61 protein-coding genes, 1 tRNA gene and 1 pseudogene (2 of these 63 cut by a window edge) are annotated in these 53239 nt (G+C 71.3%); 34 read left to right on the top strand and 29 right to left on the bottom strand.

All coding sequences use genetic code 11. The features are described from left to right. The 4 genes in view from NO900_RS11880 to NO900_RS11865 are tightly spaced (each overlapping or abutting the next) and all read left to right on the top strand, a layout consistent with a single transcriptional unit that may run on beyond the window. Positions 1-473, top strand: the 3' portion of a protein-coding gene (locus NO900_RS11880; protein WP_256409438.1) for a cation:proton antiporter subunit C. 82 nt of this gene lie to the left of the window's left edge; only the last 473 of its 555 coding nucleotides appear in the window; the start codon falls outside the window, past its left edge; its stop codon occupies positions 471-473. After that, entirely contained in the window at positions 466-2115 is a 1650-nt protein-coding gene (locus NO900_RS11875) for a proton-conducting transporter transmembrane domain-containing protein (protein WP_256409437.1), read from the top strand. The genes NO900_RS11880 and NO900_RS11875 overlap by 8 nt, the downstream gene beginning before the upstream one ends. Beyond that, a complete protein-coding gene (locus tag NO900_RS11870) occupies positions 2112-4199 on the top strand; it encodes a cation:proton antiporter (RefSeq protein ID WP_256409436.1) in 2088 nt (695 codons plus the stop codon). Before NO900_RS11875 ends, NO900_RS11870 begins: the two co-directional genes overlap by 4 nt. After that, positions 4196-5986, top strand: coding sequence for a Na(+)/H(+) antiporter subunit D (locus NO900_RS11865; RefSeq protein ID WP_256409435.1), 1791 nt, complete (start codon positions 4196-4198; stop codon positions 5984-5986). The genes NO900_RS11870 and NO900_RS11865 overlap by 4 nt, the downstream gene beginning before the upstream one ends. Positions 5987-6052: 66 nt before the next feature. Here the strand turns inward: NO900_RS11865 and NO900_RS11860 are convergent, their stop codons facing one another. From NO900_RS11860 to NO900_RS11850, 3 genes are all read right to left on the bottom strand, one after another. After that, complete coding sequence (locus NO900_RS11860; protein ID WP_256409434.1) at positions 6053-6412, bottom strand: hypothetical protein; 360 nt, start codon at positions 6410-6412, stop codon at positions 6053-6055. Positions 6413-6460: 48 nt separating this feature from the next. Then, positions 6461-6814: a helix-turn-helix transcriptional regulator gene (locus tag NO900_RS11855; RefSeq protein WP_092562122.1), complete on the bottom strand. Its 354-nt coding sequence runs from the start codon at positions 6812-6814 to the stop codon at positions 6461-6463. Positions 6815-6916: 102 nt separating this feature from the next. Further along, positions 6917-7717, bottom strand: a complete 801-nt coding sequence (locus tag NO900_RS11850; RefSeq protein WP_256409433.1) for an NRDE family protein — start codon at positions 7715-7717, stop codon at positions 6917-6919. Between the two features lie 106 nt (positions 7718-7823). Here NO900_RS11850 and NO900_RS11845 point away from each other — a divergent pair, with 106 nt between their 5' ends. The 5 genes from NO900_RS11845 to NO900_RS11825 all read left to right on the top strand — a co-directional run bounded on the left by NO900_RS11845 (position 7824) and on the right by NO900_RS11825 (position 11926). Beyond that, complete coding sequence (locus NO900_RS11845; protein ID WP_256409432.1) at positions 7824-8894, top strand: glucose 1-dehydrogenase; 1071 nt, start codon at positions 7824-7826, stop codon at positions 8892-8894. Beyond that, a complete protein-coding gene (gfcR, locus tag NO900_RS11840; RefSeq protein WP_256409431.1) occupies positions 8881-9516 on the top strand; it encodes a transcriptional regulator GfcR in 636 nt (211 codons plus the stop codon). The genes NO900_RS11845 and gfcR overlap by 14 nt, the downstream gene beginning before the upstream one ends. A 461-nt stretch (positions 9517-9977) precedes the next feature. Continuing rightward, the gene (locus NO900_RS11835) at positions 9978-10322 is read left to right on the top strand and encodes a glutaredoxin family protein (protein WP_256409430.1); all 345 of its coding nucleotides are present in this window, start codon (positions 9978-9980) and stop codon (positions 10320-10322) included. 181 nt (positions 10323-10503) lie between these two features. Then, the gene (locus NO900_RS11830; protein ID WP_256409429.1) at positions 10504-11073 is read left to right on the top strand and encodes a DUF7110 family protein; all 570 of its coding nucleotides are present in this window, start codon (positions 10504-10506) and stop codon (positions 11071-11073) included. Between the two features lie 136 nt (positions 11074-11209). Then, entirely contained in the window at positions 11210-11926 is a 717-nt protein-coding gene (locus tag NO900_RS11825) for a diphthine--ammonia ligase (RefSeq protein WP_256409428.1), read from the top strand. Between the two features lie 24 nt (positions 11927-11950). Here the strand turns inward: NO900_RS11825 and NO900_RS11820 are convergent, their stop codons facing one another. Beyond that, positions 11951-13204, bottom strand: a complete 1254-nt coding sequence (locus NO900_RS11820) for a Glu/Leu/Phe/Val family dehydrogenase (protein WP_256409427.1) — start codon at positions 13202-13204, stop codon at positions 11951-11953. A gap of 62 nt (positions 13205-13266) precedes the next feature. Next, the gene (locus tag NO900_RS11815) at positions 13267-14160 is read right to left on the bottom strand and encodes an HpcH/HpaI aldolase/citrate lyase family protein (RefSeq protein ID WP_256409426.1); all 894 of its coding nucleotides are present in this window, start codon (positions 14158-14160) and stop codon (positions 13267-13269) included. A gap of 133 nt (positions 14161-14293) precedes the next feature. Between NO900_RS11815 and NO900_RS11810 the strand changes: the two genes are divergently transcribed. Next, entirely contained in the window at positions 14294-14767 is a 474-nt protein-coding gene (locus tag NO900_RS11810; RefSeq protein WP_256409425.1) for a MaoC family dehydratase, read from the top strand. A 23-nt stretch (positions 14768-14790) separates the two neighbouring features. Here the strand turns inward: NO900_RS11810 and cyaB are convergent, their stop codons facing one another. Next, positions 14791-15399, bottom strand: coding sequence for a class IV adenylate cyclase (cyaB, locus tag NO900_RS11805; RefSeq protein WP_256409424.1), 609 nt, complete (start codon positions 15397-15399; stop codon positions 14791-14793). Between the two features lie 115 nt (positions 15400-15514). On the opposite strand from cyaB, the gene NO900_RS11800 reads away from it, so the two are divergent. Both NO900_RS11800 and NO900_RS11795 read left to right on the top strand, forming a co-directional pair. Continuing rightward, positions 15515-16450, top strand: coding sequence for an FKBP-type peptidyl-prolyl cis-trans isomerase (locus NO900_RS11800; protein WP_256409423.1), 936 nt, complete (start codon positions 15515-15517; stop codon positions 16448-16450). Positions 16451-16586: 136 nt separating this feature from the next. Further along, on the top strand, positions 16587-16847 hold the full coding sequence (locus tag NO900_RS11795; protein WP_256409421.1) for a DUF8049 family protein: 261 nt from the start codon (positions 16587-16589) through the stop codon (positions 16845-16847). A gap of 26 nt (positions 16848-16873) precedes the next feature. Here the strand turns inward: NO900_RS11795 and NO900_RS11790 are convergent, their stop codons facing one another. From NO900_RS11790 to NO900_RS11775, 4 genes are all read right to left on the bottom strand, one after another. Then, positions 16874-17494 carry an RAD55 family ATPase gene (locus NO900_RS11790; protein ID WP_256409420.1) on the bottom strand — a complete coding sequence of 207 codons (621 nt, stop codon included), beginning with the start codon at positions 17492-17494 and terminating at the stop codon, positions 16874-16876. 74 nt (positions 17495-17568) lie between these two features. Then, entirely contained in the window at positions 17569-18237 is a 669-nt protein-coding gene (locus tag NO900_RS11785) for a nucleotide-binding protein (protein ID WP_256409419.1), read from the bottom strand. Between the two features lie 63 nt (positions 18238-18300). Next, positions 18301-18693: a YlbF/YmcA family competence regulator gene (locus tag NO900_RS11780; RefSeq protein ID WP_256409418.1), complete on the bottom strand. Its 393-nt coding sequence runs from the start codon at positions 18691-18693 to the stop codon at positions 18301-18303. Positions 18694-18784: 91 nt separating this feature from the next. Further along, positions 18785-19438 (bottom strand): alpha/beta hydrolase, encoded by a 654-nt coding sequence (locus tag NO900_RS11775; RefSeq protein WP_256409417.1) that lies wholly within the window; start codon positions 19436-19438, stop codon positions 18785-18787. Between the two features lie 132 nt (positions 19439-19570). Here NO900_RS11775 and dph2 point away from each other — a divergent pair, with 132 nt between their 5' ends. Continuing rightward, positions 19571-20614, top strand: coding sequence for a diphthamide biosynthesis enzyme Dph2 (gene dph2, locus NO900_RS11770; RefSeq protein ID WP_256409416.1), 1044 nt, complete (start codon positions 19571-19573; stop codon positions 20612-20614). 27 nt (positions 20615-20641) lie between these two features. Here the strand turns inward: dph2 and NO900_RS11765 are convergent, their stop codons facing one another. Next, a complete protein-coding gene (locus tag NO900_RS11765) occupies positions 20642-21085 on the bottom strand; it encodes a TIGR00725 family protein (protein WP_256409415.1) in 444 nt (147 codons plus the stop codon). 94 nt (positions 21086-21179) lie between these two features. Here NO900_RS11765 and NO900_RS11760 point away from each other — a divergent pair, with 94 nt between their 5' ends. From NO900_RS11760 to NO900_RS11750, 3 genes are all read left to right on the top strand, one after another. Beyond that, entirely contained in the window at positions 21180-21836 is a 657-nt protein-coding gene (locus NO900_RS11760; RefSeq protein WP_256409414.1) for an HAD family hydrolase, read from the top strand. 121 nt (positions 21837-21957) lie between these two features. After that, positions 21958-24321 (top strand): ATP-dependent DNA helicase, encoded by a 2364-nt coding sequence (locus NO900_RS11755; RefSeq protein ID WP_256409413.1) that lies wholly within the window; start codon positions 21958-21960, stop codon positions 24319-24321. A 116-nt stretch (positions 24322-24437) separates the two neighbouring features. Beyond that, positions 24438-24590 (top strand): hypothetical protein, encoded by a 153-nt coding sequence (locus NO900_RS11750; protein WP_256409412.1) that lies wholly within the window; start codon positions 24438-24440, stop codon positions 24588-24590. 41 nt (positions 24591-24631) lie between these two features. Here NO900_RS11750 and NO900_RS11745 read toward each other — a convergent pair whose 3' ends face one another. The 3 genes from NO900_RS11745 to NO900_RS11735 form a co-directional block, all read right to left on the bottom strand. Beyond that, complete coding sequence (locus NO900_RS11745) at positions 24632-25243, bottom strand: translation initiation factor IF-2 subunit beta (protein ID WP_256409411.1); 612 nt, start codon at positions 25241-25243, stop codon at positions 24632-24634. Positions 25244-25491: 248 nt separating this feature from the next. After that, positions 25492-25566 (bottom strand) — tRNA-Met (locus tag NO900_RS11740). A gap of 144 nt (positions 25567-25710) precedes the next feature. Continuing rightward, positions 25711-25917 carry a hypothetical protein gene (locus NO900_RS11735; RefSeq protein ID WP_256409410.1) on the bottom strand — a complete coding sequence of 69 codons (207 nt, stop codon included), beginning with the start codon at positions 25915-25917 and terminating at the stop codon, positions 25711-25713. 263 nt (positions 25918-26180) lie between these two features. Between NO900_RS11735 and NO900_RS11730 the strand changes: the two genes are divergently transcribed. Beyond that, positions 26181-27797 (top strand): long-chain-fatty-acid--CoA ligase, encoded by a 1617-nt coding sequence (locus tag NO900_RS11730; RefSeq protein WP_256409409.1) that lies wholly within the window; start codon positions 26181-26183, stop codon positions 27795-27797. Positions 27798-27836: 39 nt separating this feature from the next. Here the strand turns inward: NO900_RS11730 and ftsY are convergent, their stop codons facing one another. The 7 genes from ftsY to NO900_RS11695 all read right to left on the bottom strand — a co-directional run bounded on the left by ftsY (position 27837) and on the right by NO900_RS11695 (position 32095). Further along, a complete protein-coding gene (gene ftsY / locus NO900_RS11725) occupies positions 27837-28955 on the bottom strand; it encodes a signal recognition particle-docking protein FtsY (RefSeq protein WP_256409408.1) in 1119 nt (372 codons plus the stop codon). 9 nt (positions 28956-28964) lie between these two features. Beyond that, complete coding sequence (pfdA, locus tag NO900_RS11720) at positions 28965-29420, bottom strand: prefoldin subunit alpha (protein WP_256409637.1); 456 nt, start codon at positions 29418-29420, stop codon at positions 28965-28967. Further along, the gene (gene rpl18a / locus NO900_RS11715) at positions 29420-29596 is read right to left on the bottom strand and encodes a 50S ribosomal protein L18Ae (protein WP_256409407.1); all 177 of its coding nucleotides are present in this window, start codon (positions 29594-29596) and stop codon (positions 29420-29422) included. Before rpl18a ends, pfdA begins: the two co-directional genes overlap by 1 nt. A 189-nt stretch (positions 29597-29785) precedes the next feature. Further along, positions 29786-30451: a translation initiation factor IF-6 gene (locus NO900_RS11710; protein WP_256409406.1), complete on the bottom strand. Its 666-nt coding sequence runs from the start codon at positions 30449-30451 to the stop codon at positions 29786-29788. A 1-nt stretch (position 30452) separates the two neighbouring features. After that, positions 30453-30731 (bottom strand): 50S ribosomal protein L31e, encoded by a 279-nt coding sequence (locus NO900_RS11705; protein WP_256409405.1) that lies wholly within the window; start codon positions 30729-30731, stop codon positions 30453-30455. Then, the gene (locus tag NO900_RS11700) at positions 30732-30884 is read right to left on the bottom strand and encodes a 50S ribosomal protein L39e (protein ID WP_004050128.1); all 153 of its coding nucleotides are present in this window, start codon (positions 30882-30884) and stop codon (positions 30732-30734) included. A gap of 95 nt (positions 30885-30979) precedes the next feature. Next, positions 30980-32095, bottom strand: coding sequence for a M20 family metallopeptidase (locus NO900_RS11695; RefSeq protein WP_256409404.1), 1116 nt, complete (start codon positions 32093-32095; stop codon positions 30980-30982). Positions 32096-32587: 492 nt separating this feature from the next. Here NO900_RS11695 and msrA point away from each other — a divergent pair, with 492 nt between their 5' ends. The 8 genes from msrA (at position 32588) to NO900_RS11655 (ending at position 39002) form a co-directional block, all read left to right on the top strand. Beyond that, positions 32588-33124 (top strand): peptide-methionine (S)-S-oxide reductase MsrA, encoded by a 537-nt coding sequence (gene msrA / locus NO900_RS11690; protein WP_256409403.1) that lies wholly within the window; start codon positions 32588-32590, stop codon positions 33122-33124. A gap of 456 nt (positions 33125-33580) precedes the next feature. Then, positions 33581-33985: a 6,7-dimethyl-8-ribityllumazine synthase gene (gene ribH, locus NO900_RS11685; protein ID WP_256409402.1), complete on the top strand. Its 405-nt coding sequence runs from the start codon at positions 33581-33583 to the stop codon at positions 33983-33985. A gap of 31 nt (positions 33986-34016) precedes the next feature. After that, entirely contained in the window at positions 34017-35171 is a 1155-nt protein-coding gene (locus tag NO900_RS11680) for a pyridoxal phosphate-dependent aminotransferase (RefSeq protein WP_256409401.1), read from the top strand. A gap of 93 nt (positions 35172-35264) precedes the next feature. Next, entirely contained in the window at positions 35265-35813 is a 549-nt protein-coding gene (locus tag NO900_RS11675; protein ID WP_256409400.1) for a universal stress protein, read from the top strand. Positions 35814-35895: 82 nt separating this feature from the next. Beyond that, the gene (gene gatC / locus NO900_RS11670; RefSeq protein WP_256409399.1) at positions 35896-36246 is read left to right on the top strand and encodes an Asp-tRNA(Asn)/Glu-tRNA(Gln) amidotransferase subunit GatC; all 351 of its coding nucleotides are present in this window, start codon (positions 35896-35898) and stop codon (positions 36244-36246) included. Then, the gene (gene gatA / locus NO900_RS11665) at positions 36246-37553 is read left to right on the top strand and encodes an Asp-tRNA(Asn)/Glu-tRNA(Gln) amidotransferase subunit GatA (protein ID WP_256409398.1); all 1308 of its coding nucleotides are present in this window, start codon (positions 36246-36248) and stop codon (positions 37551-37553) included. The genes gatC and gatA overlap by 1 nt, the downstream gene beginning before the upstream one ends. An 89-nt stretch (positions 37554-37642) precedes the next feature. Further along, on the top strand, positions 37643-38380 hold the full coding sequence (locus NO900_RS11660) for a hypothetical protein (protein WP_256409397.1): 738 nt from the start codon (positions 37643-37645) through the stop codon (positions 38378-38380). A 115-nt stretch (positions 38381-38495) separates the two neighbouring features. Next, on the top strand, positions 38496-39002 hold the full coding sequence (locus NO900_RS11655) for a DUF5797 family protein (protein ID WP_256409396.1): 507 nt from the start codon (positions 38496-38498) through the stop codon (positions 39000-39002). 395 nt (positions 39003-39397) lie between these two features. On the opposite strand, the gene NO900_RS11650 is transcribed toward NO900_RS11655, so the two are convergent. Both NO900_RS11650 and NO900_RS11645 read right to left on the bottom strand, forming a co-directional pair. Next, a complete protein-coding gene (locus NO900_RS11650; protein WP_256409395.1) occupies positions 39398-39727 on the bottom strand; it encodes a DUF7111 family protein in 330 nt (109 codons plus the stop codon). A gap of 85 nt (positions 39728-39812) precedes the next feature. Next, entirely contained in the window at positions 39813-40355 is a 543-nt protein-coding gene (locus NO900_RS11645) for a carboxymuconolactone decarboxylase family protein (RefSeq protein WP_256409394.1), read from the bottom strand. 155 nt (positions 40356-40510) lie between these two features. Between NO900_RS11645 and NO900_RS11640 the strand changes: the two genes are divergently transcribed. Further along, positions 40511-41440: a 1,4-dihydroxy-2-naphthoate polyprenyltransferase gene (locus tag NO900_RS11640; RefSeq protein ID WP_256409393.1), complete on the top strand. Its 930-nt coding sequence runs from the start codon at positions 40511-40513 to the stop codon at positions 41438-41440. A 2-nt stretch (positions 41441-41442) separates the two neighbouring features. Beyond that, entirely contained in the window at positions 41443-42546 is a 1104-nt protein-coding gene (locus NO900_RS11635) for a mandelate racemase/muconate lactonizing enzyme family protein (protein WP_256409392.1), read from the top strand. Between the two features lie 29 nt (positions 42547-42575). On the opposite strand, the gene NO900_RS11630 is transcribed toward NO900_RS11635, so the two are convergent. Beyond that, positions 42576-42986: a halocyanin domain-containing protein gene (locus tag NO900_RS11630; protein WP_256409391.1), complete on the bottom strand. Its 411-nt coding sequence runs from the start codon at positions 42984-42986 to the stop codon at positions 42576-42578. 114 nt (positions 42987-43100) lie between these two features. On the opposite strand from NO900_RS11630, the gene NO900_RS11625 reads away from it, so the two are divergent. Further along, complete coding sequence (locus NO900_RS11625) at positions 43101-43565, top strand: DUF5799 family protein (protein WP_256409390.1); 465 nt, start codon at positions 43101-43103, stop codon at positions 43563-43565. A gap of 33 nt (positions 43566-43598) precedes the next feature. Here the strand turns inward: NO900_RS11625 and NO900_RS11620 are convergent, their stop codons facing one another. Both NO900_RS11620 and NO900_RS11615 read right to left on the bottom strand, forming a co-directional pair. Next, a complete protein-coding gene (locus NO900_RS11620; RefSeq protein WP_256409389.1) occupies positions 43599-43748 on the bottom strand; it encodes a DUF7557 family protein in 150 nt (49 codons plus the stop codon). A gap of 78 nt (positions 43749-43826) precedes the next feature. Continuing rightward, positions 43827-45929, bottom strand: a pseudogene (locus NO900_RS11615) (hypothetical protein). Positions 45930-46074: 145 nt separating this feature from the next. Here NO900_RS11615 and NO900_RS11610 point away from each other — a divergent pair. After that, entirely contained in the window at positions 46075-47097 is a 1023-nt protein-coding gene (locus NO900_RS11610; RefSeq protein WP_256409388.1) for a phosphotransferase family protein, read from the top strand. Positions 47098-47165: 68 nt separating this feature from the next. Here the strand turns inward: NO900_RS11610 and NO900_RS11605 are convergent, their stop codons facing one another. Continuing rightward, complete coding sequence (locus NO900_RS11605) at positions 47166-47963, bottom strand: aldo/keto reductase (RefSeq protein WP_256409387.1); 798 nt, start codon at positions 47961-47963, stop codon at positions 47166-47168. Between the two features lie 165 nt (positions 47964-48128). Between NO900_RS11605 and NO900_RS11600 the strand changes: the two genes are divergently transcribed. After that, entirely contained in the window at positions 48129-49001 is an 873-nt protein-coding gene (locus NO900_RS11600; RefSeq protein ID WP_256409386.1) for a helix-turn-helix domain-containing protein, read from the top strand. Between the two features lie 82 nt (positions 49002-49083). Here the strand turns inward: NO900_RS11600 and NO900_RS11595 are convergent, their stop codons facing one another. Beyond that, positions 49084-49557, bottom strand: coding sequence for a DUF4385 family protein (locus tag NO900_RS11595; RefSeq protein ID WP_256409385.1), 474 nt, complete (start codon positions 49555-49557; stop codon positions 49084-49086). Positions 49558-49711: 154 nt separating this feature from the next. Further along, positions 49712-51121, bottom strand: a complete 1410-nt coding sequence (locus NO900_RS11590) for a hypothetical protein (protein ID WP_256409384.1) — start codon at positions 51119-51121, stop codon at positions 49712-49714. A 135-nt stretch (positions 51122-51256) separates the two neighbouring features. Here NO900_RS11590 and NO900_RS11585 point away from each other — a divergent pair, with 135 nt between their 5' ends. The 4 genes from NO900_RS11585 to NO900_RS11570 form a co-directional block, all read left to right on the top strand. Then, on the top strand, positions 51257-51550 hold the full coding sequence (locus NO900_RS11585) for a DUF2249 domain-containing protein (RefSeq protein ID WP_256409383.1): 294 nt from the start codon (positions 51257-51259) through the stop codon (positions 51548-51550). Beyond that, positions 51547-52074 carry a DUF7998 family protein gene (locus tag NO900_RS11580; RefSeq protein ID WP_256409382.1) on the top strand — a complete coding sequence of 176 codons (528 nt, stop codon included), beginning with the start codon at positions 51547-51549 and terminating at the stop codon, positions 52072-52074. Before NO900_RS11585 ends, NO900_RS11580 begins: the two co-directional genes overlap by 4 nt. A 104-nt stretch (positions 52075-52178) precedes the next feature. Next, positions 52179-52400, top strand: coding sequence for a DUF2249 domain-containing protein (locus NO900_RS11575; protein WP_256409381.1), 222 nt, complete (start codon positions 52179-52181; stop codon positions 52398-52400). A gap of 206 nt (positions 52401-52606) precedes the next feature. Next, positions 52607-53239: the 5' portion of a helix-turn-helix domain-containing protein gene (locus tag NO900_RS11570; protein ID WP_256409380.1), read on the top strand. 36 nt of this gene lie beyond the right edge of the window; 633 of the gene's 669 nt are visible here — the first part of the coding sequence; it begins with the start codon at positions 52607-52609; the stop codon falls past the right edge of the window.

Here is a 53239-nt window from a genome sequence, read left to right as displayed (position 1 = left end):
CGAGACACGCCTACGTCGCGTTCGCGGCGCTCCTCTGCGTCGGCCTCTACATGATGATAGCGAACCCCAACCTCGTGAAGAAGATCATCGGGCTCAACCTGTTCCAGACGGCGATCTTCCTGCTGTTCATCGCCTCCGCGTACGTCGATGGGGGCGCGATACCGATCGTACCCTCCGGGGGGCCCGAGGGCGGAACGTTCGTCAGCCCGCTCCCGCACGTGATCGTGCTCACCGCCATCGTCGTCGGCGTGAGCCTCACGGCCGTGGGGCTCGCGCTCTGTATCCGCATCTACGACGAGTACGGGACGCTGCGGACGGACGTCCTCCGCGAGCTGATGCGCGACGAGGGGTCGCTCCCGTCCGGCCCGACCGCCGAGGGCGACGGGGACGCGTCCGGCGTCGACCCGGCGGACGTCGAGGCGACCGTCGGCGGCGACGAGACCGCGACCGACGGGGGTGTGAGCGATGACTGACGTCCTCCTCCCGCTGGCGATCGCCGTCCCGATCGTGGCGGCCACGCTGCCGATCGCGCTCGGACTGCGGTACGACGACGTCGGCTGGCCGATCGCGGCGGTCGCGACGACCGCGGTGGTCGGGATCGCGGCCGCGATCGCCGCCGAGGTCGCGGTCGGGGGCCGGCTCAGTCACGCGCTCGGCACCTACCGACCCCCGATCGGGATCGAGCTCGTGGCCGACCCGCTGTCGGCCGCGGTGCTCGCGCTGATCGCGGTCGTCTCGCTCGCGACGCTCGCCTTCTCGCGGGTGGCGGGCCCGCGCGGGAATCCCTTCTACAGCGCCTACCTCCTCCTCGTCGGCGGGCTCTCGGGGATGGCGCTCACGGGCGACCTGTTCAACATGTTCGTCTTCCTGGAGATCGTCGGGATCACGACGTACGCGCTCATCGCCGCCGACCGCTCCGGGGCGAGCGCGTACGCCTCGCTGAAGTACCTCGTCGTCGGGACGGTGGGCGCCTCGTTGTACCTCGTCGGCGTCGGCTACGCGTTCCTCGCGACCGGGACGCTGAACATGGTCGACATGCGCGAGCAGATCGTCGCGCAGGCCGGCTACGGCGACCCGCTGATCCAGGCGAGCTACGCGCTGATCGTCGCCGGGCTCGCGCTGAAGATCGCCCTGTTCCCGGTCCACACGTGGCAGCCGGACGCCTACCAGCGCGCGCCGGACGCCGTCACGGCGGTCGTGGCGGCGCTCGTCTCGACGACGAGCGCGTACGCGCTGATCCGGGTGACGTACACCGTCTTCACCGTCGACTTCCTCGCCGCGAACGACGCGATCACGACGGCGATGCTCGTCGTCTCCGGGGCGTCGATCCTCGCGGGCTCGGTGCTCGCCGCGATGCAGTCGGACCTCAAGCGCATGTTCGCCTACTCCTCGGTCGCGCAGTTCGGGATGATCGGGGCCGCGATCGCGTTGGCGAACGAGACCGCGCTGCTCGGCGGGATCGTCCACCTGATCGGCCACGGGCTGCTGAAGTTCGGGCTGTTCCTCGGGATCGGCACCCTCGCGCTCGGCTACGGCGTCCGGCGGATCGAGGACGCCGCGAGCGCCGCGCGCGAGGCGCCGTTCACGGCCGGGGCGATCGCCCTGCTCGGCCTCGGCCTCGTCGGGATCCCGCCGTCGGTCGGCTTCCTCGGGAAGTGGTACATCGGCGTCGGCGCGGTCGAGTCGAGCATGGCCGGCGCCGGGCCGGCCGGGATTGGGATCGCCGCCGTGATCTTCGTCAGCACCCTGTTCACGCTCTCCTACGTCGCGCGGCTGATCGAGCGGTTCTACTTCGCCGGCGTCGGGCTCCCCGGCGGCCGCGCCGACGAGGCGGCGGCCGACCACGGCGGCGACCCCGCGAGCGGCCCGAGCGAGGACCCGACCGGCGCGGTCGCCGACGGCGGGGACGAATCGGGTGACGGCGAGACGCCGGCCGGCGGGACCCCCGTCGCGCCCGTCGCTGGCGCGCCCCGGCCCTCGCTGGTCCCCGACCGCGTGCCGCCGGCGTCGCTGGCGGTGCTCCTCGTCACGACGCTCGTCACGGTCTCGCTCGGCTTCGCCGGCTTCGCGCTCGCCGAGTGGTTCGGTCCGTTCCTCACGGAGGTGTTCGCATGACTGACGCTCTCGTCTCTGACCCACGACCCCTACTGGCCGTCCTCGTCTCGTTCGTCGCGGCGTTCTTCATCGTCGCGTCGCACCGCTCGCCGAACGTCCGCGAGGGGTGGACGATCGCCGCCTCGGTCGCGAAGTTCGGGATCGTCGCCTCGATGCTCCCCGCCGTCCTCGACGGCGCCGTCTTCGAGTGGTCGCTCGGGGCGTTCCTCCCCGGGATCGAGTTCGCGCTGCGCGCCGACGCGCTCGGCATGCTGTTCGCGTTCCTCGCCAGCGGGCTCTGGATCGTCACCTCCTTCTACAGCATCGGCTATATGCGCGGGAACGACGAGACGAACCAGACTCGGTACTTCGCCGCGTTCGCGGTGTCGCTGTCGGCGACGATGGGGATCGCGTTCGCGGGCAACCTCGTGACGATCTTCGTCTTCTACGAGATCCTCTCGATCGCGACGTATCCGCTCGTCGCCCACGACGAGACGCCCGAGGCGCGCTCGGCCGGCCGGAAGTACCTCGCGTACACGATGTTCGGCGGCGGCGTGCTCGTGCTCGCCGGCACCGCGCTCGTCTACCTGATCGCCGGCAACGTCTCGTTCACGGCCGGCGGGATTCAGGAGCTGGCGAACGCCGACCCCGGCCTCGCGATGCTCGCCTTCTTCCTGCTCGCGATCGGGTTCGGCGTGAAGGCCGGGATCATGCCGCTCCACCAGTGGCTCCCCGAGGCGATGGTCGCGCCGACGCCCGTCTCCGGGCTGCTCCACGCGGTCGCGGTCGTCAAGTCCGGCGCGTTCGGCGTCTCGCGCGTCGTCCTCGACGTGTTCGGCCCGGAGCTCGTCTTCGAGCTCTCGCTCCCGTTCGGCTTCTCGGCCGGGCTCGTCCTCTCGACGATCGGCGCGATCACGCTGACGGCGGCCTCGATCATCGCCATGCGGAAGGACCACCTGAAACAGCGGCTCGCCTACTCGACGGTGAGCCAGCTGAGCTACATCGTCCTCGGGCTCGGGCTGTTCGGCTGGTACGGGCTCGTCGGCGCGCTGCTGCACATCCCGGCGCACGCGTTCATGAAGCTCACCCTGTTCTTCTGTGCCGGCAACCTCCACGTCTCGACGCACACCGACTACATCTCCGAGATGGCGGGGATCGGCAAGCGGATGCCCCTGACGATGGGGGCCTTTACCGTCGCCTCGCTCGGGATGGCCGGGATCCCCCTCCTGGCCGGCTTCGTCAGTAAGTACTACATGCTGATCGGCGGGATCCGGATGGGCGCCCGGCTGACCCCGGTCGCCTACTACCTCGCCGGCGCGCTGCTGCTCTCCGGCGTCCTCAACATCGCGTACTTCTGGCCGGTGATCTACACCGCCTTCTTCGAGGCGGAGGACGACCACGACGCGAAGCCGCTCGTCGACTTCCGGCTGGGCGGGGAGTCGCGGTCGACGCTGGCGGCGACCGATGGCGGCCGGCCTGAGGACGAGAGCGACGACTCCGAAAACGACGACTCCGAGGTCGACGAGGTCGTCGAGAGCGCCGAGGACGGCGCGGCGGTCGAGGACGCGTCCGCCGGCGACGACATCGAACTCCCCGACGATTCCGACATCCCCGACGCTGAGCTCGACGACCTGCCGACCGACGAGGAGGGTGTCGTCCGGCCGGACTTCGACACGAGCGAGCGCGACTTCTCCGAGCCGGCCGAGCGCGTCGACACCGGGGATTACGCGGTCGACGCGCGCCCCTCCGACGCCGACGTGCCGTTCGGCGTCGGACGGAGCGACGACTCGACCTTAGGCGACGGCGAGCCGGACGACGGCGACACCGACGACACGGCCGGTGACGGCCACGACGACGATCACACCGACCACGGCGCACACGACGACCACGGCCACGCCGGCGGCCCGCCCGCGGGCGGCTGGCGACATATCGACGGCCTCGACGCTCTCCGCGGGCGCGAGTCGTCGTGGTTCACGCTCGGACCGATCCTCACCGCGATGAGCCTCGCGGTGCTGCTCGGCGTGATCCCCTACGAGATGGGCTTCCTGGAGCTGATCGAGCTCATCGTCGACACGCGGCTCCCAGAGGAGGCGATGCGCCCGTGAACGCGATTCTCACCTCGCTGCCGCCGTACGTCGTGCTCGCGGCGGCGGCGTTCCTCGTGCTCGGGCTCCCGCGCCGGGCCGGCCACGCGGCGGCCGCGCTGGCGACGGGGTTCGCGTTCGTGCAGGCGGTGCTGCTCGGTGACGGCGGCATGGGAACCCACCTCGCCACCCAGCTGTTCGGCTTCGACGTGGTGTTGTTCAACGTCGACCAGTTCTCGCTGTTGATGGGGGTCGTCGTCGGCTTCCTCGCGACGGCGGCGGTGCTGTACGCGTACGGCACCGAGGCGCCCAAATGGGTGACCGCGTTCGCGCTGGTGTACGTCTCCTCGACGCTCGGGACGATCTACGCCGGCGACTGGCTCACCCTGATCTTCTTCTGGGAGCTGATGGCCGTCACCAGCACCCTGCTGGTGTGGCAGTACGGCGGCGCGGCGGTGCGGGCCGGCTACCGCTACGCGCTGTTCCACGGGATCGGGGGGACGTTCTTCCTCGGCGCCGTCGTCGTCCACGGCGCGTCGATGCTCGGCAGCGTGCCGGCCGCCGAGATCTTCCTGTTCTCGTCGACGACCGGGATCCACGCCAGCGCGACCGTGCTCGCGGCGATCGGCGTCGGCGTCAACTGCGGGTTCATATTCCTGCACACGTGGCTGCCGGACACCTACCCGCGCCCGCACGTCGCGGCGTCGGTGTTCCTCTCCGTGTTCACGACGAAGACGGCGGCGTACGTGATGTACCGGACGTTCCCCGAGGGCGGCATGTGGCTGGCGTACCTCGGCGGGTTCATGGCCGTCTACGGCGCGTTCTTCGCGCTGCTGCAGTACGACCCGCGCCGGCTCCTCTCGTATCACATCCAGGCGCAGCTCGGCTACATGCTGGCCGGGTTCGGGCTCGCGACGTACGTGGGCGAGTTCGCCGTCACCGGCGGGTTCGCCCACCTGTTCAACAACGTGCTGTACAAGAGCCTCCTGTTCATGGCCGTCGGCGTCGTGATCTACCGCACCGGCGTCGAGGACATCCGCGACATGGGCGGGCTCTGGCGGGAGATGCCGGTCGCCTTCCTGCTGTACGTCGTCGGCGCGGCCTCGATTACGGCGGTCCCGGGGTTCAACGGATTCATCTCGAAGGGGATGGTGATCGACTCGGCGCACGAGGTCCACAACTACGTGCTCCTGCTGGACAGCGGGCTCCTCTGGTGGCTGCTGATCCTCGGCGGCGTGGGGACGTTCATGTCGTTCATCAAGCTCGGCTACTACGTGTTCTTCCACGGCTCGGCGACGCTGTCGCCGGACGACGCCACGCCGTTCCAGACCGCCGGCATGGCGCTCGCGGGCGGCGCCTGTATCTTCTTCGGGGTGTTCTACACCCAGCTGATCGAGCTGATGCCGTTCACGGAGCTCATCCTCAGCGAGGACGTCTATTTCAAACCGTACAGCACGAGCCACCTGACGGAGAGCGCGGCGCTGCTCGTCGCCGGCTTCGTCGGCTTCTTCGCGCTGAAGCGGCCGCTCGGCTGGCTCGCCCACCGGATGCACGACGTCGACGCGGTCACGTACCCGGCCGCGTTCTACCTCGGCCGGGCGTCGGTGTGGGGCGTCACGGAGCTGTGGGCCGCCGTCGACCGCGCCGTGATGCGGCTCGTCGCCGCGGTCAAGCGGACCGCGATGCACCCGCGGGCGGCCGTCGCGGGGCTCGGCGTCGACGTCGAGATCCGGACCGGAATCGGCCGGAGCGTCCTCTTCCTGACGCTCGCGGCCGGCGTCGCGCTGTTCGCCTTCCTGCTGGCCTAGCCGGGTCATCCCGTCGGTCCGGTCGGTCGCGGGGGCGGTCCGGTCGGTTCCGAGAGCGGTCCGGTCTCAGTCGGCCTCGTCGCCGACTCGCCGGGCTCGCTCGCTGAGCGTGAGGAAGGCGACCGCTCCGAAGAAGACGACCACGAATCCGACGACCGCGGCGTCGTCGCTCCCGGCGTACTGAGCGAACAGCAGCGGGCCGACGCTCAGCCCGAAGAGCCCGACGCCGTAGCCGATCCGGTCGGTGCGGTCGTCGAACCCGGGGGCTTCCGCGAACAGCGAGACGTCGAACGCGAGGGAGAAGTACGCCGCTCCGGCGTAGACGGCTGCCGTGGCCAGCGCGATCGGGACGCGGGGAACGAGCCGATGGAGGCCGGCGCCGACGGCGAGGCCGACGCCGACCGAGAGCGGGAGGGCACGGTTCACGACCGGATGTTCGGCGGGGTCCCTGATAAAACTGCGAGTGGCGGCCGCTCAGTACTCCTCGTACGCGAGGTTCATCATCCACTGCGAGAAGGCGTCCGCCTGCGGGTCCACCTCCTCCTCGCCGATGAACGGCGACAGCATGTCGCCGGCCATCAGCAGCGAGAAGTCGAGGTCGCGGGGCGCGGGCTCCAAGTAGTACGTGTTGTGCCCGTCGTAGACGGTGTCGGACCGCTGGATGAGTCCCGACTCCTCTAGCGCCTCCGCGATGCGGCTCCCCTTGCGCGAGGAGACGTCGAGTTCCTTCCAGAAGTCGCTCTGGTGGATGCCACCCGTCTCGCGGATGAGTTCGAGGCCGGCCCGCTCGTCCTCCGACAGCTCGGCCTCGAGTTCGGACACGCTCATGGTCGAACACCCGCCCGCGACTCGCTTAAAACTGGCTTTCCGTCCCGTCGCGGCCGGAGGAGCGGCGACGGGGGACACCCGTCACGGGGGCCGCGGACCGCGTCACGTCCCGCCGTCGGCCGCGCCGAAGTCGCTCGGGACCGACACGGGCGCCGTCGGCGTCTCGCAGGGCGGCCCGTCGGCATAGGCGAACTCGGGAGTCCCCGTCGGGTCGGCGCTCGTCCGGATCCGAGTGAACGACCGCGTCCCGAACCCGTCGCCGTGGAGGCAGGCGCCGTACTCGTGGTCCGCGAGGACGTCGCTCGCGCGGTCGACCCACGACGCGCCGGATTCGCCCGGTTCGGGGACCAACGCGGCCGCGACCCGACGCGCGCTGTCGGCGCGCTCCGCACCGAACTCCCGGCGGCGCTCCGGGACCGCGAACCGCTCGACGCCGTTCACCACGCCGCCGACGTTGCCGACGACGTGGACCCCGGGGTCGAGCCGGGTGACCGCGAGGCCGCCGTCGTACGAGAGCACGAAGGCGGCGGTGTCGTCCGCGAGCACGAGGTTGAACCCGTCGTACGCCCGGGTTTCGAGATCGCGCTCAACGGCGCGCGCGGCGGCCTCGGCGGAACCCGCTTCGAGGCAGTCCCGGACGAGGAGCCCCCTGGAGCGGTCCCCCTCGCGGTCCGCGTCGAGCCAGCGGTTGGTGACCGCGACGGCGACCCCGGCGGCCGAGAGGCCGATCCACGTCCCGCCGGCCTCGGCGTCGCGCGGAGCGACGTATCGGACGCCGTCGCCGTCGGCGGGGTCGCGCAGCGCCGGCGGCTCCGCGGGCCGGTCGAGCGCCTCGTCGCGGTTGGCGGCGAGCGCGACGGGGGCGTCGCCGAACGCGCGCCACGCGAGGGCGAGGGTACACACGAGTAACCCTCCGAGCGAGGGGGAGGAAAAACCCGCGGTCGAAAGGGGCGTATTCTTTACTCACAATAAAAGAAATCTTTTGGTGGCTGACCACGTCGGTTCGCGTATGAACGCGATAGCCGTGTACGAAGGGGCCGAGAAACCGGTCGTGACGGAGAAGCCGCGACCGGAGCCCGCGCCCGGGGAGGCGCTCGTCCGGACCCTCCGGGTCGGCGTGGACGGGACGGACCACGAGGTCATCGCCGGCACTCACGGGGGCGCGCCCGAGGGCGAGGACCACCTCGTGTTGGGTCACGAGGCCGTGGGCGTCGTCGAGGACCCGAACGACACGCCGTTCGAGGTCGGCGACGTGGTCGTCCCGACGGTGCGACGTCCGCCGAACGGCGCGAACGAGTACTTCGCGCGCGGCGAGCCCGACATGGCGCCGGACGGCGAGTACCACGAGCGCGGCATCGTCGGCGCGCACGGCTTCATGGCCGAGTACTTCACCAGCCCGGCGGAGTTCCTCGTCGAGATCCCGCCCGCGCTCGCCGAGTGGGGGTTCCTCGTCGAACCGATCTCCATCGCGGAGAAGGCGATCGAGCACGCGTACGCCAGCCGGTCGGCGTTCCACTGGGAGCCGGAGTCGGCGCTGGTGCTCGGTAACGGCTCGCTCGGGCTGCTCACGGTCGCGACGCTCGACGCCGACTTCGATCGGATCTACTGCCTCGGTCGCCGCGAGCGACCGGACCCGACGATCGACGTCATCGAGTCGCTCGGCGCGACGTACGTCAACTCCAACGAGACGCCCGTGCCGTCCGTCCCGGAGGCGCACGAATCGATGGACTTCGTCTTCGAGGCGACCGGCCACGCGCCGCACGCCTTCGAGACCATCGAGGCGCTCGCCCCGAACGGGGTGGGCGCGCTGCTCGGCGTCCCGGGCGACTGGGAGTTCGAGGTCGACGGCGGACGGCTCCACCGCGAGTTCGTCCTGCACAACAAGGCGCTCGTCGGCAGCGTCAACTCCGGCTACGAGCACTTCGAGGCCGCCGCCGACTCGCTGTCCCGGTTCGACGAGGGGTTCCTCGGCGATCTCGTCACCGGCGTCTACGGGCTCGACGAGGTCGAGGCCGCGTTCGCGGATGACGACACGACTATTAAAACGGCGGTCGAATTCGGCGCATATGAAGAACGTTGACGACCTGATAGACAGCGCGGCCGAGCTCGCGGAGCACGGTCTCTCGAAGGGCGAGATCGCCGACGAACTGAACGTCTCCCGGGAGACCGCGAGCTGGCTCGTCGAGCGCGGCGGAGGGAGCAACGCCGCGGCCGAGACCGCGGCCCCCGGGTCGACCGCCGACATCCACGTCGACTGGTCGGCGCTGGGGCGCGACTCGACGCGGCTCGGCTACGCCGCGAGCGCGATGGCCGACCTCCTGGCGAAGCAGGGCGAGGCGGTCGACCTGACCGTCGGGATCGAGAAGGCCGGCGCGCCGCTCGCGACCGCGGTCGCGGACCGGCTCGACACCGACCTCGGGACGTACGCCCCGGCCAAACACCAGTGGGAGGAGGGCGACATCGACGAGCAGGGCGGCGGCTTCTCCCGGAACTTCGCGGCGATCCGCGACCGCGACTGCTACGTCGTCGACGACATCATCACCTCGGGGACGACGATGCGGGAGTCGATCAACGCGATCCGCGAGCAGGGCGGCGAGCCCGTCGCCTGCGTCGTGCTCGTCGACAAGAAGGGGTACGACGAGATCGACGGCGTCCCCGTGTACTCGCTCGTGGACGTCGTCCGCGTCGACCGCGACGAGTAGTCGGCCGCCACCCAAACACCGACTGCGGTCGGTGCGCGCCTCCGAGCGGCCGCCCTCGGCGGCCGCGAGTCAGCGCGTGCGAGGGAGTCGCGAGGGAGCGGGCGACCGCCGGGAGCCCCGACCGAGCGACGAGGCTGGGGAGGCGTGAGGTGCTGTGTGGAGCGGTGCGGGGCGGGACTCAAAGGGGCAGTCGGGAGGACGGCGCAGGCGACGCAAGCACTGGAGGGAGCGAACGGAGTGAGCGACCGAAGCGCGCAGCGAGCGTGCGCCGTCCTCCCGGCTGGGGCTTTGGCTGTATTCACCGATTATCAAGCCTCAACCGCGTATAGACGAGCGCATAGAAATTCGAAAATAACGATTGTACTGATAGCTGTTTACGGGCGATCGATCGCGCATACGCTCCCTCGTTCGCGGTCGTCCCGTGCGGAACCCATTTGCCGCGGGGGCGCGTACCGACGGCCATGACGTTCCAGCCCGAATCCGAGGCCGACCCCGACGAAATCGAAGCGCGCGTCCAAGAGACCATCGCCGAGAACGACGTGGTCCTGTTCATGAAGGGGAACCGCCTGATGCCCCAGTGCGGCTACTCGCAGCGCGCCGTCGAGCTGATCGGTCAGCACGTCGAGGAGTTCGAGACCGTCGACGTGCTGCCCGCGCTGGACCACTACCGCGAGGCGCTGGAGGCCGAGAGCGGCTGGGAAACCATCCCGCAGACGTTCGTCGACGGGGAGTTCGTCGGCGGGAGCGACGTGCTCGCGGAGCTGGAGGAGCGCGGCGAGCTGGCGGCCGAGCTCGGCGCCGAGTAGACCGCGGCATCGAGTGGAGCCCGGCGCCGAGTCGATCCGGGCGCCCGCACCGGGCGTATCGACGCCCGATCTTGGGGGTCGAAGGGCAGGCCATATAAACCTACGGTGCCTAACTGAACCAGGTGCAGCCGTTGCCGCTGCCGCCGTGCCGACCGTCTCGATCCATCTCACCCAACCAACAATGACAGGCCGCGTGTTCAGACTTCATTCGACGCTCGAACTGCCCCTCGAAGACGTGGAGACGTACTTCGAAGAAGACCCCGACCTCCCGCCGGAGATCGACGACATCGACATCACGCGTCGAAACAACACTCTCATCATCAAGGCCCTGTCCGACGACGACTCGATCAGCAAGTACACGCCGACCGCCCAGCTGAAGGCGTCCGTCACGGAGACGCGCGTCTGGGAGGAGGAGCCGCCCCGCGCCGGCGGCCCGCAGTGGATGGACGACGAGGAGGAGGAGATCCCCTCCGAGCTCGTCGAGTTCGCCTGCTTCAAGGGCGACCGCGAGACCGTCCTCCAGAACTCCGCGCTCCAGTACCCGATGTTCCTCGTGCTCCGCGAGCTGGCGCAGCTCTCGGAGAAGGGGACGCTGACCGCGATCACCGAGGAGAACGACGAGCTCGAAGCGACGCGGATCGTCGAGGGTGAGCCGCGTCCCGCGAGCATCGAGGTCGTCGAGAGCCCGCAGGGCGCCGGCGACGGCGACGGCGGCGTCAACTGGCGCGACAACGAGTTCATCTCGGACTGAGCGTCGGTCCGGAGCGCGCCGGTCGTTCTCGCGCACCCCGACACCCCGACACGCTGAGCGACGGCGCCCCGGACCGCCAACGACTGAGACGCCCCGGACCGCCGACGCTTTAGGCGCGCCGAGCGTTCCGCCGCCAATGACCGACGACTGGGTGAGCCTCTTCTCGGGCGGGAAGGACTCCTCGTGGGCGCTGTACCGCGCCCTGGAGACGGGACTCGACGTCTCGCGGCTCCTGACCGTCCACCCCGCGGGCGATTCGTACATGTACCACACCCCGGCGACGGAGCTCGCCGGGCTCGCGGCCGAGAGCGTCGGGATCGACCTCGTCGAGGTGTCGCCCGACGACTTCGGCGCGGACGACGTCGACGACGCGGGCGCGCAGGGCGACGCCGAGCTGGAGCCGATGGAAGCGGCGCTCCGGGAGATCGCCGCGGCCGACGGGGTCGACCTCGCGGGCGTCACCGCGGGCGCGGTCGAGAGCGAGTACCAGACCAGCCGGATCCGGGGGATGTGCGACCGGCTCGGAATCGATCTGTTCGCCCCGCTGTGGGGCGAGGACCCGGTCGCGCTCGCGGAGGCGATGTTCGACGCCGGCTTCGAGATCCGGATCGTCCAGGTCGCCGCCTACGGCCTCGACGAGTCGTGGCTCGGGCGGCGCTACGACGCCGACGCGCTCGCGGAGCTGCTCGATCTGCGCGAGGAGTACGGGGTCCACCCGCTGGGCGAGGGCGGCGAGTTCGAGACGTACGTCGTCGACGGCCCCCACATGGACCGCCGGATCGCGTTCGAGTACGACGCCGTGTGGGAGGGCGACCGCGGTCACGTCGAGGTCCGGGACGCGCGGCTGGAGTAGGGGCGTCGCTCCGGACGAGCCGAACTACGGCCAGCTGCCGGCCTGGTCGTAGGCGTCCACGATCCGACCGATGGCGACGACGTAAGCGGCGGTGCGGAGGTCGCGGACGTCGCGTCCCTCGTAGGCCTCGACGATCCCGTCGAACGCCTCCGTGATCACGCGTTCGAGCTCGTCGTTGACGCGCTCCTCCGTCCAGCCGAACCGCTGGCGGTTCTGGACCCACTCGAAGTACGAGACGGTGACGCCGCCGGCGTTGGCGAAGATGTCGGGGACGACGTAGACGTCCTTCTCGACGAGGACGTCGTCGGCGTCGGGGGTGAGGGGACCGTTGGCCGCCTCGACGATCACGTCGGCCCGGACGTCGGCGGCGAGGTCGCCGTCGATCGCGTTCTCCAGCGCCGCGGGCACGAGCAGGTCGACGTCGAGCGTCAACAGCTCCTCGTTCGTGATCGACGCGGCGTCACCGTAGCCCGAGACGGCGCCCGTCTCGGCCTTGTGCTCCTTCACCGCCCGTGGGTCGAACCCGTCGGAGTCGTAGATCCCGCCGGAGGAGTCGGAGACGGCCACCACGTCCCCGCCGAGGTCGTCGACGAGCGCGGCCGCGACCGACCCGGCATTGCCGTACCCCTGCACGGCCACCGTCGCGCCCGCGAGGTCCCGGTCGAGCCAGTCGAACGTCTCGCGCGCGGCGAGCGCGACGGAGCGGCCGGTCGCCTCGACGCGTCCCTCGCTCCCGCCCGAGTCGAGCGCCTTCCCGGTGATGACGCCGGGCGCGGTCGTGTTCTCCAGCGTCTCGTAGGTGTCCTTGATCCAGTTCATCTCCCGCTGGCCGGTGTTGACGTCCGGCGCCGGGATGTCGCGGTCCACGCCGATGAGCGGTCGGAGCTCCGTCGCGAACGCGCGCGTCAGTCGCTCCAGCTCGCTCTCGGAGTAGTCGCTCGGGTCGATCGCGATCCCCCCCTTCCCCCCGCCGTAGGGCACGTCGACGACGGCGCACTTGTACGCCATCCATCCGGAGAGCGCCTTCACCTCGTCGCGCGTGACGCCGGGGTGATACCGGATCCCGCCCTTGTACGGCCCGCGGTCGCCGTTGAACTGCGACCGGTAGGCGCGGACCGTCTCCAGCGATCCGTCGTCGAGCTCGAACGTCAGGTTCGTCTCCAGCAGTCGCTCCGGGTTCTTCAGTCGGGTGAGCACGCCCGGCGGGGCGTCGAGGTGCGCCGCGGCGTCGTCGACCTGTTCCCGCAGACTCTCGAACGGGTTCGCCTGATCGGCCATGTGGGAACGTCCCCGGGGACCGGGGTTAATTGTGACGGACGATCAGCGGGAAGGGACGGTCGCTACCGCGCGTCGATCCCCGCGGCCGCCGCCCGCTCGACGATCCGCTCCGCTCGCGCGACCAGCGGCGCGTCGATCATCTCGCCGTCGACGCTGAACACGCCGCGGTCCTCGCGGTCGGCCTCGTCGCGGGCGTCGAGCACGCGCGACGCCCACTCGATCTCGTCCGGGTCGGGCGTGAACGCCTCGTTGATCGGGTCGACCTGCGACGGGTGGATCGCGAGCTTCCCGTCGTAGCCGAGCGTGCGCGCGAACGCCGCCTCCTCGCGGAGCCCCTCGGTATCGGAAAACGCCGTGTACACCGTGTCGAGCGCGTCGACGTCGGCCGCACCGGCCGCGAGAACGACGTGCTCGCGGGCGTACAACACCTCGGTCCCCTCGTCGGTCCGCGTCGCCCCGAGGTCGGCCGCGAGGTCCTCGGCGCCGAAGAGGAGGGCCTCCGTCGCGGCCGCGTCGGCGATCGCCTCCGCGGCGAGCACGCCGCCCGCCGTCTCGACGAGGGCGAACACGGCGGGATCGAGCCCGCGGTCGGCGCACAGCGCGGCCGCGTCGGCCACGCGGTCGGCGCCCTCGACCTTCGGAAGCATGACCGCGTCGAGCCGGATCGCGGGCTCGGCGTCGCCGTCGCTTCCGGCTTCGTCCGCTATCTCGGCACCGACGAGGGCGTCGAGGTCGGCGCCGGGGTCCGACGCCGTGAGCCGGACGCACACCTCGGCGTCGGGGTCGAAGTCGGGGGCCGCGAGCACGCGGCGGACGGCGGCGCGGGCCTCGTCCTTCCGGCCGGGAGCGACGGCGTCTTCGAGGTCGAAGCAGACGACGTCCGCGCCCGTCCCCGGCGCCTTCCGCATGAGCTCCGGGCGGTCGCCGGGGGAGAACAGGAGGCTTCGTCGGGCCATGTCGAGGACTCCTCGCGACCGGACATAAAGAGCCGGGCCGTCCGGATCGTGACCCGAGCCGGCCGTCCGGACCGCCGACGCCTCCGGCACCCGGAGCGGTACCGATTTGTCGCCCGAGGTCGAGGGTCGCCCCATGACGGGACGCTACTACGAGGAGTTCGAGGTCGGAGAGACGATCGAGCACGCGCGCCGGCGGACCGTGAGCGAGAGCGACAACCAGCGGTTCTGCGACATGACGATGAACCAGCAGCCGCTCCACCTCGACGCCGACTTCGCCGGGGAGACGCAGTTCGGCGAGCGGCTCGTCAACGGGCTGTACACGCTGTCGCTCGCGGTCGGCGTGTCGATCCCGGAGACGACGGACGGCACCATCGTCGCGAACCTCTCGTACGACGACGTCGAGCACCCGAATCCGGTGTTCCACGGCGACACGATCCGCGCGCGGTCGACCGTCACCGACAAGCGGGAGACGAGCGACGGCGAGCGCGGCGTCGTCACGATGCACGTGGAGGCGTTCAAGCTCGTCGAGGACGGCGACGACGTCCTCGTCTGCGAGTTCGACCGGACCGCGCTCTCGAAGAAGCGGCCCGACGGCGACGGAGACTGAGTCCGGTCGCGAGCGGCGCCCGGCTACTCGTCGTCGCTCGCGTCGGCGTCCGCCAGCAACAGCCCGAGGTAGGAGGTGCGGACCTGTTCCGCGCCGTCCAGCCCGAGCCGGTCGAGGGCGGCGAGCGCGTCGTCCCTGACCGATTCGATCGCGGTCTCGTCGTCGACCGAGCGCTCGATCTCGACGAACTCACCGAGCCCGTCGACCGCGTCGAGCGTCACGGTGAACCCGTCGTACGCCCAGAACTCGCGCCGCTTCTCGACGGTCGCCGCCGGCTCGAATCCGAGTCCGGCGAGGATGCCGGCCGCGGCCTCCGGGTCGGCCACCTCGGTCTCGCGTTCCGCGCGGGTCTTCGACCCCTCGTCGAGCAGCGGTCCCTTGTACGTGAGCTTGGTCGTCTCGGGAGTCGGATCGCGGTCGGCCGTCTCGGCGGCTCCCGAACCGATCCCGTCCGGGAGCGGCGCCTCGCGTCGCACCCGGAGCGCCTCGTCCGTCTCGGCGAAGTCGCGGTGCGGCGCGTCGTAGTAGGCGTCGCGCTGGCGGCGCGCGTCGACGCGCTCGGCGCCGGCCTTCCGGAGGCGGTCGCGGACCGCGTCGACGTCGGCCGGCACCTTGATCTCGACCTCGAACATACCCGGAATCAGCCGGGCGCGTTCTTAAGCGCCGCGGGACGCTGATTCCGGTGCGTCGCGGCGCTCGCCGCGTCGAACCGTGCGCCTTAAGGGTGTAACAGGTGACCTTCAGGGTATGAGCGATCAGGAGCAAGCGGACGCGGCCGAGGACGCCGACGAGGCCGAGACCGAAGCCGAGACCGAGAGCGCCGGGCTGGCGGACGGCGACTTCGTGCGGGTCGCGTACACGATCCGAACGGCCGACGACGGCCGGGTCATCGACACCACCGACGAGGAGATCGCCGAGGAGGCCGAGATCGACACCGAGGACCACAAGTTCGAGCCCCGCGTCATCGCGCTCGGCGCCGGCCACGTCTTCCCGGCCGTCGACGAGGCGTTCGTCGGCGCGGAGGTCGGCGACGAGGGCGTCGTCGACGTGCCCGCCGAGGACGCCTTCGGCGAGTACGACCCCGACGAGGTCGAGACGGTCAAGGCCGACAAGATCCCCGAGGACAGCCGCTACCCCGGCGCGCAGGTCCAGATCGACAACCAGCAGGGGTACCTCGAGACGATCATCGGCGGCCGCGCCCGCGTCGACTTCAACCACCCGCTGGCCGGCGAGGACCTCGAGTACGAGTACGAGATCCTCGAGGAGATCGACGACCGCGAGCAGCAGGCCGCCGGCATGCTCGGGATGTACCTCCAGGAGGCCCCCGAGGTCCGCATCGAGACGGTCGCCGAGGAGGAGGAGACGGTCTCCGAGGACGACGAGGGCGAGGAGACCGTCGAGACCGAGGAGGTCGAGAAGGACGTCCTCTACGTGACGGCCACGCAGGCGATGCAGATGAACCAGCAGTGGATGTTCCAGAAACAGCAGATCGCGCAGGACCTCATGAGCCGGCTCGACCTCGACCGCGTCGTGATCGAGGAGGTCATCGAGGGCGGCGGCATGGGCGGACTCGGCGGCATGATGGGCGGGATGGGCGGCGGCGGCGCGGGCGACATCGAGGACGCGCTCGAAGACGTCGACGTCGACGCCGACGAGATCGTCGACGAGCTCGACGAGGAGTAGCGCCCGACCCGCGGCGTCCCGGTCCGAGGAAGATCGATCCCTTTTGAACGACGCTCGACCCAGTCGGAGACATGGAACGCGACCGGGCGACGGAGCGGGACGCGGAGGGCGACTGAGATGACGGAGGGCGACTGAGATGGAGATCGAACGTGCGCGCGACGACCTCGTCGTCGCCGCGAGCGCCGGCGCGACGACGATAGCGGTCGCGCTGCTGTCCGGCGTCGCCGGCGTCGTCGAGGTGGGGACGCTGCCGACGCTCGCACCGCTCGCGGTGTACGCGGTCTACCTCCTCTCGCGGAAGGGCGGCCCGTACGGACCGCTCGACGAGCCGCGGAACTGGGCGGCCGCGGCGGCGCTCGTCGGCGTGGTCGTAGTCGTCGCAGTCGCCGTACTGTAGACGCGAAATTCGAGAGGACGACCGGCTCAGGCGATGTCCCGGCTCGTGTCGACCGACACCGAGTCGGTGAGCTTCAGCTTGAGCGGCTCCTCTAACGCCGCGCCGCCCCGGAACTTGGGCACGACGAGCCGGTTCGCGATCTCGGTTCCGGTCACGGTGGTGCGGAGGTCGAAGACGACGTCCGCGACCTGTTCGGTGACGACCCGGTTCCGGTCCGCCGCCGCGCCCTTGAGCGCGTGGAGCACCGCGAGCCCGCCGGCGTCGTCGACGCGCCGACGGAGCTCACCGAGGAACGCGCCGTACTCCTCGCGGTCGCCGGCCTCCAGCGGCCCGACGGAGTCGACGACGACCGTCTCCCCCTCGGCCAGCTCGGCGGTCGCGTCCAGCACCGCGGCGAACGGATCGTCGCCCGTGGCGTCTCGGACGACCGTCTCGCCCTCCTCGTCGTCGGCCGTGAGGCCGGCCTCCACCGCGTCGGCCGAGCGCACCGTCGTCAGGTATCGACACGCCCGGACCCGCGAGAACCGGTCCAGAATGAGCTCGGACTGGCTCGCCGCGTCGGCCTTCAGCGCGACGACGCTGCCGCTCGGGATCCCCCCGCCGAACTCCCTGTCCAGCACCGATATCCCCGTCGGGAGCGGCTCCATACGAACGCTGCCGTCTCCGGAGGTTTGGCTCTGTCGGTGGCCGTCAAACGGCGCGCCCGCGGCGGGATCGACGGTCACGCAACGCGCCATCGCTCCGCTCCGTACTCACCCGCGAGCCGCCTCGCGAGGTCGTCGTACGCCGATTCGACCGACGAGTCCGAGAGCGGTGCCGGCGCCGCGGACGGGACCCGGCCCATCACCGGACAGCCGAGCAGGTCGGCGACGGCGTCCGGGACGGACGGCGCGCGGACGGCGACGGCGCCCACCGGCGGACAGTCGAGCCGCCGCGCGACCGCGGCCGTCTTGGCGGCGTCGCGCAGGGCCGACCGCCGGAGCGGCGTCACGAGGAGCGACCGGTCGGCCGCGCGGAGCGGCGCCGCCGCGTCCGGCGACGCGCCCGCCGGGCAGTCGAGGAGCGTCGCGGCGTCGTCGGGGACCGCGTTCCGGAGCGCCTCGAACGCCGGAGCGGGGTCGACGGTCTCGGTGCCGTCGGGCGCGGCGATCACCGCGGGGGCCGAGCGGTCCGGCGAGACCCCGTCGCGGACCGCGTCGACGACGGTTCGGCGGTCGCGCTCACCGGCGGCGCCGTCGTCCGTCTCCGACGCCAGCCGGGCGAGGTTCGGGAGGTCCCAGTCGGCGTCGACCGCGACCGCGGGCGCGCCCCGCCTCGACAGCGCCCGCGCGAGCCCGAGGGTCGTGGTCGTCTTTCCGCTCCCGCCCTTGCCGCCGGCGACTGCGATCACGCGACGGACTGCGTCGCTATGGGTGAAAAGGAGAGGGGAGTCGACGGTCTGTCGGCGCGACCGTCAGTCCTGACAGCAGCCGCCGGCCTCGCCGCCGAAGTCGACCGCGAGCGGTTCCGAGATGGCCTCGTTGACCGATTCGAGGGTGTCGTTCAGCTCGTCCTGCGCGTCGAGGAACTCCCGCATGACGGGCATCGAGTGGAGCTCGTCCTGTGCCGCCTGCACCTTCTGGAGCCCCGAGTTCGTCGCCTGTCCCGTCTCTCGGGCCTGCATGAACTCGGCGCGCAGCTGCTCGAACTCGTCGATCTTCGCCTGAACCTCCTCGTCGCGCTGGACCGCTTCGCGCGCCTCCTCGAAGCGCTCGTACTCGGGGGTTCGGGCGATCCGCTCGCCGAGCTCGCGACCGAGGTCCTCGATGGAGGCCTGTTCGTCGGGGGTGGCCCGTTCGACGCTCATACCCGATCGTTGGCGCGGAGCGGTTTCAACCTGCCGAAGGGAGGCCTCTCGTGCCGCAAGCGCACGCCGCGGGCGGTCTGTGACCCCGCAGTCACGCCGCCTGCGCCTCGACGAAGGCGACGAGGTCGGCCAGTTCCTCCTGCCCGATGCCGTGGCCGCCCGGATAGCTGCCGCGGGCGACGTCGGCGCCCAGCTCCTCGAACCGGTCGGCGGCGGCGGCCGAGCGCGACTCCGGGATCACGCGGTCGCCGGCCCCGGCGCCGACGAAGACGGGCTTCCCCTCGATCCCGTCCGGGTCGGCGTCGGCGTGGGCGTCCGCGAGGTAGCCGTGGAGCGCGGCGACCCACGCGTACCGGTCCGGGTCCTCCAGGACGAGCGAGAGGCTCGTGATCGCGCCCTGGCTGAAGCCGAGCAGCCCGATCCGGTCGGGGTCGAGGGCGTACGCCTCCGTCGCGGCGTCGACGCTCTCGGCGACCAGATCGAGGCTGCGGCGGAAGTCGGCAGCGTCCGGCTGGCTCGATTCGAGGCCGCCCGCCGAGAGGTCGAGCTCGTACCACGTGTACCCGCCCTGAAGCGGGTCGGGCGCCCGGAGGCTGATCGCGTGGAGCTCGTCGGGGAGGTGTCGCGCGACGGGCAGCAGGTCCTCTTCGTCGGCGCCGCGGCCGTGAAGCACGAAGACGGCGGGCGCGTTCTCAGGGGCGTCGTCCGGCGCGACGTGGACGTGTTCCAGCGGAATGTCGCTCATTGTATCCCGGTTCGTCGGCTCGGGGGTTGTATCCGTCGGCCGCGGCAGGGTTCGACCGCACTCGATCCCGAACGATCACGAGGATGACCGCCGAGCGCGCCGTTTAACCGTCCCCCCGCGTAATTCGAGTCCATGAGCGGCTCCACGGAGGGCGACCTCACCAAGACGGGGATGGCCCTGAAACACGACCGCGAGTGGGACTACGAACTCGACCGGATCCTGGAGGCGATCGAGGAGCGCGACGCCTCCAAGGTCGGCCTCCAGTTCCCCGAGGGGCTCAAGCGCCGCGGTCCGAAGGTCGCCGACGACCTCCGCGAGGTCGCCCCCGACGACGTCACGTTCATGCTCTCCGGGCAGCCCTGCTACGGCGCCTGCGACCTCGACACCTACCTGATGCGCCGGACGGACGTGTTCGTCCACTTCGGCCACACGCCGATGAAGGAGTCCGACAGCATCGTCTACGTCCCGCTCTTCTCGAACGTCGACCCCTTCCCGATCATGGAGGACGCGCTGGACGAAGAGCTGGACGACCCCGAGGAGAACGCCGACGTGGGGCTCGTGACGACCGCCCAGCACATGAACCGGTTCGAGGAGATGACCGACTGGCTGGAGGAGCGCGGCTACGAGGTCCACACCCGCCGGGGCGACGACCGGCTCACGAAGGAGGGGCAGGTGCTCGGCTGCAACTACGCCTCCGCCGACATCCCCGCCGACCAGGTGCTGTACGTCGGCGGCGGAAAGTTCCACCCCGTCGGGCTCGCGATGGAGCACCCGGAGAAGCGCGTCGTCATCGCCGACCCCGTCAACAACGCGGTGTCCGTCGCCGAGCACGACCAGTTCCTCAAGCAGCGCTACGCCTCGGTCCACAAGGCGATGGGCGCCGAGAAGTGGGGCGTCATCTTCTGTACGAAGATCGGGCAGGGCCGCTGGGAGACGGCCCAGGAGATCGTCGACGACAACGAGGACGCCTACCTGATCACCATGGACGAGGTGACGCCGGACCGCCTCCGCAACTTCGACATGGACGCGTTCGTCAACACCGGCTGTCCCCGGATCACGACCGACGACGGGCCGCGGTTCCACAAGCCGATGCTGACCCCGGGCGAGTACGAGGCCGCCATCGGCGAGAAGCCCCTCGACTCGATCGAGTTCGACACGTTCCACGACACCTGGTAGCGCGGCCGAAGCCGACCGGTCCCGTTTCTACCGCACCGCGTCCTCGACGTAGTCGACCGCCTCGGCGGGCGATCCCACCGGTTCCACGCCGGCCACGTCGTGCGTGTCGAGTCCGGCGACCGCCCGACCGTGGGCGAGCGCCGTCCCAATCTCCGAGAGCGTGCCGTGCGAGCCGTCGACCGCGACCGCGGCGTCGCCGTTCATCGCGACGAGCGCGTTGCGGGCGTGGCCCATCCCGGTCGCGATCGGCACCGTGACGTGCGGGTTCGCGTCCGATCGTCGGTCGGTCGGCAGGATCCCGACGGTCTCTCCGCCGGCCTCGCGAGCGCCGCGACAGACCGCTTCCATCACGCCGCCGAGCCCGCCGCAGACGACCGCGTGGCCGCGGTTCGCGAGCCGTTCTCCCAGTTCCTCCGCGACCGCCGCCGTCTCGGGCGGGACCGAACTGCCGCCGATGACGCTGACGCGCATACCGCGGGACGGGCGGCGGACGTATATAAATGAACGGGGCGTCGCGACGGATCGGTGGTGAAACCCTTTTAAGTGCTGAGCAACTCCGGAACGTATGACGTACGATACCGTCGTGTTCGACAACGACGGTGTCCTCGTGGGCCGCACGCGCTTCGACGTGCTTCGGGACGCAACCCGGAGCGCGTTCGAGGAGTGCGGCGTCGAGGAGCCCGATCCGGACGACGTAGAGCGCATGACCATCGGTGCGACCCCCGGCAGCGTGGGGACCGTCTGTCAGACGTACGACCTCGATCCGGGGTCGTTCTGGCGGACCCGCGACGACGTGGTGTCGAAGGCCCAACAGCAGGAGGCGCGCGAGGGGCGCAAGACCCCGTACGACGACCTCGACGAGCTGGCCGACCTCGACGTGGAGATGGGGATCGTCTCCTCGAACCAGCAGGCGACGGTCGACTTCCTCGTGGAGCACTTCGACGGCTTCGAGCGGTTCGGCGCCGCCTACGGCCGCGAACCGACGATCCACTCGCTCCAGCTCCGCAAGCCGAACCCCCACTACATCGAGCAGGCGCTCGGCGACCTCGACGCGGGGAACGCCCTGTTCGTCGGCGACAACGAGTCCGACGTGCGCGCGGCCGAGAACGCCGGTATCGACTCCGCGTTCATCCGGCGACCTCACCGCCGCGACTGGGAGCTGAACGTGTGGCCGACGTGGGAGATCGACCGGCTCTCCGACCTGCACGACATCGTCGGGTAGGACGGTCGCGGCGAGGGGACGTCGGCCGTCGGCGGAGACCCGCCGCGGCCGCCCGCCGGTGACCCCCGCGGCCGTCCCGCTCTCTCAAGGTTTAACTCCGATGGGGAGCTACGCCGCCACAGTGACGAACCCCCCGCCGTGGGCCGACATCTTCGGCCACGCAGAGCCGTACCCGGAGCAGGCCGACGGGATCGACGCCGCCGTCGACGCCGCCGAGGACGGCGGCTTCCTCGCCCTGGAGGGCGCGTGCGGGACCGGCAAGACGATGCTCGCGCTCACCGCCGGGCTCGACCGCGTCCGCGACCCCGACTCCAACTTCGAGCGCGTCTTCGTCCTCACGAGCGTCAAACAGCAGCTGCGCCAGTTCGAGACGGACCTCGGGACGATCAACTCAGACCTCCCCGACGAGTACGACCCGGTCTCCGGGCTCACCCTCGTCGGCAAGGCGGACGTCTGCCCGTACGCGCGCGAGAACCGCGGCGGGATCGACCGCGAGAACGTCTACGAGCGCTGCGAGGGGCTCCGCGAGCGCACTCGGAACCTCGTCGGCGACGGCGGCGCGACGACGACTTCGAACCTCGTGAGCGAGGCGCGGAGCCAGCAGGTGGGACTGATGGACTCGGGAAGCGACACAGGCTCGCCCGGCGATGACGCCCCCGCCGCCGACTACCTCAGCGTCGACGGCGAGCCGACCCCCTACCGCCCCGACACGGAGGAGTACGAGGGGACCGAGTTCTGCCCGTTCTACGCCGGCTTCCTCGACGACCTCCCGGAGGACGGCGACCCGGCGGAGGCGGTCCCGTTCGACGTGACCGACCTCGGCCACGTCGACAGCGACGAGCTGGTCCGGCTCGCCGCCGGCCACGGCTCCTGTCCGCACTCGGTCATGGGCGCGCTCGTCCCCGAGGTCGAGGTCGTCATCGGCAACTACTACCACGCGTTCGATCCGGTGACGACCGGGACGTTCACCGGCGCGCTGCTCGACGACTCGACGTTCGTCGTCTGCGACGAGGCGCACATGCTCGAACCGCGCGTCCGCGACCTCGTGAGCGACGCGGTCGCCGACGCCAGCCTCCGCGACGCCGAGAACGAGCTCACCCGCGTCGTCCAGCCGCTCTCCTTCGAGACGGCCGGCGCGGAGTCGGACGACGCGGCGCTCGTCCGGGGCGAGCTCGAAGACGCCGACGTGACCGTCGACGAGATCGAGTCGGTCCGCGAGTTCTACGCCGACCTCCGCGGCGAGCTCGACCGCCGGGTGACGGAGCGGCTCGACCGCGAGCGGCCCGACTGGCGGGCGTCGATGCGCGAGCTCGACGACGACGAGGTCCCCCTCCGCGACCCCGAGGAGCCGGACGAGGACGAGGTCACGGCGTGGGCGAAACGTGAGGGGTACGGCGACCGCGTCTGGGCGCGCGCGCAGCAGGTCGGCGCGGTCGTCAAGCGGGTGCTCGACTCGCTGGAGGAGGACGACAAGCGGCGTGCGGCGCCGGGCGTCGGGCGCACGCTCAACGCCTGGTACCGCGAGGACCACGAGGAGTTCTTCCGGGCCATCGACCTGGAGCGGACGTGGGACGAGACGGAACCGCCGGACTCGTGGCGCCGCGCGTACAACGCAAGCCTCGCGCTGTACAACTGCCTCCCGAGCGAGCCGATCGGCGACCGGCTCGCGGAGTTCGGCGGCGGCGTCCTCATGAGCGCGACGCTGGAGCCGATGGACGTGTTCCGCGAGGTGACCGGGCTCGACCACCTCGAAGCGCGGGGCCGGCCGGTCGTCGAGCGGACGTACGGCCTCTCGTTCCCCGAATCGAACCGCGCGAGCTTCGCGGTCGACGCGCCGAAGTTCACGCATCAGAACCGCGGTCCGCCCGGCGAGGAGAACGACACGCGCCTCGCGTACCTCGACGCGACGGCGACGGTGGCCGCCCGCGAGGGCAACGTCCTCGTCGGCACGCCGAGCTACGCGGAGGCGACGTGGATGGCCGAGTCGCTCGCGGAGCGCCTCGACAAGCCCGTGCTGCTCGACGAGTCCTCCGGCGACCGCGCCACGGAGTCGCTGAAGGACGACTTCTTCGCGGGCGAGGGGAAGGTGCTCGTGACGAGCCTCCGGGGCACGCTCACGGAGGGCGTCGACTACCGCGGGGACCGCCTGTCGGCCGCCGTGGTCTGTGGCGTCCCCATCATCAACACGGCGCGGCCGCGGACCCGGGCGGTCGTCACCGCCTACGACCGCCGGTTCGAGTCCGGGTTCGAGACCGCGCTCACGGTGCCGGCGGTGCGGAAGGCCCGTCAGGCCGTCGGTCGCGTCATCCGCGGCCCGGAGGAGCGCGGGGTGCGCGTCCTGCTCGACGCGCGGTACGCCCGGGAGTCGTGGAACAGCGTCCGGGAGTACCTCCCGGCACACGAGCGCGAGGAGTACCAGCCCGTGAGCCCGGACATGCTCGGGCTCGCGCTCGACCGGTTCGAACGCCGGGCCGGCGGCGACTGACCTCGGACGGCACCGGTCGCGCCCGGCGACGAGCGTCTCGATACCGCCGGATAACGTCCCGTTTAACCGCGGGTACGGTGCGTGTAACTACGTCGGAGGGGGGCGTGGCAACGTCCATGCGATCCACACCGAACGAAGCGAAGTACCACGTCGTCTGCCGGGAGTGTCCGGTCGAACGCCTGTTCGGAACCGGCAGCGACGCGACCGCGCTGGAGCGAACGCACGCCGAAGCGACCGGACACCGGGTCGCCGTCGGTCGCGTGGAGTAGCTCGCGCCGTGACCGCGCGCGGGCCGCGTCGACCCGGTCGCTCAGTCCTCTCGGCGGGCGAACGCGAGGCTCCCCGAGACGTTCTTGATGTACGCCGTGACGGTCTCGCCCTCCTGCGCGCCGGGGACGAAGACGGTGTACTCGCCGACCTCGGCGACGCCGTCGCCCTTGCGACCGGTGCCGACGATCTCGAGCTCGTAGGTCTTCCCGGACTCGATGGCCTCCTCCTGCCGCTGGGTGTTCGAGGTGTTCTGCTTCGCGACCGGGCGGAACGCCCCGCAGGCCTCACACCGGAGCATCGGGGTGCGGTTCTCGGTCTCCAACCGCGTGTCGGGGAGGCCGCACTCCGAGCAGGTGACGAACGACTCGATGTACGAGTCGACCGCGGCCTGGAAGTCGCGCTCGCGGAAGTTCCCGCTGTAGCGGGCGCGGCCCGACTCGTACTGGCCGGCGGTCCCGAGCTCCTGCTGGATCTTCGAGTGGACGTGCTCGGGCTCGCGGCTCAGGGCGTCCGCGATCGCCGAGAGGTTCGTCAGTCTGGTGAACGCGCCGTCCTTCTGCGTCTCCGGGTCGGGCACCGACAGCCGCTCGTCGGAGCCGCCGAGGTCCGGTACCTCCTCCATCGCGCGGTCGAGGCTCGATTCGTAATCCATACGCGAGGGAACGACAGCGCGACGGAAATCGCTTCCGGGTTCGAGAGCGACGGGTCGAAAGGGGAGTCGGCGCGAGACGAGACCGCCGCTACGAACGTGGCGGTCGGCCGGAAGTAGCGGGAGGTAGATTTGAACCGCGATCGCTCCGCACCGCTCCGTTCCCTGGTTCAAATCCCTTCCGGGGCTATCTCGTCGACGACGCCGCTCGCGCCTCGCAGCGCTCGGCGTTCGCGGTCGTCGACAGAAGATAGCGGGAGGTAGATTTGAACTACCGATCTCCGGGTTATGAGCCCGGCGGAATCTCCTGGCTATCCCATCCCGCTATCGTATCAAAACCCGTTGCGACTGTTAAGGGTTCTGATCCCGTCGCCCGTATGCGATTCGGCCGCGCGCGATTTATATACCGAGGGCGGCGGAATCACCCGAATTCGGCGGGGTCTCAGGTCCCGACGGCGACGGCGTTCGCGTCAGTCGGCGGCGTATCGCCCGCGGATCCGGATCGCGGCGAGCGCACCGAGGGCGAACGCGAGGGGGAGCGCGGCGTCGGCGGGGTTGCCCGACAGCGCGCGACCGGCGGTCAGTCCCGCCATCAGGGCGAACAGCAGCGCCATCAGTCCCGCGATGGGAACCACGTACCCCTCGGCGATCATCGGCCGGCCGGATCCGTCGGTCATACCTTTCCCGTGGGGCGGGCGCCGTGTAAACCCCCGTTCCCGAGGCGAGGTGCCGAGCCCCGCGCCTCGAACGCGGGTCCTCACGCTCCGACGCCGGTCCCCACGCTCCGACGCCGGTCCCCACGCTCCGAATACGGGCCTCTACACCCCGGATCACCGAGGTGGAGATCGCCGGAGCCGAACGAGGGAAGTCACGGCGCCGTCCCCTGGCTTGCTTGCGTCGGCCGCAAACGCTTTTATCAATCATAAATAGTGATAAACTGATGCGAAAACCGCTACTGACGACCGACTTCCTGGACCGGGCCCGCCGGCACTACGCGGACGAGGAGGCCGTCCTGGCGACTGACGGGACGCGGTACACGTACGCCGAACTCGGCGAGCGCGCGGACCGGTTCTCGGCCGCCCTGCAGGCGCGGGGGATCGAGAAGGGCGACCGTGTCGCGGTGTTGGACCCGAACACCCACTACCACCTCGAAGCGGCCTACGGCGCGATGCAGGTCGGTGCGGTCCACGCGCCGCTGAATTACCGGCTCACGCCAGACGACTTCGCGTACATGCTCTCCGACGCCGGCGTCGACGCGATCTACGCCGACGCCGAGTACGCCGACCGGATCGAGGCGGTCCGCGACGAGGTGCCGACGGAGACGTTCCTCACGAACGACGCGGACGCGGTCGCGGGCGACTGGGAGTCGTTCGACGCGGCGCTCGACGCCGCCGACCCCGACGCCTACGAGCGCCCGGAGATGGACGAGGACGATGTGATCACGATCAACTACACCTCCGGGACCACCGGCGACCCGAAGGGCGTCTGCCGCACCCACCGCGCCGAGACGCTCCACGCCTACCTCATCGCGATCCACCAGGAGATCACCGACGACGACGTCTACCTCTGGACGCTCCCGATGTTCCACGTCAACGGCTGGGGGCACATCTACGCGATCACGGGGCTGGGCGCCCGACACGTCTGCACCCGCGGCGTCGACGTCGCGGAGACGTTCGACCGGATCCGCGAGGAGGACGTCTCCTACTTCTGTGCGGCCCCGACCGTCCTCAACATGCTCGGCGACCACCACGCCGAGCACGGCGGCGCGACGACCGGCGACAGCGACGTGCGGGTCGCCACCGCGGGCGCGGCGCCGCCGGAGGCGACGATCCGGACCGTCGAGGAGGAGTTCGGCTGGGAGCTCAAACATGTGTACGGCGCGACCGAGACGGGTCCCCTGATCACCACCTCGGACGCGAAGCGGCACTTTGAGGCGGACTCGCCGGACCGCTTCGCGGTGAAGAAGACGCAGGGGATCGGCTACCTCGGCACCGACGTGCGCGTCGTCGACGAGGACGGCGAGGACGTGCCCGCCGACGGCGAGACGATCGGCGAGATTGTCGTCCGCGGGAACCAGGTGATGGACCGCTACTGGAACAAGCCCGAGGCCACCGAGGCGGCATTCTCGGAGCGGCTGGAGGGCTACTACCACATGGGCGACCTCGCCGTCGTCGACGAGGACGGCTTCGTCTCGATCCAGGACCGCAAGAAGGACATCATCATCTCCGGGGGCGAGAACATCTCCTCGATCGAACTGGAGGACACCCTCTTCGAGCACGACGCCGTCTCCGACACCGCCGTCATCCCGGCGCCCGACGAGCGCTGGGGGGAGACGCCGAAGGCGTTCGTCGTCCCGGCGAGCGGCGACCCGGACGATCCGGGCGCGACGGCCGAGGAGCTGAAGGCGTTCGTCCGCGAGCGCGTCGCCGACTACAAGACCCCCGGCGAGGTGGAGTTCGTCGCCGAGCTTCCCACGACGGCGACGGGGAAGATCCAGAAGTACGAGCTGCGCGAGCGCGAGTGGGACGAGGAGGAGCGGATGGTCGGCGAAGGGTAGCGCGAGGAAGCGGCGGAGCGAGGGCGGTGACCGCCCGCCTCACTCCTCGTCGAGCAGGCTCTCGACGAGCGCCTCGGGCTCGAACAGGGTGAGGTCGTCGTACCCCTGTCCGGTCCCGAGGAAGAGGATCGGCTTCCCGGTGACGTACGCCACCGAGATGGCGGCGCCGCCGGAGGAGTCGGCGTCGGCCTTCGTCAGGACCGCGCCGTCGATCTCGGCGGCGTCGTTGAACTCCTTCGCGCGGTTCACGGCGTCCTGGCCCGCGACCGCCTCGTCGACGAACAGCGTCATGTCCGGGTCGACGACGCGGTCGATCTTCTCCAGTTGCGCCATCAGGTCGTCGCTCGTGTGGAGCCGGCCGGCCGTGTCGCCGAGCACGACGTCGACGTCGTTGGCCGCGGCGTACTCGACGCCGTCGTAGATGACGGCCGCGGGGTCGCCGCCCTGGTCGTGGGAGATCAGCTCCCGGTCGAGCCGGTCGGCGTGCTCCGCGATCTGCTCGTTGGCGCCCGCCCGGTAGGTGTCGCCGTTCGCCAGCACCGACGAGTAGCCGCGGTCGGCGAGCCACTCGGAGAGCTTCGCGATGCTCGTCGTCTTCCCGACGCCGTTGACGCCGGTGAAGACGATGGTGACGGGCTTGTCGGCCTCGGCGATCCGCTCCTCGAAGTCGAACTGGCCGACGGCGATCACGTCGAGCAGGGCGTCGTGGAGCGCCGACTCGACCAGCTCGCCGGTCGTCTCGACCTGCTTGCGCGACTCGCCGAGCATCTTCTCGCGGACGGTGTCGAGGATCTGTTCCGCGACGCTCATCTCCACGTCGCTCTCCAAGAGGGCCATCTCCAGGTTCCACAGCGGCTCCTCTAAGTCCTCCTCCTCGATGATGATCCGGCCGGTGGCGAACGCCTTCGCGCGCTGGAAGGCGCTCGGCTCGTCGTCGGCGGCGTCGCTCGCGGGCTCCGCCTCGGCGTCCGCGGGCGCCTCGGCCGCGACCACCTCCGCGTCACCGCTCGCGGCGGCGTCGTCGCCGGCGGCCGGGTCGCCGCTCGTCGGGTCGCCGTTCGCGGGCTCGTCGCCCTCTGCGGGCTCCTCCTCGACGTCCGCGCTCTCCTCGACGTCCTCCCGGAACCCCGAGAGCTTGTCCTTCAGTCCGTCGAACACGGTCAGTCGTTACTCCCCGTCGTCCTGGCCCTGTCCCATCTGCTGCATCTGCTGCTGCTGCATCTGCTGTTGCATCTGCTGGGCCTGCTGTTCGAGCTCCTCGCTCTCGTCTTCGAGCTCGTCGACCTCCGCCTGCGTCTCCTCGATGCGGTCGTCGAGCGCCTCCTGCTTGCGCCGGAGCACGTCGATCGCGTCCTCCTCGCTCTGCTCGGCGGAGTAGTTGCCGCCGAGCGAGACGATGATCTCGTCGATATCCTGGACCTCGGCGCGGACGTAGGCGCCGCCGCCGAGCGGGACCTGCACCGTCGACCCCGAGTCGAGGGTCTCGATCGCCTCGACCGCGTCGTCGATGTCGGACTGCTCCTCGCGGAACTCCGCGATCTCCGCTTCGAGCGCCTCGATCTCCTCGTCGAGCGCCTGCAGCTCCTGCGAGAGCTGCTGGAGCTGCTGTTGCCCGCCGCCCATCATGCCGCGGACACCTCCTCGATCTCGATCTGGGTGCGCTTCCGGTTGTGCTGGCTCCCGACCGTGGTGTAGATGCGCTCGCGGGCGAGGTCCTCGTTCTCGGCCTCGACCTCCTTCGTGAACGGCTGGTAGTCGCCTCGGCTCTGGAACCGTCCACTCACCGTGTAGGTACTCATGTTCACCGATCCGGCAGGGACAGGGAAGTATCTTCCTAAAAAGCGAGGAACGGAGACGCGGGCCGGATCCGCCTCGCTCGGAGGTTACGGCGCGAATTCGGGGAGAATAGGCGAACGGCACCGGGGCACGCGGACGGCGAAACGGCGGTCCGAGCGGTCGCGCCGCGGTCGGCGGGGCGGAATCCGGAGTCAGTCGATGAACCCGAGCGTCTCCTCGATGCGGCCGAGCTCCGGCCCGGTCGTGTCCTCGCCGACGACGTACCCCTCGTCGGTGGCGACGAGGCCGGAGCCGACGAGCGGCGCGCCGTAGTTGATCGTGCCGAGGTCGGTGCGGACGTCGAGCGCCTCCTCGACGGCCTGCAGCTCCGACTCGTTCGATTTCGGGTGACAGAGGACGCCGGCGTCGTTGGCGGCCGCCGCCGTTCCGACGGTGCGGACGCCGCCGAGGTCGCCGCGCTCCACGGGGACGCCGAGGGTGTCCCTGATCGTCACGATCGACTCGCGCGGGAGGTCCGGGTGGACGTAGGCGCCGTAGTCGTTCGCGAGGACGACGTTCCCGGCCGCGTTGATCTCGCCGGGGAGCTCGCCGACCTCGCGGTCGGCGGCCTCGGCGATCCGCGACCGCTCCCGTTCGGTCGCCCGCGCGGAGACGAGAACCCCGTTCTCGTTGCCCGTCGCGAGGGAGCCGACGGTGTTGGCGCCGCCGACCGTCGTGAGGAGGGGCTCGGCGTCCAGCTCCTCGCCGAGCGACTCGGCGAGCTCCTCGTCGACGTCCGGCCGAACCAACAGGAGGTCGTCGATCGCGCGGGCGAACACGCCCACGTACGACGAGCCGGTGAAGGTCGCCCGTAACACGTTACTCGGCGTACTCGGCTTCGACGACGGGCTCGCCGTCCTCGACGAACCGGGCCGCGCGGACGCGGACCTTGCTCGGCGGGTTCTCGCGCCCGTTCGCCCAGACGGCCTCGTTGACCGAGGTGTCGATGACGACGTCGTCCTCGTCGACGGAGAAGTGCTGCGCGAGGTGCTCGCGGACGATCCGCATCGCGAAGTCGGCGCGCTCCTGGACCGGCTTGTCGTTGGCGTCGCGGAGCGGGACGGTGACGACGCGCTCCTCGAAGTCGCTGGTGCTCATCTATTCGTCCAGGTCGTTCCGGCGCCAGTTGCGCCGCTTGGGGTTTCGCGTCACGTTCATGTCCGTCTTCATCATGACCCACGCGGGGACGCGGGTGTTCTGGCGCTCCGCCTTCGCCAGACGCTTCTTCTGAGCCTTCGACTTGTCTCCCATAGTAGCCCACAGTTCCCGCGGGGCGCATAAAACCCCTTCCATACCGCGTCGCTCGCGGCGAGAGGACACCCCGAGACGCCTCCCCTCGCCGGCGCTCAGAGCGGTCGTTCGGAGATTCCCTTATAAATGCGATAACACCGGTCGAGGACCTCGATCCCGACGCTCTCCGTGTCGGTGTGCGCCTCGCCCGGCTCGGAGGCGCCGCAGACGAGGCAGTCGGTGCCGGCCTCGGCGAGCCAGCCCGCGTCGGTCGCGTGCGGCTTGACGACGCGTTCGGGCGCGTCGAGCCCCAGCTCGTCGTGGACCTCGCGGGCGACCGCCAGCGCGGCGTCGGCGAAGGCGTCGTCGCCGCAGGCCATCGGCGGGAGGTCCTGGTCGACCTCCCACTCGACGCCCGCGACCCCCTCGGCGCGGGCGAGGTCGGCGCGGTCGCCGGGGACGGTGCGCTCGTCGACCGTCACCTCGCAGCGCTCCGGGATCACGTTCCACGTCTCGCCGCCGTGGGCCATCGTCACGGCGAGCGAGCCGGTGACCGACTCGCCGAACACCGTCGCCTCCGGCGCGTCGAGCCCGCGGACCACGTCGATCGCGTCGCTCGCGCGGTAGATCGCGTTCTCTCCCGCCTCCGGCTCGGACGCGTGCGCCGCGGTCCCGTGCGCGACGAGCGTCGACGCGCGCCGGCCCTTGTGCGCGACGGCGACGTCGGTGACGCCGGGCTTCGAGTAGTCCGTCGACCCCTCCGCGACGAGCGCGCGGTCGGGGGCGAACCCCGCGTCGATCGCGTGGCGCGCCCCCTCGCCGCCGACCTCCTCGCCGACGAACGACGCGAACGCGAGCTCGCGGCCCGCCGGCGGCTCGGCCTCGCGGAAGGCGAGCATGCAGGCCGCCACCGCGCCCTTCATGTCGGCCGCGCCGCGGCCGTATATCCGGCCGTCGCGGCGCTCGACGACGTAGTCGCCGGCGCTCCCCCCGCCGGTCGTCTGGCGCTCGGCCGGCGGGACCACGTCGTGGTGGCCGACCAGCGCGAGCGCGTCGGCGTCGGGATCGTCGGTCGCTCCCTTCCGAGCGATCACGTTGCCGGCGTCGTCGCGCTCGACCCGCGCGTCGGTCTCCGCGCGGAGCCACTCCTCGATGGCGTCGCCGGCGGCGGCCTCGTCCTCGTGGGAGGGGATCGAGACGAGCGTCTCAGTCAGGTCCGCGAGTTCGTCCATACGGTCGGGTCGGCGCTCAGCCGCTTAAAAACTGAGTCTACGAGAGTGTTTGTAACTCAACCGCGGTGGCGCGCGCCTGTGAGCGCCCATCGGGCGCGAACAGCGCCGCGCGAGGGAGTCGCGAGCGCTGTGGGCGACCGTAGGGAGCCCCGAGCGAGCGACGAGGTTGGGGAGGCGTGAGGTGCGGTGCTGTGCGGGGCGGGGTGGGACTCAAAGGGGGAGCCGTCGAGGCGGGCGCAGGCGTTCACGAGAGCTCCGTTCTCGTGAGCCAATCAGAACGCTCCGCGTTCTGATGACGACGCAAGCACCGCAGAGAGCGAGCAACGCGAGCGATCGAGGAGCGCAGCGAGCGTGCGCCCGCCTCGACGGCTGGGGCTTTGGAGGTGTTCACCGATTCTGTCTCGACGATTTATACACGGGGCCCCGCTGAGTGAATCACGTCTCCCTCACAAGCGCGCGTGATTAATACGTCTCCGAGCCCTTGCAACGCCTATGTCCGATCAGCTCGAAACCGCGACGCTCGGCGGCGGGTGCTTCTGGTGCGTCGAGGCGGCGCTCGAACAGCTCGCCGGCGTCGAGTCGGTCACCTCCGGCTACGCGGGCGGCGACGTCGACGACCCCACGTACAAGCAGGTCTGCTCCGGCAACACCGGCCACGCCGAGGTCGTGCAGGTCGAGTTCGACCCAGACGTGGTCGCCTACGACGAGGTGTTGGAGGCGTTCTTCGAGATCCACGACCCGACCCAGCTCAACCGGCAGGGCCCGGACGTGGGGAGCCAGTACCGCTCGATCGTCCTCTATCACGACGAGGCCCAGCGCGAGGCCGCCGCGGCCTACGTCGAGGCGCTCGACGAGGAGTACGACGACGACGTGGTGACGGAGCTCGACCGGCTGGAGACATTCTATCGGGCAGAGGAGCACCACCAGGACTACTTCACGAAGAACCCGAACGACGCCTACTGCACCTTCCACGCGAAGCCGAAGATGGAGAAGGTGCGCGAGAAGTTCGAGGCGAAGGTCGCGAAGTAATCGGTGAATTCCGCAGTGAACGCCTTTTGAGTCCCGGCCGATCGCAGATGACCGACTGACTACTTTGCGAGGAACACCTCCAAAGCCCCAGCCGCGAGGACTCGCGTGGCTCGCTGCGCGCTTCAGTCGCTCGCGTTGCTCGCTCCCTGCAGTGCTTGCGTCGCCAAGCGTCGTCCTCGCGGCTGCCCCTTTGAGTCCCACCCGACTGCACCGCCCCGCAGCCTCACGCCTCCCCAACCTCGTCGCTCGCTCGGGGCTCCCTTCGGTCGCCCGCTACGCTCGCGACTCCCTCGCGCGTGCTGGCTCGCGGCCTGTCGGCCGCTCGCAGGCACGCGCCGACCGCCTCATTCATTTATAAGCAATACTCGCCCGCTCCGGCGTCGTTCCCGAATCGGTTCGCCCGGGAACCCGGCCCCGGAACGGTAGACCTTTGCCGTCGCCCGTGCGACCGTTCGTATGGTCTCGCTGGGACTGGTGGTGGCGCGGTTCAACGACTCCGTCACGGAGCCGATGGCCGAGGCCGCCCGCGAGGCGGCCGCCGACCGCGACGCGGTCGTCGTCGACGAGGTGAGCGTGCCGGGGGCGTACGACAGCCCCCTGGCCGCCGACCGGCTCGCGCGCCGGGACGACGTCGACGCCGTCGCGGTCGTCGGCGCCATCGTCACCGGCGACACCGACCACGACCACGTCATCGCGAGCGCGACCGCCGAACAGCTCACGCGCGTGAGCCTCGACCGCGACACCCCGGTGACGTTCGGCGTGAGCGGCCCGGGGATGTCCGGCGCGGAGGCCCGCGAGCGGATAGACAAGGGCGCGGAGGCGGCGAACGCCGCGATCGACCTCGCGGAGGAGCTCGAATGAGCGCCGGAGACGACAGACGGACCCAACGACAATGAGCGACGCATACGACTTCTCAGAGCGGATCGGACGCGTAGAGCCCAGCGCGACGCTGGCGATATCGAACCTCGCGGCGGAGAAGGAGGCCGAGGGCGCCGACATCGTCGACCTCTCGGTCGGCGAGCCCGACTTCGACACGCCCGAGAACGTCGTCGAGGCCGGCAAGGCGGCCCTCGACGCGGGCCACACGGGGTACACCTCCTCGAACGGGATCCCCGAGCTGAAGGCGGCGATCGCCGAGAAGCTCCGCGGTACCGGGATCGACGCCGACGCCGACGAGGTGATCGTCACCCCCGGCGGCAAGCAGGCCCTGTACGAGACGTTCCAGACGCTGATCGACGACGGCGACGAGGTCGTCCTCCTCGATCCGGCGTGGGTCTCATACGAGGCGATGGCGAAGCTCGCCGGCGGCGACCTCTCCCGCGTCGACCTGTCGCCGCACGGCTTCCAGCTGGAGCCCGCGCTCGACGATCTCGCGGAGACGGTGTCGGACGACACCGAACTGCTCGTCGTCAACTCCCCGTCGAACCCCACGGGCGCGGTCTTCTCGGAGGCCGCGCTGGAGGGCGTCCGCGACCTCGCCGTCGAGCACGACGTCGCCGTGATCGCCGACGAGATCTACGAGCGCATCATCTACGACGCCGAGCACGTCTCGCTCGCGAGCCTCGACGGGATGGCCGACCGCACGGTCACGGTCAACGGCTTCTCGAAGGCGTACTCGATGACCGGCTGGCGGCTCGGCTACCTGCACGCCACGGACGACTTCGTCGGCCAGGCTGGGAAGCTCCACTCGCACTCCGTCTCCTGCGCCACGAACTTCGTGCAGCGCGCGGGCGTCGAGGCGCTGGAGAACACCGACGAGTCGGTCGAGGAGATGCGGCGGGCGTTCGCCGACCGCCGCGACCTCCTCGTCGACCTGTTCGACGAGCACGGCGTCGACGTCGACGTCGGCGACGGCGCCTTCTACATGATGATTCCGGTCGCGGACGACGACCAGGCGTGGTGCGAGGCCGCGATCGAGGAGGCCGCGGTCGCCTGCGTCCCGGGCAGCGCGTTCAACGCGCCCGGCCACGCCAGGATCTCGTACGCCGCGAGCGAGGAGCGCCTGCGCGAGGCGGTCGACCGGCTCGTCTCGAACGACCTGCTGTAGTCGCGGCGCCCGACCGGCGGTCGAATCGGCCGAGTTCGGGAATCCGCGGTGCGTTTTTACCGCTACTCTACGAATTTACCGGGTGGTGGTACCATGTACCACGACATCCTGTACCCGACGGACGGGAGCACCGGGTCGGAGGCGGCGGCGGCGCACGTCGGGGAGCTCGCGTCCGCGTTCGACGCGACCGTCCACGTGCTCCACGTCGTCGACACCCGCGAGGGCGGCCTCGGACTGAGCGGGGCGTTCCTCGACGAGGAGAGCCAGGCGATGAGCGGACGGTCGCCCGAGGGGGGATACATCGGCCGACACGAGGACCGGCTCGACCGCGACGAGATCGCCGACGAGCTCGCGGAACACGCGCGCGACCTCCTCGGAACGGAGACCGGGTCCGAGACCGGGACCGAATCCGAGACGGGGACCGAGTCGTCCGAGGGGATCGACCTGGAGGTCGCCGTCGAGATGGGAACCCCCCACTCGGCGATCCTGGGATACGCGGACGAGCGCGACGTCGACCTCGTCGTGATGGGGACGCACGGCCGGACCGGCGTCGAGCGCTACCTCCTCGGCAGCGTCACGGAGAAGGTGGTGCGCATGGCGGACGCGCCGGTGGTGACGGTCCGGGCCGACGAGGGCGAGTGACCGCGCGCGCCGATTTTTCCGGGAGACACCCCCCGGTGCGACGTTCCGAAACCCTTACTCCCCGAGCGCGACACCTCGGCGTATGAGCGATACGTCCGAGTCGACTGGTGACGCGGCGGGGGGCGAGTCGGGCGACGCGGACTCGCCCGACGGGTCCGACGCCGCGGCCGTCGACGCCGAGGAGGTCCGTCACGTCGCGGAGCTGGCCCGCGTCCGGCTCGCCGACGACGAGGTCGACGAGTTCGCGGCGCAGTTCGGCGACATCCTCGACTACTTCGAGGCGCTCGACGAGGTCCCCGAGACCGAGCGCGAGGAGGACCTCGTCAACGTGATGCGTCCCGACGAGGTCGAGGCGGGACTCACGCAGGCGGAGGCGCTGTCGAACGCCGAGGAGACGGAGGACGGCTACTTCGTCGGCCCGAAGGTGTCGTGATGGCGGCCGATCTCAACCTGTTCATCACCGAGGAGACGGTCGAGGGCGACGCGGACGCCGAGGGCCCCCTGGCCGACAAGACCGTCGCGGTCAAGGACAACATCTCCACGGAGGGGATCCGGACGACCTGCGGCTCCGAGATGCTCGCCGACTACGTCCCGCCGTACTCCGCGACGGTCGTCGACCGCCTCGCGGCGGCCGGCGCGACGGTCGTCGGCAAGGCGAACATGGACGAGTTCGGGATGGGGACGACGACGGAGACCTCCGCGTTCGGTCCCACGCGGAACCCCGTCGACCCGGAGCGCGTCCCGGGCGGCTCCTCGGGCGGATCGGCCGCGGCGGTCGCCGCGGGCGAGGCCGACCTCGCGCTCGGCTCCGACACGGGCGGGTCGGTGCGCTGCCCGGCCGCGTTCTGCGGCGTCGTCGGGATCAAGCCGACGTACGGGCTCGTCTCGCGGTACGGGCTCGTCGCGTACGCGAACTCCCTCGAACAGATCGGCCCGATCGCGGGCACCGTCGAGGAGGCGGCCGCCGCGCTCGACGTCATCGCGGGGCCGGACCCGAACGACGGGACCACGCGCGATCTCGCCGACGTGGAGGGCGCCGACCCCGACCCGAACTACGCCGCGGCCGCCGACGGCGACGTCGACGGACTGACGGTCGGCGTCCCGACCGAGCTGTTCGAGGGCGCCGACGAGCGCGTCGTCGAGACGGTCGAGGCCGCGATCGCGGACTTAGAGGCGCGGGGCGCGGAGACCATCGAAATCTCGCTCCCGTCGGTCGAACACGCGGTCCAGGCGTACTACGTGATCGCGATGGCGGAGGCCTCCTCGAACCTCGCGCGCTTCGACGGCGTCCGGTACGGGAACCGCGCCGAGTCGGACGGGAACTGGAACGAGTCGTTCGCGGAGACGCGCGAGGAGGGGTTCGGCGCGGAGGTCAAGCGCCGGATCCTGCTCGGCACGTACGCGCTCTCGGCGGGCTACCACGACAAGTACTACGAGAAGGCGCAGGACGCCCGCGCGTGGGTCCGGCGGGACTTCGAGGAGGCGTTCGCGGACGTGGACGTGATAGCGTCGCCGACGATGCCGGTGCTCCCCTTCGAGCTCGGCGAGAGCCTCGACGACCCGCTGCGGATGTACCTCGCGGACGCGAACACGACCCCGGTGAACCTCGCGAACCTCCCGGCGATATCGGTGCCCGCGGGCGAGGCCGACGGGCTTCCCGTCGGGCTCCAGCTGGTCGGCCCGAAGTTCGACGAAGAGACCGTGATCCGCGCCGCGAGCGCGGTCGAAGACGCCGACTGAGAACGCCGCAGTCGGCGCTTAATCCGCGTTAAACCGCCTTGAGCGTCTCGGCCGGTTATGTGCCTCCCGCCCGTTCCCCCGGGCGCATCATGACCGAATCCGAGTCGCCGGCGACGGACGCGTTCGACCGCGAGACCGTTCGCTCCGCCAGTCGGGTCGCTATCGCGGCGCTCGCGCTGGTGGGGGTGTTATACCTGTTCACGCTGCTGCCGGGCGTCGACCGCCTGGTCCCGCTCACGCCGGTCACGTTCGCCGCGGTCGCGGGCGCCGTGGTGACGGCCGCGGTCGTCGCGCTCCTCCTGTACGCCGCGCCGAGGGTCGCCTCGCTGACGCGCGCCGCGCTCCACCGGACGGACGCCGCGGAACGCGTCGAGCGCGTCGCCGAGAACGGCGCCGCGCTGGCCTACTGGCTCGTCGTGCTCGCGGCCGTGCTGGTCGCGCACCGCGGGTTCGCCGGCGCCGTGGTCCCGCTGCTCGACGGGTTCGCGTGGGCGTACGACGCCGCGTTCCTGGTCGCGTCGTTCGTCCCGCTCGTCTTCGTCGTGGCGCGGCTGACCGTGACGGTCGACCCGCTCTCGACGCTCGTCGCCGACCGCGTGACGGACCCCGAATCACCGGCGGAAGCCGATGGCGACGCGGACGGCCCCGAGGCGGCGACGGCCGGCGACGAGTCCGGCGGCCCCGCGACCGGGGTCGACGCCGCCGACTCGCACGGCCACTCGATCGAGGAGCGGTGGGGAGTCGACGACGAGTTCGGAGAGGCGGCCGACGACGGGTCCGAAGGAGCGGCCGACGGCGAGTCGGCCGACGGATCGGCGGATCCCTGACGGGTGAGACGGGATCGGACCGTCCCGGATCGTCCCCGGATCGTCCGTACCCGCCCCGGATCGCCCCCGGATCGCGATCCGGAACGTCCATACCCGCCCCGGTGAACGGGGAGGTATGGCGCTGACCGACGAGGAGCGGAGCCGGCTCGCCGACGTCGTCCGGCTCCAGCCGACGAAGAACGGCGAGCTGCAGGACGCGTGGGGGCTCGACAGCGGCAGCGAGGTGCACCAGTACCTGCAGAACCACCTGAAGGAGTATTACTACCGCGACGACGACAGCCTGATCCGGTCGACGGCGGAGGCGAACGACCTCGTCGACGTCGAGCCCGGGATCGAGGCCGACGCGGTCGCGAAGGGCGGCGCGCCGGAGACGATCCGCGTCCCGGAGCTGGTCGCGCAGGTGTTCGAGGTCGTGGCCGGCCCCGACGAGCGCTCGCAGTCGGTCGTCAGCGTGCTCAACGCGGTCCGCGAGGCGTACGACGTCGACCCCGAGGTCGACGAGGTGCGGCGCGCGCTCCGGACCCTCGAACGCAAGAACGTCGTCGAGGTCGTCTACCGGACCGTCCCCACGTTCAAGCTCGCCGTCGAACGCGACGAGATCACGGTCGAAGTGAGCGAATAAGCGATCGACTGGGGTTTATATTTACAAATAGTCGACGCTGGACGATTCAGACGCGTCTCCGAAGGCCCAGCCAATCATTTATAAATTATCGACAGCTGATCGACGGTGAAGCCCTCCAAAGCCCCAGCCGCGAGGGCGGCGCACGCTCGTTGCGCTCCTCGCTCAGTCGCTAGCGCTCCTTCGCTGCGGTGCTTACGTCGCCTGCGCCGCCCTCGCGACTGCCCCTTTGAATCCCACCCCGCACGCACCGCACCTCACGCCTCCCCAGCCTCGTCGGTCGTCCTCCGCGTTGCTCCGGACGACCGACTCCCTCGTGCGGGCTGCTCGCGCCCTATCGGGCGCTCGCAGGCGCACGCCACCGCACTCTATCTATATGTAGTCGTAGCCAGCCGCGGTCACATCCCCATGTCGGCGGCGGCGTCGGGGACCGGGAGGTCGTTGACGGCGACGCCGAGCAGCTCCGCGGCGTGGTCGAGCGCCATGTCGAACCCGTAGTAGCGCTCCAGCTCGTCGCCGGCCGGCCCGGGTCGGACCTTCAGCATCGCGTACCCCTCGACGTTCTGTGCGACGGTGGCCTCGCCGCCCCCGGTCGAGAACGTGAGGCGCCGCTCGCCGTCGGCCACCTCGTATCGCGCCGCGATCCCGTTCGCCTCGGCCTCGGTGGACTCGGTCTCGCCCTCGGTCGACTCCGCCCCGGTCTCCCCGCCGGGCGTCGTATCGCTCATACTCCGGGTAGGGACCGGTGCCTGTCGTATCTGTCGGTCGTCGAGGGCGGTGACTGGGGCGGAGGCGGGGATCCGTCGTCTCGCCTTACCGCGGGTCCCAGCCGTGGAATTCGTCGCCGTCCTCCAGTTCGAGGTCGAACGCGTCGATCATGCCCCCGAGTCCGGCGTACCCCTGCGCGAGCGCCGCGATGCCGACGACCGTCTCGTCGTCGTAGCGGGCGGCGGTCTCCTCGTGAGCGACCGCGTCGACCTCGCGGCGGACGACCGCGACGGCGTACTCGACGAGCGTCGTCTCGTCGCCGTCGAGGGGTGACAGGTCACCGGTGCCGATCCCGGCGATGACCTCGTCGTCGATCCCGACGTCGCGGGCGATGTTGACGTGCTGGTGCCACTCGTAGCGGTTGCGCGTCTCGCTCGCGGCGGCGAGGATGACGAGCTCGCGGTCGCGCTCCGAGAGCCCGCTGTCCGTCCACAGCGAGCTCAGGAACGAGCGCAGCCCGGCGAGCACCTCGGGATTGTTGCCGAGCGACCGGTAGACGTTGAGCGGCTTCCCCTGAAGCGACGACTCCAGCAGCTCCTCGTACTCCGCGGGCACGTCCGACGCGTCGGCGTATGGAACGCGGGCCATGTGGGGGAGTCGTCGTCGGTCGGGATAGCTGTGGGTGTCGCGGACGGCTCCGCCGGATCGACTCGGAAGCGGATCGATTCGGAAGGGGGTCGATCCGGAACGCGGACCGGTCCGGGAAGGCAAGGTTAAGGGACGCGACGCGCCTATCGCCGCCAATGAGCACCGAGGTGTCGCGGCGGCGGGCGTGGGTGATCGCCGCGCGGCCGCAGACGCTGCCCGCGGCGGCCGCGCCGGTGATCGTCGGCGTCGGGCTCGCGCTCCGGACCGGCGCGTTCGCCCCGCTCCCGGCGCTCGCGGCGTTCGTCGGCGCGGCGCTGATCCAGGTCGGTACCAACTTCGCGAACGACTACTACGACGCGATCCAGGGCGCCGACACGGACGACCGCGAGGGGTTCACCCGCGTCGTCGCCAGCGGCCTCATCGAGCCGGCCGAGGTGAAGCGGGCGATGTGGCTGACGTTCGCGGCCGCGATCCTCGTCGGCACGTACCTCGTCTACGTGGGGGGCGTCCCGATCCTCGCGATCGGCCTGGCGTCCGTCGCCGCGGGGATCGCCTACACCGGGGGGCCGTACCCGCTCGGCTACCACGGGCTCGGCGACCTGTTCGTCTTCCTCTTCTTCGGCGTGATCGCCGTCACCGGCACCTACTACGTGCAGGCGGCCGCCCTCGTCGGCGAGTCGTTCCCGCTGTGGATCCCAGAGGGCACGGTCACCCTCGCGGCCGTCGTCGCCAGCCTCCCGATCGCCGCGCTCTCGACGAACATCCTCGTCGTCAACAACGTCCGCGACCGCGAGGAGGACGCGGCGACCGGGAAGCGCACCCTCGCGGTCCGGTTCGGCTACCGGTTCTCGCGCGCCCAGTACGTCGGGCTCCTCGCGCTCGCCTACCTCACGCCCTTCTGGTTCCTCGCCCGGGGCGACGGCCCCGCGGTGCTGCTCCCGCTCGTCACGCTCCCGCTGGCGGCCGCCGTCGCGCGCACCGTCCTGACGGAGACCGCCGGCGACGCGCTCAACCCCGCGCTGGAGTCGACCGGGAAGCTCCTCGCGGCGTACGCCGTCGCGTTCGCGGTCGGCCTCGCGGTCTGACCGTGCGACTCCGCCCATTCTCCGTCGGCCTGACGAGGCCGCTCGGTACGGCACGCGGGGAGATCACGGAGCGCGAGGGATTCGTGGTCGGTGTCGGGACAGAGGACGGCGTACCGGCTCCGGGCGTCGGCGAGGCCGCCCCGCTCCCCGGCTGGACCGAGTCGCCGTCGGCGTGCGAATCGGCCCTGCGGGGCGTCGGGACGGACGACGGCGGTCTCCGCCCCGACGCGCTCGATCGGATCGACCCGGGCGAGACGCCGGCGGCGCGACACGGGCTCGCGCTCGCGCTCGCGGACGCCGCGGCGCGTGGGGAGGGGCGGTCGCTGGCCGCGCACCTCTCGGCCGCGCGCGACCTGCCGACGCCGGCCGCGTCGGTCCCGGTCAACGCGACGGTCGGCGACGGCGACCCGGAAGCGACCGCGGCCGCGGTCGAGCGCGCCGTCGACGACGGGTTCGACTGCGTGAAGGTGAAGGTCGGCGCGCGCTCGCTCGACGCCGACGTCGAGCGCCTGCGCGCGGTCCGGGAGGCGGTCGGCGACGGGGTCGCGCTCCGGGCCGACGCGAACGGCGCGTGGGACCGGGCGACCGCCGGGGCGGCCGTCGACCGCCTCGCGCCGCTGGACCTCGCGTACGTCGAGCAGCCGCTCCCCGCCGACGACCTCGACGGCTCGGCGGCGCTCCGGGAGGGCCGCGGCGACCGAGACCGCGACGCCGACGACGAGGACGGCGGCTCCGCGGTCCCGATCGCGCTCGACGAGTCGCTGGCGCGGCGCGACCTCGACACCGTCCTCGCCGCCGACGCGGCCGACGTCGTCGTGCTGAAGCCGATGGCGCTCGGCGGGCCGGACCGCGTGCTGGCGGCGGCGAAGCGGGCGCGGGCGGCGGGCGTCGAGCCCGTGATCACCACCACGATCGACGCCGTCGTCGCGCGGACCGCCGCGGTCCACGTCGCGGCCGCGGTCCCCGACGTCGCCCCCTGCGGGCTCGCCACCGCCTCGCTCCTCGCCGACGACCTCGCGCCGGACCCGTGTCCGGTCGCTGACGGGGAGGCGTCGGTGCCGAACGGTCCCGGACTCGCCGGCGACGCGTTCGACGGGCTCTTTTAGCTGACCGGGCAGACTCGCCGTCGGATCGACTACCGCTCGACGACCTCGATCGTCCCCTCCATGTCCCGCGTCTGGTGGGGCGTGCAGACGTACTCGTAGGTCCCCGGCTCGGCGAACTCGCGTTCGAACGCGTGGCCCTCGGCGGCCGCGAGCCCGGAGTCGAAGGCGCCGCCCCGGTCGACGACGTTGTGGCTCCCGCCGACGCCGGTCCACTCCCAGACGACGGTCGTCCCGACGCCGACCCGGACCGCCGCCGGCGCGAACGAGAACCCGCCGTCCGCGCCGACCGCGACCGCGACGGTCTCCGCGCCGGTCCGGTCGACCGTCTCCGTCTCGCCCTCGTCGCCGCCGGGGAGGAGCGCGCCGGTACAGCCCGCGATCCCGGCGGCGGAGGCGGCGCCGACGGTCCCGAGCAGGTCGCGTCGCGTTCGCGCGTTCATACCGGTGATATGGCCCGGACGAGCTAAAGGGCCCCGAGAGCGATCCTCAAGAGCGTAGCGCCGCGAGGGCGACGAGGGAAAGGGGCTTGTACGGCCGCGACCGAACGGCACGGTATGAGCGAGTGGACAGACGCGATCGTCGGCGAGCGGATGACCGTCGACAACCAGTTCACGGACCGGGTGGCGGCCTCGCGGTTCTCCAGCCAGGAGTGGGGCCTGATCATGACCGCGACCGAGTTCGAGATCGAGAACGCGGCCGATCCCGACGACGCCCGGATCGTCGCCGACACCTCCAGTCTCCCGGCGATCATGCCGGAGCTGGAGAACGTCCGGTCGCAGGTCGCCGCGATGGGCGGGGCGCCGGGAGGGGACGGCGACTCCGGCGGCTCCGGCGGCGGCGGCCTCGTCGACTCGATCAAGGGCGCGCTCGGGCTCGGCGGCTCCGGCGGCGGGGGCGGCGGGTCGGACGAGGAGCTCGACGCCGCCGAACGCCTCGTCCAGGAGTACGCCGACGAGCTGCAGGCGCACCTGGAGGACACCGGGAAGTGGGAGCAGGTCAGGGTCGCGTATCAGGAATAGACGGACGACCGCGGCCGGCGGGCGCGGCGCCGGTCAGTCCATGTCGCCGCTGCGGAACAGCGTCAGCTCCTCGGCCTCGTAGATGTTGATCAGCTCGCTGACGATCTCGTCGTACTCCTCGTCGTCGACGCGGAGCGCGTCGAGGCGCTCGACCGTCTCCTCGTCGAGGTGAACCTGTGGCATGGGCGGCGCTTCGTCGGGTAGAGAGTAAAAATCCTCGGTGATCCTCGACGCGGACGCGGACCGACCCGGCTCACTCGCTCACTCGCCGCGCCGCTGCTCCGTCCGGTCGGTCCGGTCCGTCTCGTCGTCCGCGCGCTCCGCGAGGGACCGCTCGGCCAGTCGCTCGATGTCCGACTCGGTGAGACCGTCGCAAGGGAGCAGAAGTCGCCCGTCGAGTCTGACGACGGAGTCGTCCTCGCGGAGGAGCGCCAGGATCTGCGAGGAATCGAACTCTGAGGCAGCGGTGCGCTCCGTCCCGGCCAGTTCGGACAAGTCACTTGAGCCGTCGAATACCTGCGATACCTCGGTTCCGATTCGACCAGACTGCGTCAGGATCGACCTTCGGCGAAGGCGGTACGACATCGGCGACCGCGAGTTAAAGTAGTCAGCGTGCTTCGAGAGGATTTGGTCGGAAGCAACCGACGCGGCCGGGCAGCAGACACACCGAACATCCGTTTTGTCAGAGATACCGGAGAGGGAAACACTCGCATCTGTCGGGACCGAGGCGGCCAATAACGCCACCAGCGACCGAACCGAGCGACGGTCCAGACACTGCGCGGCGACGATCGATCCCATGCCGCCGTTTTCGACGACCCGTACGCCCTCCCGGACCCCGTCGGTCCCCTCGAAAATCGTCAGCGCCGGCGCGTCGTCGAGGTCGCCGAGCGCGACGGCGCCGTCGGACGCGACGACCGCCCCGTCGCCGACCGGGAGCCCGCACTACGCGATGTCCGTCTCGGGGTCGGCGAGGACGGCCGCGGCGGTCGCCGCGTCGGGTCGGTCGATCACCGTCCACTCGCCCACCCCCTCCGGGACCGCCGGATCGGAGAGCGCGCGACGGACCGTCGCCGCGCGGTCCGGCGAACCGACCAGCGCGACGACTCGGACCTCGCCGCGTGCGGTCGTCTCGCGCTGGAGCCGATTCTCGTAGCTCGCAGGGGTCGACACCGACGTACCGGCGGGGAGCGGGTCGTCGTCCGGGCTCGGGACCTCGTTCGCCGGGGAGAGCCACGGGGACGTGGCGAGCGCCGCCGGCGCCTCGGGGTCGTCGGGCTCCGCCGCACCGCGAACCCGGACCGGAGCCAGCACGTGCGCGAGGTGAGGCAGTAGCTCGGCGCCGGCGGGCCCCGGACGGAGCACGGCCTCCGTCGGCCAGTCGGGCATGTACGGCGCCACCGTCTCCGGGTCGACCTCGAGGTACTCCATGAGGCGCTCGCTCATCGACAGGTCGGCGAGGTTCGGGGGATAGAAGGGGAGCTCCGGGCCGACCTGCTCGTACTCGTACCGATCGGAGGGGACGTACCCGTCCGTCCGCGCGAGCGTGTCGAGGAAGAACCACGTCCGGAGCAGCTCCTCGGCGCGCGCTTCGAGCGCGACCCCGTCGGTCGGCAGGGGCTCGACGTACCCGGTGTCGAGCCGGACCGCGGGCGCGTCGCCGACGACCATCCGCGCGCCGAGATAGTACGAGAGCGTCGAGAGCCGGTAGACGTCCGCGTACTCGGGGCGGACGACCACCTCGACCCCCGTGTCGGGCCGGGTCAGCGGGCTCGGGATCCTAAGCTCGTCGCCGCGCTCGATCCGCGGCGGGTACCCGCGGAGCGTCGGCCACGAGCGCTCGGGCGAGAACTCCTTGATCGACGAACCGAGCACCGAGACCGCCTCCGCGAGCGCCGTCGGGTCGTCCGGCACGGTGATCGTCGCCTCCGGCCGCGTATGGCGCGAGCGCGCACCGACGGAGACGGTGACCGGCCGGTCGAATTCGACGTCGACGGGACCCGATTCGACCGTACCAGTCGTCGACGGGCCGACGTCGACGACGCGGACGAACGTCTTCGTCGCGCCGCTCACATCGAAGCAGTAGGACCCGCGAGGGAGTTCCATCGGATCGTCGAGGCGGGCGATGAACTCGCCGTCGTCCGACCGGACTCTCACCGACGAGTAGTCGGGCACGGAGAAGGAACTGGCTTCGAAGCTGACCGCGTCGTCGACCGGGAACGGGAACAGTTCCGTGAGCGCGGACTGCGGGTCGACCTCGCGGTCCAGCACCAGCCGGAGTTCCGCGCCCTCCAGTTCGTCGCGGACGCGGAGCGTCTCCCCGTCGACCTCGAATCCCACTCGCCCCCCGAACGCGTCGTCTCTCACGGCTAACTGATGTATCACCAACAGGTATGAGGCTGTCGGTAGATGTCCCCTATTTGCCGTTTCTCGGCCGTGAAAGACGCGTTCTCCGTCTCGTGCTAACAGCCGTGACAGCAGCCTTTACAGCCGTCGGACGCGACGAGCCCGCATGGACGAGACCGCGGCGGCGGCGCTCCGCGAGGCGTTCCCGGAGCGGTCGGTCGAGCGCCTGACCGACGTCGGCCCCTCGTGGAACGGCGGCAACGAGACGGTCGGCGTCGCCTTCGCGGACGGCGGTCGGGCGTTCTGCAAGGTCGCGGTCGACGGCGACGGCGCCCGGATCGCCCGCGAGCTGGCGGTGCTGCGGCACGTGGCCGCCGAGCGGCCACTCACGGTTCCCGAGGTGCTCGCCGCCGACCCCGACGCGGCCGCGCCCTACCTCGTCACGGCCCCCGCGCCGGGCCGCGAGCTCCGCGGCGCGTGGGAGGAGCTCGGCGGCCGGAGCGGAGGAGACGGGGAGGCGGACCGAGCGGCGCTCCTCCGCCGCGTCGGCGCGACGCTGGCGACGCTCCACGCCGAGCGGTTCGAGGCGCACGGGGAGATCGCCGGGGGCGACGGGCGCGGCGGGCTCAACCTCGACCGCGCGCCGTGGCCCGACGTGCTCTTGCGGACGGTCGAGCGAACCCGCCGGATCGGCACGTCGGAGCGGCTCGCACACCACTACGACGCCGCGATCGACTGTATCGAGGCGAACCGCGACCGCCTCCGCGACGCCCCCGCCGCGCTCCTCCACGGCGACGTCGCGATGCCGAACCTGTTCGTCGCCGACGGCGGGAACGGTCGCGGCGGGGCCGACGGGGCGGGCACGACCGACGGGATCGTCCCGATCGACTGGGAGCTCGCCCACGTCGGCGACCCCGCCCGCGACCTCGTCAGGGCGGAGGACCAGCTCCTCAGCGGGTTCGACGAGCGGGGACCCGAGCGCTACGCGGCGGCGCTACGCGCGGGCTACGCAGAGCGCGCCGGCGGGCTCCCGCCGGGGTTTGAGGAGCGACGCCCGATATACGAGGTCGTCAGGATGCTCGGACGCTCGGGGTTCATCGACCAGTGGACGACCTACCTCGGCGAGCCGACGGCCGACCTCGTCGACCGCGCGGAGGCTGAGCTGGCGGCGCGGCTGGCGGCGGTCTGAGGTCGGCGGTCTGCGCCCGGTGGTTGAGATCGACGGTCTGCGGTCGGTGAGAAACGGTCGAGCGCCTCTCAGCGGCTCCACGCCGCGTCGTCGGGATCGATGCGACGGTCGCCCGGGGCCAACGCGTCGACCTCGTCGAGAACGGCGGGCTCGACGTCGGCGTCGACCGCGCCGAGGTTCTCGCCGACGTGGTCGCCCGTCGCCTTCGGAATCGGCGCGACGCCGCGAGCGAGCGCCCACGCGAGCGCGAGGACGGCCGGCGAGCGGTCGGCCCGCTCGGCGACGCCTCTGAACTCCTCGTCGTCGAAGAGGTCGCCGCGGGCCAGCGGCGAGTAGCCGACGAGGCGGTGGTCGAACTCGGCGGCGAGGTCGCGGAGCTCTCGCTGTTGGAACCTGGGGTGACACTCCACCTGATGCGCGGCGATCGGCGCGTCGAGGATCCCGCGGGCCTCGCGGAGCAGCTCCGGCGTGAAGTTCGAGACGCCGACGTGGTCCGTGAGCCCCGCGTCGCGCAGCTCGTCGAAGACCGGCAGGGTCGTCTCCGCGTCGTACGCGCGAGTGGGCCAGTGGACGTACAGCAGGTCGACGCGGTCGAGCCCGAGCCGGTCGAGGCTCTCGCGGGCCGTCTCGCGGACGTCCTCGGGCGCGAGGTTCTCCGGGTGGACCTTCGTGGCGACGACGACGTCGTCGCGGTCGACGTCGGCGGCGGCGATCCCCTCGCCGACCGCGGCCTCGTTGTCGTACATCTGCGCGGTGTCGACGTGGCGGTAGCCGGCCTCCAGGGCGGCGGTCACGGTGGCGGTGCACTCGTCGGGGTCGTCGAGCCCGGACGTGCCGAGCCCGAGCGGCAGTTCCAGCGGCGGCATACCGTCCGGTTCCGGCCCGGACGTCAAAAGGGCGCGCTCACCGGAACGGATCGCGGGATTCCGGCGAACGGCCGCGGAGCGCGCGGTGACGGGCGCTCGACGGCCTTCCCACCGCCTTGGAAACCGCTCCGCGTTATATGAATCGCGGGGATGCTACGTTCGCCCATGACCGACGGGATCCACGTCGAGCTCTCCGTCTCCGCCTGCGACCGCTGTCCCGTGGCCGCGCTCTCGTCGAGCACCGCGGTGGAGGACCTGCGCGTCGACGCGGCGGACGACCGGGTCGAGTTCGTCGCCGACGACCCGCCGGACGACCCGCCGACCGGACTCGACCTCGTCGAGTTCGGCGGCCGGGCGCACGGGCGATACGAGATCGAGTGCGGACGCCCGGCGACCGATGGTGGCCGCGCAGCTGACGACGCGGGCACGGACGGTGGCCGCGCAGTCGACGACGCGGGCACGGACGGTGGCCGCGCAGCTGACGACGCGGCCACCGACGGCGGCGTCGTGATGGGCGCGGCCGAGGCCGGCGATCCGACGGACGCGCCGGGGACCGAACCGAGCGCCGACGCCGTCGACCCCTCGCCGCCGACCGAGAGCGACGCGGCCTGCGTGGGGTGTTCCTGCGGCGGGCTCCCGGCGGCGTTCGAGAACTTCCCCGTCTCGCCGCGTCGGACGGCGATGGAGGACGGAGAGCTCCGGCTCTCCTTCGTCCTGACCGGCCACGAGGAGCTGCGGGCGATCGTCGACGAGTGCGAGGCCGCCGGGCTCGGCGTGGAGCTCCGGCGGCTCTGCGTCGACCGCGGGGGCGAAGCGGGGGAGTTCGGCGGCGACGTGGTCCCCGTCGACCTCGCCGGCGTGACCGACAGGCAGGCCGAGGTCGCGACGGTCGCCGCAGAGAAGGGGTACTTCGAGGCTGGCGGCGCCTCCGCCGCCGACGTCGCGGCCGAGTTCGACCTCGCGAAGTCCACGGTGTCGGAACACCTCCGGACCGTGACGGCGGCGCTCTTCTCGCAGACGTTCGGGGACGGCGCCTGACGGAACGGGCCGCGTTCGCGGCGGGCGTCGCCGCGGTCGCGCTACGCGCGAGGCGGGTCGCGTTCCGCGCGACGGAACCTGGCTACCGGAGCCGGTCGACGGCGCGCTCGTACGCGTCGTCCTCCCGGACCCGATCGAGGTACCGCCTGTAGACGAGCGCGATCTCGCGCTTCTCCTCGTCGTGCCACTCCCGCGGCTCGCGCTCGACGCGCTCGCCCTCGTCCGTCTCGTACTTCCGTCCGCCGGGGTACTTCGCGTAGCGCATCGCTCGCGTCCAGCCCATCTGCAGGTACTTGCGCGCCATGTCCATCCCGACGAGGTCGCCGTCCTCGCGGTACTCGCGGTACCGGTCGTGGATCGCCGCCGCGCCCTCCTCGGCGTCGGACCGCGTCGCGATCCCCCACAGCGGGAGGAGCTCGCTCTTGTACGGCTCGATCTTGAACGCGCCGCGCTCGTCGTCCGTGTGTCGGTAGCGCTCGGGGTGTTCCCGGAAGTCGAGGTCGTACTCGGGGCCGTCCTCGACCTCGGGGACGTCGCCGCGCACGGGGTCGGCCATCGCCCCCGCTTCGGCCCGACTCCGAATGGGCGTTTCGGCGCGGCTCGGTGGCGGAGGAGGCGAGAGGGGAGGAGAAGAGAGGTGGAGAGAGGAGAAGAGAGGAAAAGAGAGGTGGAGAGAGGAAAAAAGAGGCGGAGACCGCTCCCGGTCGCGTTCAGCCGCCGGGGCCGTCGGGACCGTCGGAGGGGTCCGCGTTCGCCGTCGGCCCCGACTCGGCCGCGCCCCCGCCGAGCAGCTCGGGGCCGCCGTGTCGGACGACGGTGGCGACCGCGTTGGCGGCGAACAGCAGCGCGCCGGCGACGACGAGCGCGCCGCCGAGGGGCCGAACGACGCCGGCGGAGAGCCCGGTGCCCGGCCCGACCGAGGCGAGCGCGGGGGAGAGCGCGGCCGCGAGCAGGAGGGCGGCGCCGAGGACGGTCGCGGCGAGGTCGGCGGTCGCGACGCGGGCGTCGTAGAGGTCGTCGATCGCGGGCACGCGCTCCAGCCCGACCCGGTCGGCGTACCGGTCGAGCCAGACGATGAACGGGACGACGTGGTAGAGGCTCCCGACGACGACGAAGCCGACGAGCGCGCCGAGCAGGACGGGCCCGACCCCGGGGTGGCCGAACCGGACCGCCGGACCGAAGGGGTCGACGACCCACGTCGCGGCCGCCGTCGCGCTCCACGCGAGCGTCGCGACGGCGACGACCGCGTACCGCGGGAGCATCGGGGTCGCCGGCGCGGTCGCGTCGCGGAGCCGCCGGAGGAGGACTCCCCCGGCGGCCGCCGCGCCGCCCGCGGCGAGCAGCCCGCCGAGGGCGGCGAGGGGCGCGACCCGGAACAGCCGCCCGCCGGCGAGCAGGGTCACGCCGACCGGATACGCCGCGGTCTCGACGCGCGCGAGCCGCTCCTCGACCGGGAGCGAGTCGGTCTGGGTGAACATCGGACCGAGCTGGTACAGGGCGCCGAAGACGGTCGCGAGGACGGCGCCGAGGACCGCGAGCGTGACGTGCGCGTCGACGACCGCGATTCGCGAGAGCCCGAGCGGGGCGAGCACGCCCCAGCGGTAGTCGGCGGCGAGGCTCCCGCCGAGGACCGCCGCGAGCGCGAGGAAGCCGAGCGCGAACGCGAAGTGCCCCTCCGTGACGTCGAGGGGGCGGGCGCGCCACAGCGTCCGGGCGAGGTTGTAGACGAAGACGGCGAATCCGAGGACGATGAGGCCCGCGAACAGCGCCGCGTCCGCCGGCCGTCCGACCCGGAGCCCGCCGGCGAAGCCGCCGACGCCGACCGCGACGGCGACGAGCTGGAGCGTCGCCAGCCGCTCGGAGTGGAGCTCGACGCCGGACCAGACGGGAACGAACTGGGTCATCGCGCCGAGGATCGTGAGGCACACCCACCCGACGAGCAGCAGGTGCGCGACGGCGATCCCGCCGAGGGGCGCTCCCGCGCCCGGCACGCCCGCGACGCGCGAGAGCGCGAGCGCTCCGCCGGCGGCGAGGAACGCCAGCCCGACGAGGAAGTGGCGGAGCGGGATCGTGGTGGGCGGACGCGTCGAGGTCGTGAGATCGCCGGGGACGCCTCGCATGCGATCGCGTACGGCCCGCGGGCCCCTGTTCGCGTCCCCGAACCTGTTCGGGGGTAGTCGCCTCCCCCCCTCCCGGCCGAACCCCCGAACAGGTTCGGGGTAAACGACGGGCGCGTGGAGGACGAACTCCGACCCATGCCACGGGAGACATCGGTCCTCGAAGCCACGGACGCGCCGGCGGACCGGCCGACCGAGAGCCTCGACGTCGCCGACCTCGGCCCGCCGGAGCCGCTTCGGCGGACGCTCGAACTGCTCGCCGACCTGTCGGACGAGACCGTGCTGGTCCAGCGCAACGACCGGGTCCCGCGGTTCCTGTTCCCGAAGCTCGACGACCGCGGCTACGCGTACGAGACGGTCGAGACGGACGACGGCGTCGTCACGGCGATCTGGGCCGCGGACGGCGATGGAACGGCGGAGGGAGACCGATGAGCCTCCTCGGCGGCTCCGAGCCCGAGTTCGACGACCCGGACGAGTTCGTGCCGGAGCACGTCCCGGAGCCGGGCGCGTTCCTGACGGACCACGACGTCCTCGCCGGCGAGGACCACGTCGCCGTTCACCGACACGCGAGGGACGCCTTCGAGGAGTACGGCGTGTACGATGCCACGTTCGGCTACAACCTCGCCCGGCTCAACCTCGACCCGCGACACCCCGACGCCGGCTTCCGCTACGCCGAGGAGGCGGACGACCCGACGACGCTCCGCGCCGAGTTCACGCCGACGACGCGGTTCTGTCCGCAGGCGGAGCCGCTGGCGGTGGGCGCCTTCCGCGCGTTCGACGCCGTCGGCGACCACGGCTACGACCTGGTCCGGGTCCGCGTCGACCCCTCGCTCAACGGGAGCGAGGCGGTCAACGACCGGCTCGCACGGATGGCGTCCGGCGGCGAGCCGCCCGCCGGCGACGGAACGGACGGGTCGGACGCCGCCGGCGCGAGCGGTCCGACGAGTCCCTTCTGACCGCGCTCCCGTCCGCGACCGACCGGTCAGAGGGGGGGCGAGCGCGAGCGGCGTCGAACATGTTCCCGCGAACGCCCATGTCGGACCGCGGCGCACGTCCGGGCATGAGCGACGCCGAATCGGTCCTCGACGTGCGCGAGCGCGACGCTCCGCCGTTCCCGGTCATCAGCGACGCGCTCGACGAGCTCGGCCCGGACGAACGGCTGCGGCTCGTGAACGACTTCGAGCCGGTCCCGCTGTACGACGTGCTGGCGGACCGCGGCTTCGAACACGAGACCGAGCGGGTCGACGACGACGAGTGGCACGTCACGATCGAGCGCGTCTGAGCGGCGGCGACCGCGACCGCCGTCGCGGCCCTTTTTATACCCCGAGCCGAACAGTTCGGCTCGCGACCCCGGTGTCCGAGAATCCTCGCCGAAGGTATTCCCCCTACTCTCCTACGTCGAGACGCGTAACCCGACGCGCGCTCGACCAGCGAGCGGACCTCGCCGGACGGCGGAACCGACGACGACCGCACCCCGACCACCCACCGATGCCACAAGCACGACTCCTCGTCGACCTTCCCGACGGCCCGTGGATAGCCGACGTCTCGCGCGAGTTCCCTGACGCGGGGTTCCGCGTGCTCACCGCGGTCCCCGGCGAGGAGGCCGGCTTCGCCCTCGTCAGGGTCACCGCCCGCGACGTCGACGCGGTGCTGTCGGCGATGGGGTCGCACGACGCGCTGACCTCCGTGTCGGTGATGGCGCGGGAGGAGGGCGTCGCCACGGTCCGGATCGAGACGGACGCGCCGCTGCTGCTGCTGGCCGCGAAGCGCTCCGGCCTCCCGATCGAGATGCCGCTCGACATCGAGGACGGGGTGGCGGAGGTCGAGGTCACCGGCGAACACGAGCGCGTCGCCGAGATGGGCCGCCGGCTGAGCGAGCTCGGCCTCTCGTTCGAGGTCGAGCGCGTGCGCCAGCGCGTCGACCCCGCCCGCCTGCTGACGGACCGACAGCGCGAGCTCCTGCTCGCGGCCGTCGACCTCGGCTACTACGACGTCCCGCGGGAGGCCACTCTGACGGAGGTCGCGGAGCACGTCGGGATCGCGAAGTCGACGTGCAGCGAGACGCTTCAGCGCGTCGAGCGGACGGTGGTCCGGGAGTTCGTCGACGAGCTCCCCAGCCGA

The sequence above is a fragment of the Halorubrum rutilum genome (assembly GCF_024494565.1).
Note: the sequence above shows the minus strand (reverse complement) of the source record. Positions and strands in the feature narration are given on the sequence as shown.

What these genes read in the sequence shown, in the direction of transcription:
- NO900_RS11815 (WP_256409426.1), bottom strand. Translation starts at nt 14,160, where the DNA reads ATGGCCCGACGAAGCCTCCTGTTCTCCCCCGGCGACCGCCCGGAGCTC.
- NO900_RS11845 (WP_256409432.1), top strand. Translation starts at nt 7,824, where the DNA reads ATGAACGCGATAGCCGTGTACGAAGGGGCCGAGAAACCGGTCGTGACG.
- NO900_RS11630 (WP_256409391.1), bottom strand. Translation starts at nt 42,986, where the DNA reads ATGAACGCGCGAACGCGACGCGACCTGCTCGGGACCGTCGGCGCCGCC.
- NO900_RS11870 (WP_256409436.1), top strand. Translation starts at nt 2,112, where the DNA reads ATGACTGACGCTCTCGTCTCTGACCCACGACCCCTACTGGCCGTCCTC.
- gatC (WP_256409399.1), top strand. Translation starts at nt 35,896, where the DNA reads ATGAGCGATACGTCCGAGTCGACTGGTGACGCGGCGGGGGGCGAGTCG.
- NO900_RS11855 (WP_092562122.1), bottom strand. Translation starts at nt 6,814, where the DNA reads ATGAGCGTGTCCGAACTCGAGGCCGAGCTGTCGGAGGACGAGCGGGCC.
- NO900_RS11795 (WP_256409421.1), top strand. Translation starts at nt 16,587, where the DNA reads ATGGAGATCGAACGTGCGCGCGACGACCTCGTCGTCGCCGCGAGCGCC.
- NO900_RS11830 (WP_256409429.1), top strand. Translation starts at nt 10,504, where the DNA reads ATGACAGGCCGCGTGTTCAGACTTCATTCGACGCTCGAACTGCCCCTC.
- NO900_RS11590 (WP_256409384.1), bottom strand. Translation starts at nt 51,121, where the DNA reads ATGCGAGGCGTCCCCGGCGATCTCACGACCTCGACGCGTCCGCCCACC.
- NO900_RS11695 (WP_256409404.1), bottom strand. Translation starts at nt 32,095, where the DNA reads ATGGACGAACTCGCGGACCTGACTGAGACGCTCGTCTCGATCCCCTCC.
- NO900_RS11580 (WP_256409382.1), top strand. Translation starts at nt 51,547, where the DNA reads ATGAGCCTCCTCGGCGGCTCCGAGCCCGAGTTCGACGACCCGGACGAG.
- NO900_RS11765 (WP_256409415.1), bottom strand. Translation starts at nt 21,085, where the DNA reads ATGCGCGTCAGCGTCATCGGCGGCAGTTCGGTCCCGCCCGAGACGGCG.
- NO900_RS11745 (WP_256409411.1), bottom strand. Translation starts at nt 25,243, where the DNA reads ATGGATTACGAATCGAGCCTCGACCGCGCGATGGAGGAGGTACCGGAC.
- cyaB (WP_256409424.1), bottom strand. Translation starts at nt 15,399, where the DNA reads ATGTTCGAGGTCGAGATCAAGGTGCCGGCCGACGTCGACGCGGTCCGC.
- NO900_RS11650 (WP_256409395.1), bottom strand. Translation starts at nt 39,727, where the DNA reads ATGAGCGATACGACGCCCGGCGGGGAGACCGGGGCGGAGTCGACCGAG.
- NO900_RS11835 (WP_256409430.1), top strand. Translation starts at nt 9,978, where the DNA reads ATGACGTTCCAGCCCGAATCCGAGGCCGACCCCGACGAAATCGAAGCG.
- NO900_RS11700 (WP_004050128.1), bottom strand. Translation starts at nt 30,884, where the DNA reads ATGGGAGACAAGTCGAAGGCTCAGAAGAAGCGTCTGGCGAAGGCGGAG.
- NO900_RS11675 (WP_256409400.1), top strand. Translation starts at nt 35,265, where the DNA reads ATGTACCACGACATCCTGTACCCGACGGACGGGAGCACCGGGTCGGAG.
- NO900_RS11605 (WP_256409387.1), bottom strand. Translation starts at nt 47,963, where the DNA reads ATGCCGCCGCTGGAACTGCCGCTCGGGCTCGGCACGTCCGGGCTCGAC.
- NO900_RS11800 (WP_256409423.1), top strand. Translation starts at nt 15,515, where the DNA reads ATGAGCGATCAGGAGCAAGCGGACGCGGCCGAGGACGCCGACGAGGCC.
- NO900_RS11780 (WP_256409418.1), bottom strand. Translation starts at nt 18,693, where the DNA reads ATGAGCGTCGAACGGGCCACCCCCGACGAACAGGCCTCCATCGAGGAC.
- NO900_RS11750 (WP_256409412.1), top strand. Translation starts at nt 24,438, where the DNA reads ATGCGATCCACACCGAACGAAGCGAAGTACCACGTCGTCTGCCGGGAG.
- NO900_RS11620 (WP_256409389.1), bottom strand. Translation starts at nt 43,748, where the DNA reads ATGCCACAGGTTCACCTCGACGAGGAGACGGTCGAGCGCCTCGACGCG.
- NO900_RS11645 (WP_256409394.1), bottom strand. Translation starts at nt 40,355, where the DNA reads ATGGCCCGCGTTCCATACGCCGACGCGTCGGACGTGCCCGCGGAGTAC.
- NO900_RS11825 (WP_256409428.1), top strand. Translation starts at nt 11,210, where the DNA reads ATGACCGACGACTGGGTGAGCCTCTTCTCGGGCGGGAAGGACTCCTCG.
- NO900_RS11820 (WP_256409427.1), bottom strand. Translation starts at nt 13,204, where the DNA reads ATGGCCGATCAGGCGAACCCGTTCGAGAGTCTGCGGGAACAGGTCGAC.
- NO900_RS11790 (WP_256409420.1), bottom strand. Translation starts at nt 17,494, where the DNA reads ATGGAGCCGCTCCCGACGGGGATATCGGTGCTGGACAGGGAGTTCGGC.
- NO900_RS11655 (WP_256409396.1), top strand. Translation starts at nt 38,496, where the DNA reads ATGGCGCTGACCGACGAGGAGCGGAGCCGGCTCGCCGACGTCGTCCGG.
- NO900_RS11600 (WP_256409386.1), top strand. Translation starts at nt 48,129, where the DNA reads ATGACCGACGGGATCCACGTCGAGCTCTCCGTCTCCGCCTGCGACCGC.
- NO900_RS11705 (WP_256409405.1), bottom strand. Translation starts at nt 30,731, where the DNA reads ATGAGCACCAGCGACTTCGAGGAGCGCGTCGTCACCGTCCCGCTCCGC.
- NO900_RS11730 (WP_256409409.1), top strand. Translation starts at nt 26,181, where the DNA reads ATGCGAAAACCGCTACTGACGACCGACTTCCTGGACCGGGCCCGCCGG.
- NO900_RS11640 (WP_256409393.1), top strand. Translation starts at nt 40,511, where the DNA reads ATGAGCACCGAGGTGTCGCGGCGGCGGGCGTGGGTGATCGCCGCGCGG.
- gatA (WP_256409398.1), top strand. Translation starts at nt 36,246, where the DNA reads ATGGCGGCCGATCTCAACCTGTTCATCACCGAGGAGACGGTCGAGGGC.
- gfcR (WP_256409431.1), top strand. Translation starts at nt 8,881, where the DNA reads ATGAAGAACGTTGACGACCTGATAGACAGCGCGGCCGAGCTCGCGGAG.
- NO900_RS11735 (WP_256409410.1), bottom strand. Translation starts at nt 25,917, where the DNA reads ATGACCGACGGATCCGGCCGGCCGATGATCGCCGAGGGGTACGTGGTT.
- NO900_RS11680 (WP_256409401.1), top strand. Translation starts at nt 34,017, where the DNA reads ATGAGCGACGCATACGACTTCTCAGAGCGGATCGGACGCGTAGAGCCC.
- NO900_RS11875 (WP_256409437.1), top strand. Translation starts at nt 466, where the DNA reads ATGACTGACGTCCTCCTCCCGCTGGCGATCGCCGTCCCGATCGTGGCG.
- NO900_RS11760 (WP_256409414.1), top strand. Translation starts at nt 21,180, where the DNA reads ATGACGTACGATACCGTCGTGTTCGACAACGACGGTGTCCTCGTGGGC.
- dph2 (WP_256409416.1), top strand. Translation starts at nt 19,571, where the DNA reads ATGAGCGGCTCCACGGAGGGCGACCTCACCAAGACGGGGATGGCCCTG.
- NO900_RS11585 (WP_256409383.1), top strand. Translation starts at nt 51,257, where the DNA reads ATGCCACGGGAGACATCGGTCCTCGAAGCCACGGACGCGCCGGCGGAC.
- NO900_RS11775 (WP_256409417.1), bottom strand. Translation starts at nt 19,438, where the DNA reads ATGAGCGACATTCCGCTGGAACACGTCCACGTCGCGCCGGACGACGCC.
- rpl18a (WP_256409407.1), bottom strand. Translation starts at nt 29,596, where the DNA reads ATGAGTACCTACACGGTGAGTGGACGGTTCCAGAGCCGAGGCGACTAC.
- ribH (WP_256409402.1), top strand. Translation starts at nt 33,581, where the DNA reads ATGGTCTCGCTGGGACTGGTGGTGGCGCGGTTCAACGACTCCGTCACG.
- msrA (WP_256409403.1), top strand. Translation starts at nt 32,588, where the DNA reads ATGTCCGATCAGCTCGAAACCGCGACGCTCGGCGGCGGGTGCTTCTGG.
- NO900_RS11625 (WP_256409390.1), top strand. Translation starts at nt 43,101, where the DNA reads ATGAGCGAGTGGACAGACGCGATCGTCGGCGAGCGGATGACCGTCGAC.
- NO900_RS11660 (WP_256409397.1), top strand. Translation starts at nt 37,643, where the DNA reads ATGACCGAATCCGAGTCGCCGGCGACGGACGCGTTCGACCGCGAGACC.
- NO900_RS11595 (WP_256409385.1), bottom strand. Translation starts at nt 49,557, where the DNA reads ATGGCCGACCCCGTGCGCGGCGACGTCCCCGAGGTCGAGGACGGCCCC.
- NO900_RS11810 (WP_256409425.1), top strand. Translation starts at nt 14,294, where the DNA reads ATGACGGGACGCTACTACGAGGAGTTCGAGGTCGGAGAGACGATCGAG.
- pfdA (WP_256409637.1), bottom strand. Translation starts at nt 29,420, where the DNA reads ATGGGCGGCGGGCAACAGCAGCTCCAGCAGCTCTCGCAGGAGCTGCAG.
- NO900_RS11575 (WP_256409381.1), top strand. Translation starts at nt 52,179, where the DNA reads ATGAGCGACGCCGAATCGGTCCTCGACGTGCGCGAGCGCGACGCTCCG.
- NO900_RS11610 (WP_256409388.1), top strand. Translation starts at nt 46,075, where the DNA reads ATGGACGAGACCGCGGCGGCGGCGCTCCGCGAGGCGTTCCCGGAGCGG.